The following is a 55,554-nucleotide window of genomic DNA, read 5'->3' as shown; positions in this document are numbered from 1 at the left end:
TAGGCAAAGCCGAAGTTGCGGTGGTAGAAATCAAAACCCTGCTTGGTCTCCGTGAACAGGCGCTCGGCGTCGAGCGAATCCAGCAGCGAGGGGCGGCAATAAATACCCAACGGCACCTCAACGGTTTTAGCAGGCGAGCCCTCCGGGTGCTCCGCCAGCGTGCCCGTCCACGTATCCGTCACGCCCACATACGGGCCCGCACACAGAGCAATCAGGTACGTCGACAGCGGGTAATCCACCGCCGCGCGCACGGTGTTGCCTGAACGCGTGATGGGGGAGTTCGTAATCACTGTCCAGTGCTCCGGAACCTCAAGAGCCAGCGAGTACGTAGCCTTCAGATCCGGCTGGTCAAAGCAGGCGAAGACGCGCTTGGCGTCGGCAGTCTCGAACTGGGTGTAGAGGTAAGCCTCGCCGTCGACCGGGTCGACGAAGCGGTGCAGGCCCTCGCCCGTGCGGGAGTATCGAATCTTCGCCACGACCTTCAGCTCATACTCCGCCACCTGCAAACCCGACAGCGGGATCCCGTACGTCGGGTCATAAGCACTGGTGGGCAGGGGAGCGCCGTTTAGGCGGACCTCGAGAAGCTCGTCACCGCGCAAGTCAATAAACGTAGAACCGGCCTTCTTAACTCGGAACTTCACCACCGTGGTGGAGGTGAAAAACTCTTCCCCAGTGAGGTCGAGGGCGACGTCGTAGTGGCTTACCTCCAGCATGCCGGAGCGCTGCTGGGCTTCCTCGCGGGTGAGGTTAATCGAGGTCATGTAGGTTACTCCTCTTCGTCGGTGATTAAGTCTCTGCACCAGCGTAGTCACACGCCTAGGGTGGGGTGCCACAGACTACACAAGCAAAGGAGATTTACTGTGGCCCAACAAGTAACCTTCTGGTTCGACTGCTCCTGCCCCTTCGCATGGCTGACCTCGCGCTGGATTAAGGAAGTGGAGAAGGTCCGCGATATCGAGGTGACCTTCCAGCCGATGTCCCTCTCCGTGCTCAACAAGGGCCGCGACTTGGACCCGGAGTACATGAAGATGATGGAGGCCAACTGGGGCCCTGCCCGCGTAGCAGCCAAGATTGCCGTGGAGGCCCCGGACAAGGTCGACGCCTTCTACACCGCCATGGGCACCCGCATCCACACGGAGGGCCAGGGCGGCAAGAAGGGTTACGGCGCCTACGACGACATCATCAAGCAGGCGCTTGACGACGTCTCCCTCCCCTCCACCTTCGCCTCCGTGGCCAACACCGAAGAGATGGATGAGAAGCTCACCGAGTTCCACAACCGCGGCATCTCTGAGGTTGGCGATGAGGTCGGCACCCCGGTGGTGAAGTTCGGCGATACCGCTTTCTTCGGCCCGGTCATTACCCGCGTTCCCACCGGCGAGGAAGCCGGCGAGCTTTTCGACGCCTCCGTGCGCCTCGCCAAGTTCCCGTACTTCTTCGAACTCAAGCGCTCCCGCACCGAATCCCCGCAGGTTTAGTGCGTGGGATGGCCCACAGGCCGGTAGGATGTGGGCCATGCGCGTTTATTTAGGAGCAGACCACGCAGGGTTCGAGATGAAAAACATCATCGCCGAGCACCTGAAGAAGCAGGGCCACGACGTCATTGACTGCGGTGCCCACGAGTACGACGCCGAGGATGACTACCCGGCATTTTGCATTGAGGCCGCGCTGCGAACCGTCAACGATCCGGGCTCGCTCGGCATCGTACTGGGCGGTTCCGGCAACGGCGAGCAGATCGCCGCGAATAAGGTGAAGGGCGCGCGCTGCGCCCTGGCGTGGTCCCCGGAGACCGCACGCCTGGCCCGCGAGCACAACAACGCCCAGCTCATCGGTATCGGTGGCCGCATGCACTCCGAGGAGGAGGCACTCGCGATCGTGGATGCCTTCCTGGATCAGGAATGGTCCCGTGCTGAGCGCCACCAGCGCCGCATCGACATTCTTGCTGAGTACGAGCGCACCAACATTCCGCCGGAGCTTCCGGAGGCCTAGTTCATGTCCTTGGGGTGAGTGCCGCCGCGGCCCTCTTCCCCGAGGTCAAGATCAGTAATCGCAGCCATCTCGGATTCATCGAGTTCGAAGCCGAATACATCGAAGTTCTGCGCGATGCGCTCCGGGTTTTCGGACTTCGGGAACACGATGACGCCATTTTGCAGGTGCCAGCGGATGATCACCTGGGCGGGGGAGACGCCATACTTTTCGGCAGGCTCGGTGATTTCCGGCTGCTCGAAAAGGTCCGTCTTACCCTGGCCTAGTGGGCCCCAGGCTTCGATGTGCACCTGGTGGGCGCGGAAGGCATCGAGCTCACGCCAGCGCTGTAGGTAGGGGTGCAGCTCCACCTGGTTGACCACGGGGGTCTCATCAGTCTGGGTTTCTAGCTGGTCCAGGTGCTCGAGTTCGAAGTTGGAAACACCGATGGACTTGGCCTTGCCGGCCTTCTTTAGTTCAATGAGCTGCTTCCATGCCTCGACGTAGTGGCCGTTATCTGGGCAGGGCCAGTGGATGAGGTAGAGGTCCACGTAATCGAGACCTAGCTTCTCCAAAGACTCGTCGAGAGCTGCGGCCGCATCAGTCTGGCGGTCGTTCCACAGCTTCGTGGTGATGAACAGCTCCTCGCGGGGGATGCCGGACTTGGCAATCGCGCGGCCCACACCTTCCTCGTTGCCGTAGATGGCAGCGGTATCGATGTGCCGGTAGCCCACCTTGAGGGCTTCGAGGACCAGTTCCTCGGTCTTGGCGGGGTCGACTTTGAAGACACCGTAGCCGAGCTGGGGGATGGTGTTGCCGTCGTTGAGTTCAATATTGGGTACAGTCATGCGGCCCACTCTACGTAGGGGCGGCGCCTTCTGACAGAAAAGATGCATGGCCAGGCATGATGCGGCGGCAATCCGAGCGGTCATCCCCAGCGGGTGCGAAAACGACTAAAACTGCACCGGCTACCTAAAAGAGGTGCTCAGTGCAGCTTTTCTTGGAGGGAATGACGGGAATCGAACCCGCGTCTTCAGCTTGGAAGGCTGAGGTATTAGCCACTATACGACATTCCCACAACCGGCAATCTTCAACTTTCAAGGCCTTGACTTTGAAAGCCGTTGAATCGGCGTGCCGATTACTTTAGCGCACGTGGTCGCTGAAAGAAAAATGGGAACTAGAACAGGGCCAAGGGCGTTAGTTTGGGTAGGTAGACAATTGCAACAACGCACAATTCGACTCTGAGATGAAAGTGGTGCTTTCGTGAGCTCTTTATTGCTCCTTATCCTTGTCGTCGGTGGCGGCGCATGGTTTCTGTCCTCGCGTAACGGGAAGAAGCAGCAGGAGCTGCGAGAATCCCAACGTTTTGATGACGCGATGGCGGATGCGCGCCGCTGGACTGAGCGTCTCGGCGGTCAGGTGATGAACCTCAGCGGCACGGATACCGCCTCCCAGCAGGCCATGGCGGATGCTTCCGAGCGTTTCACCGCCGCCAATTCGGCAATTTCTCAGGCCACGACAGCGAAGCAGGCGCACCTGGCGCGCGAATCTGCACTGGAGGGGCTCTACTACGTTGCGGCCGCGCGCGAGATTATGGGCATGGATCCGGGCCCGGAGCTGCCACCGCTGGAGGGCCAGCGCCAGGCCGGCAAGGTGACGGAGACCCGTACGGTGGAGGCAAACGGGGAGACGCTGACGGCGTCGCCAAGCGCATCTGCAGAAACCCCCAACTACTACCCGGGCGGTGTTGTGGCAGGACGCCCGGTCCCGGCCGGCTGGTACTCGCGTCCGTGGTGGGCTGATGCATTGACCACCGGTGTGTGGATGGTGGGCTACTCCATGATGTTCAACGCGATGTTCGCGGGCATGTCCGGCGTTGGTTACTCCGCCGCAGCCGCCGAAAGCGGCGACTGGGGCGGGGACATGGGCGGTGCCGACGGCATGGACGGCGGTGCCATGGACGGAGCCGGAGACGTGGGTGCCGGTGACGCCGGGGGAGGCGAGGAAGGCGGTTTCTTCGACGGCCTCTTTGGTGGCGACGGGGGCGATGGCGGAATGTTTGATTTCGACTTCGACTTCTAAAGCGAAAATTGCCTCTGACGTGGGGAAACAAAGTTTAATTGGGGCCGGTGTTGGGATAGTCAAGCGGCTATCGGTACACTAGCCCCAGTATGAAGCGCAGCTGCGTGCGGAACTTCCGGGCGCAGAGGCTTTCCATACGGGGCGTGGCGCAGCTTGGTAGCGCACCTGCTTTGGGAGCAGGGGGTCGCAGGTTCAAATCCTGTCGCCCCGACGTATGGGGGCCTGGACACTCATCCAGGCCCCCTAATTTCATCTTTGAACGATCACAATCAGGAGAGTTTCTCGTGAAGACCACCGTAGACAAGCTGAGCGATACCCGCGTCAAGCTCACCGTCAACGTTCCGTTCGCTGAGCTGGACAAGGAAATCGATCAGGCCTACGCGGCGATCGCGCAGCAGGTTTCCATCCCGGGTTTCCGTAAGGGCAAGGCTCCGCGCCAGCTTATCGACGCCCGCTTTGGTCGTGGCCCCATCCTCGAGCAGGTCGTCAACGACATGCTGCCGTCCCGCTACGAGCAGGCTGTTACCGAAAACGATCTCAAGGTCATTGGTCAGCCGGAGATCGACATTGCCAAGCTGGAGGACAACGACTTCGTCGAGTTCACCGCTGAGGTAGATATCCGCCCCGAGTTCGAGGTGCCGGACTTCTCCAAGATTTCCGTCAAGGTGCCGGCGCTCGAGATTGGCGATGAAGACGTCGACAAGGCCCTCGAGGACCTGGCTTCCCGCTTCGGTGAGCTCAAGGACACCAAGCGCAAGATGAAGACCGGTGACTTCGCTGTCATCGACATCACTACCGAGGTTGATGGCACCAAGCTGGAGGAGGCTTCCCACGAGGGGATGACCTACCGCATCGGTGACGACAACCTGATTAAGGGCCTCGACACCGCACTGCGCGGCATGAAGACCGACGAAGACAACGAGTTCACCACCACCATCCAGTCCGGTGAGCACGAGGGCGAAGAGGCCACCGTGAAGGTCCACGTCCAGCAGACCAAGGAGCGCAAGCTGCCGGATCTCGACGACGAGTTCGCACAGATGGCCTCCGAGTTTGACACCATCGACGAGCTGCGCGAGGACACCAAGACCCGCGTCGAGGAGACCAAGAAGTCTGAGCAGGCTGCCGCTATCCGCGATGAGGTCCTGAAGGCCGCTCTGGCTGAGGTTTCCTTCGAGCTGCCGTCCTCCATCGTTGATGAGCAGGTTCACGCTCAGCTGCATCAGATCCTGGGTCAGCTGGCTCACGACGAGAAGGCTCTGGCCCAGCTGCTTGAGGCACAGGGAACGACCCGCGAGGAGTTCGACGCTGATGCTCGCAAGTCCGCTGAGGAATCTGTCCGCACCCAGCTCTTCCTGGACGCACTGGCTGAGGTTGAGGAGCCGGAGGTGTCTCAGCAGGAGCTGACCGACCACATCCTGTTCACCGCTCAGTCCTACGGCATGGACCCGAACCAGTTCATCCAGCAGCTGCAGTCCAGCAACCAGCTGGGTAACCTGTTCTCCGACGTTCGCCGCGGCAAGGCCCTGGCTACGGCTATCTGCCGCGCCGAGGTCACCGACGAGGCCGGCAACAAGGTTGATGTTGACCAGTACTTCGGTGAGATCGACGAGGACGAGGCTGAGGCTTCCGAGGAGAAGTAATCTCCCGCTTGTAATGTGCCGCTGCCACATGTGTGGTGGCGTGCGCGCGTGAAACCCCGGATTCAGGTAACTCAAGGATGAGCCTGAATCCGGGGTTTGTGTCATTGTGAACGCCCTCTAGGAGTCTTTGAGTACTTCGTAGAGGGCGTGATGGGTGTTGGCTGGGGATACCGCTAGCCGTTCTTGGCTCTAAAGGCCTTGTCGGTTAGCTGCAGGAATCGCATAACGTAATCCTTGACAAAGTCTGCGGTGCGTTCATTGAGATGTCCGGACTCTTCGAAAAGCGTGGGGGATTGGCCCAGAAATACTTCGGGCTGACCAGGGAGCGGCATATCGAAGTAGGACAGGGCGAGGCGAAGGTTCTTCTGTGAACTGTAGCCGCCCATGCGGCCTACAGAGTGGCTAATGATACCTGCGGGAAGGTTCTTCCACGCCACATCTGAGTTGGGCTTAGAGCCGATGTCCACTGCGTTCTTGAGGCAGGCAGGGATAGTGCGGTTGTTCTCTGGCGTAATGAAGAGGATCCCGCTCGAGTTCTTGATGGTCTCGCGAAAGGTGGTGTACTCAGCCGGAGTGGGCTTGTCCGTGACGGCGGGGTCATCGTAGTCGAAGTCATAGAGCGGCAAGTCACGGATTTCCACGATGTTTGCCTCGTAGTCTTCAGGGATCATCGTGAGCACCTCGTGTGCAATCTTGCGTGCAAATGACTCTCGGCGCAGGCTGCCGACGATAACGCTGATACGTGGGGTGGTCATGGTAAACCTTCTTTCTTAGTTGGGTGTAGGGAGACGTGGTCAAGGGAGAAAAGGCTTGCAGCCAAAGGCCGGTGGTGGGCCGGCAGCGTGGGCGGCGGTGAGGAAGCCATCTACTTTGTCTCCTTCTTCATGGCGGAAGTACAGTTCGATGAGCCCTAGAAGACCCCCGAGGACGGCCTCTCGTGCGGCGGATGTATTCAACAGCCGCATGGCTGCGGGTTGGTTTCCTTCGCGGATGGCTTCAAACAGCGCGATGGTCTCAAGCCAGCTTCCTTGGTCCGGTCGCGGAAAAGGTTTAGAAATCCCAGTCATCATCACTCGTTTCTTCAGCAGTACCAATGACATAGGAGGAACCAGATCCGGAGAAGAAGTCATGGTTCTCATCTGCTCCGGGGGCTAGGGCCGCGAGGATTTCTGGGTTCACTTCCGTTTCTTCGGGCGGGAAATAGTCCGGGTAGCCCAAATTCATGAGTGCCTTATTGGCGTTATAGCGAACGAACACGGCTACATCATCCATGAGTCCCAAAGGCTCATATAGCTCGCCGGAATAGTCCAGCTCTAGTGCATAAAGCTCTTCGAGCAAAGAAATGGTGAAATCATGCATTTCCTTCTGCCGTAGCGGGGTCGTGGATTCCAAACCGCGCTGATACTTGTAGCCCGAGTAGTAGCCGTGCACTGCCTTGTCACGCAGAATGAGGCGAATCATGTCTGCCGTATTTGTCAGGGTGGCGTGGACAGAAAAGTGCAAGGGAAGATAGAAACCCGCGTAGAGAAGCAATGAGGAAAGCAGCGTCGATGACACCTTGCGTTTGAGTGGATCCGGCCCAAAATAGTGCGCGAGCACTTTCTTGGCGCGTGCCTGGAGAAGGTCGTTATTCACCGCCCAGCGGTATGCTTCATCAATTTCCTTTGTACTGCTCAGGGTAGAAAACACTGAAGAGTATGAACGGGCATGGACTGACTGCATGAAGGCGATGTTGGTATACACGGCCTCCTCGTGTTCGGTGCGGGCATCTTGAATCTGACAGATTTCTCCCACAGTGGCCTGGACAGTATCCAGGGTGGTGAGTCCCGTGAACACCCGCATGGTGAGGTTGCGTTCCTCGGGTGTCATCTTCTGCCACGCCGGGAGATCATTAGAAAGCGGGACCTTCTCTGGCAACCAAAAATTGGCGGTGAGACGGTTCCACACTTCAAGATCCTTGCCATCGCTCACCCGGTTCCAATTGATGGCGCGGATGCGGGCTGAAGGATCATGCCGGTAGCTCGGCGGAGTAACTGAAATGCTGGTTAGTTCAGCACTGTTTGATGTTGAAGACATAGCTTCCTTCTTTCTGAGTGAATGGTTGTAGACAAGGGGAGGGCCGTGCTCCTACAAAGCACAGGAGACGCAGCCTTCGACCTCGGTTCCTTGGAGCGCGGATTGGCGTAAACGGATGTAGTAGAGGGTCTTGATTCCGGCTTTCCAGGCATAGATTTGTGCCTTGTTGATGTCCCGCGTGGTGGTATCAGCGGTAAAGAACAAGGTCAGGGAAAGTCCTTGGTCCACGTGTTGGGTGGCCATGGCGTAGGTGTCGATGATTTTTTTGTATCCCACGGCGTAGGAGTCATCGAAATACTCCAGGTTGTCGTTGGTCATTTCCGGCGCGGGGTAGTACACGCGCCCCAAGCGGCCTTCCTTGCGTATTTCAATTTTGGAGGCAATCGGGTGGATGGACGCGGTGGAGTCATTGATGTAGGAAATTGATCCAGTGGGTGGAACTGCCTGCAAGTAGGCGTTGTAGATGCCGTCTTGCATCACTTGTTTCTTGAGCCGTAGCCAATCCTCGCGTTGAGGAATCTGCACGCCTGCTTCATGGAAGAGCTGTTTTACGTGTTCAGTGGCTGGCACCCAGTCTTTGTCGATGTATTTGTCAAAGTAGGCGCCAGTGGCATAGGTGGATTCTTCGAAGCCTGTGAATCGTTGACCTTTTTCAACCGCGAGTGCATGGGATGCGCGGAGCGCATGGTAGGTCACCGTGAGGAAATAGATATTTGTAAAGTCCAGTGCCTCGGCGCAGCCATAAGGAATACGCTGTGAAGCAAGGAAGCCGTGGAGATTCATTTGGCCCAGACCAATGGCATGCATGGAGGCATTTCCGTGAGCGATGGAAGGAACAGCTTCGATATTCGTCAGGTCTGAAACCTTCGTGAGGGCACGTACTGCGGTTTCGACGGTCTCCCCAAAGTCCGGTGATTCAAAAGCCTTCGCAATGTTGAGCGAACCTAGATTGCAGGAAATATCCTGGCCGACGGTGGTGTAGTCACCCGAAGCTCCGTAGGTCGATGGCGTGTTGACCTGGAGGATTTCACTACACAGGTTGGACATATTGATATGTCCTTTGAGGGGATTAGCGCGGTTGACCGTATCCTCAAAGAGGATGTAGGGGTATCCGGATTCAAACTGAAGCTCAGCCAGCGTGGTGAAAAACTCGCGGGCCTTAATGGTCGTGTGAGAAATTCGCGGATTGGCAACCAACTCGTCGTAATACTCGGTGATAGACATGTCAGACATGGCTACGCCGTACTCGCGAGCGATGTCATACGGGCTAAAAAGATGCATATCCTTGTTCTCTTTGGCCAGCCGGAAGGTTATATCTGGAATAACAACCCCCAGCGAAAGAGTCTTAATGCGGACTTTCTCATCGGCATTTTCCCGCTTGGTATCCAGGAAGCGAAGAATATCTGGATGGTGCGCATGCAGGTAGACGGCTCCAGCGCCCTGCCGGGCGCCCAATTGGTTGGCATAGCTGAAGCTATCTTCGAGAATTTTCATGACTGGGACTACGCCGGAAGCCTGGTTCTCAATCTTTTTGATCGGGGCTCCGGATTCGCGCAGATTGCTCAGTAACAAGGCCACACCACCGCCGCGTTTTGAAAGCTGCAGTGCAGAGTTCACGCTGCGGCCAATGCTTTCCAAATTGTCTTCGATTCGCAGAAGGAAGCAGGAGACCATTTCGCCACGCTGGGCTTTGCCTGCGTTGAGAAAAGTAGGGGTGGCGGGCTGGAAGCGTCCGGTCATGATGTCATCCACCAGCTTCCCCGCAAGCTCTTCATCGCCCTGTGCAAGGTACAAAGCTGTGGTGGCGACGCGTTCTTCGTAGCCTTCCAGAAATCGCGAGCCATCAAAGGTTTTCAGTGCATATGAAGTAAAGAACTTAAATGCGCCGAGGAAGGTGCGGAACTGGTGTTTAGCTTGGTGTGCTCTGTCGTACATGGCGCACAGAAAGGCGTCATCATAAAGCTCAAGGAAATCCCGCTCGTAGTACTCGTTATCAACCAACCATTCCAAGCGTTGCTTGGTGGAATCGAACTGTTGCATGCGGGGAGCGACATGGTGCGTGACATAGTCTTGTGCTGCCTGAATGTCCTTGTCAAACTGGATTTTTCCAAAAGCGTCGAACAAGTTCAGCTGCGCGTTGAGTGCGTGGTAGCTTTTGCGCTTGCCGACACCGCCGGCATTGTCTGCTGAAGCAGTGCGGGGCGTAGCGCCAATAGTCTGTGTGGGGGTGGCATCAAGAGGCCGCATTGTGTTGTCCAATCTGTGTGATGCGGATGTGTTCTTCATCTTGTGGGGGATTAATGGGGTGTCATCGTTAGCTGCTTTTGCTGCTCCCAAAACTTTTGAAGGCCCTGCTTTACGGCGGCAATGTCCTTCTGGGTGCCGAGAAGCTCGAAGTGATACAGCTCCGGTACGTGGCACTTGGCGGAAATGATGCGTCCGGCGACGCAGTAAGCACTTCCGAAGTTGGTATTCCCTGAGGTAATAACGCCCCGGATAAAGGAGCGGTTGATTGGGTCATTGAGGAAGTCGATGACCTGTTTGGGGACTGCGCGTTTGAGCGAGCCTCCGCCGTAGGTGGGAACGATGAGTACGTACGGGTGTGAAACCTGGATCATCCCGGTTTTCTTGGGGCGCAGCGGAATGCGCACCGCGGGTCTATCTAAGCGTTCGACGAATCTTTTTGTATTTTCTGAAACGCTAGAAAAATACACCAAATCTGGTGAGTCTGACATAGCAATCCTGCTCATCCTGGCCTTAGCCATAAGTGGGATAGGTGATATTCGAAAAGACTAACTACGCAATGGCGTAGTTGCAACTACGGCCCAACGTAGTTTTGAAAAGGGCAGGTGAGAGTAGGATTAATGCAAAGGGGAAGGTCTAACGGCTGTGGTGTGCTACAAACACTGCGTCGGTAGCTGGGCGTCCAAGCACTACCCACTGAGTGCTGCCGGCCACCTGTATTTCGAGAGAGTCTGAAAAGGGCGCTCCCTCGCGCGTGCTAAGAACAGCCCCAGTGACAATGCCGCGCTCTTCAAGGAACTTCAGCAGTTCTGGGTCGGAATCAGAAATGCGTTCCACGGTCACTTGCGGTTGTGCACCGCTGTCGGTGAGACGGTGCGCACTGGGGATTGTGATCTGTCCATCAACCGTAGGGATAGGATCGCCGTGCGGATCCCTAGTGGGGTAATCAAGGAACTTATCCACACGTTCTATGAGCATGTCGGACACCGCGTGTTCGAGATTTTCGGCTTCATTATGGACTTCGTCCCACGTGTAGTCCAATGCTTGAACCAAAAAAGACTCAAGCAATCGGTGGCGGCGCACCATGACCAATGCGTACTGCCTGCCAAGTTCGGTTAACTCCACAGAGCCATAGGGCGTGTGTGACACGAGCCCTTGCTTCGACATTTTGCGCACTGCATCGGAGACCGAGGAGAGCTTGAGTCCCAGCTGTTTCGCTATAAGTGTGGCGGTAACGGGCTCGGATGACCATTCTTTTAGCCCCCAGATAGCTTTCAAATAATTCTGGGTACTGGTGGACAGCTCGGAAACAGACATGAGTAAATGTTAACCCAGCTTCCGTATGTGCCTTTGGCGCTGTGCCCCAACGCTTATAGCGAACAGAGGCCAAGTTTGAGAGGAATGCCGGTAAGGTGGGGCCAGTTAAAGCATTCTTCACTTCAAGGAGAACCACTAATGTCTGAGAATATTTCCATGGACTCATCCTCAACGGGTATGAACCTGGGTGATAGCGTCTATGAGCGCCTTTTGCGCGAGCGCATTATTTTCCTGGGAACCCAGGTTGATGATGAGATTGCGAACAAGCTGTGCGCCCAGATCCTCCTGCTGTCCGCAGAGGACCCAACGCGCGACATTTCGCTCTACATCAACTCCCCGGGTGGCTCCGTTACCGCGGGCATGGCCATCTACGACACGATGAAGTACTCGCCGTGCGATGTGGCTACCTATGGCATGGGCCTGGCTGCCTCGATGGGCCAATTCCTCCTGTCCGGCGGCACCAAGGGCAAGCGCTACGCGCTGCCGCACGCCCGCATCATGATGCACCAGCCTTCCGCTGGTGTGGGTGGTACCGCCGCAGATATCGCCATCCAGGCCGAGCAGTTCGCGCAGACCAAGCGCGAGATGGCTGAGCTCATCGCTGAGCACACCGGCCAGACCTTCGAGCAAATCACCAAGGATTCGGACCGCGACCGCTGGTTTACCGCCCAGCAGGCCAAGGAATACGGCATCGTCGACCATGTCATCGAGTCCGTCAACGGTCCTATCACCAACTAGGGAACAAGGAGCTTTATCACTATGTCTAGCCTTCAGATGCCTTCTTCCCGCTACGTTCTGCCGGAGTTCATTGAGCAGAATGCACAGGGATCGAAGACCACCAACCCGTATTCCAAGCTTTTTGAAGAGCGCATCATCTTCCTGGGCACCCAGGTCGATGACACCTCCGCCAACGACATCATGGCGCAGCTGCTGGTCCTGGAGTCTCAGGATCCGGACCGCGACATCACGATGTACATCAACTCCCCGGGCGGATCCTTCACCGCGCTGATGGCCATCTACGACACCATGCGCTACGTGCGTCCTGACGTGCAGACCGTCTGCCTGGGCCAGGCTGCTTCCGCTGCCGCCGTGCTGCTGGCAGCCGGTGCTCCGGGCAAGCGCGCCGCTCTGCCGAACTCTCGTGTGCTGATTCACCAGCCGCGCACGCAGGGCACGCAGGGCCAGGTCTCTGACCTTGAGATCGAGGCCAACGAGATCGAGCGCATGCGCCGCCTCATGGAGGAGACCCTGGCTGAGCACACCGGCCGCACTGCGGAGCAGGTGCGCATCGATACCGACCGTGACAAGATCCTCACTGCGCAGGAAGCCGTCGAATACGGTCTTATCGATACCGTCTTTGATTACCGCAAGCTCAACGCATAGCTGAATAGACGAATTCAGCCCCGCTTTCGGATGTTTCCGGTAGCGGGGCTTGACGTCGTTATAAGGCTCTTAGCTCTCGTAGGGAGGCAGGATAGCCTCCGGGGACTCAGGCAGGATCTGGCCGCCGTCAATGATGATGGTCTGTCCCGTTATGTAGCCTGCCTCGCGGGAGGCGAGGAAGGCCGCGGCGTTGCCGATATCGCGTGGGGAACCTAAGCGGTGCATGGGGATGGAGCGTGCCATTTGGTCGAGGTACTCCTGGCCTTGGCCCTCCAAGCCCTCGGTGAGGATGTTGCCCGGCAGAACACCGTTGATGGTGATGCCATCACGGGCAACTTCCAGTGCCGCGGAGCGCATGAAGCCTTGTTGTGCGGCCTTCGATGCGCCGTAGTGCGCCCAGCCTGGGTAACCGGTGTGCGAGCCGGTGATAGACGTCGTGATGACGATGCGCCCGTAGCCCGCCTCCTTCATATAGGGCAGCGCTTCCTGCACCACGGTGAACGTGCCGTGCGTATTGATGGCGAACATGGTGTCCCATTGCTCGTCGGTCATGTCCTCGAGTGGGCAGTTGGGGAAGACACCGGCGTTGGAACAGACGATGTCGATGCGGCCATAGCGCTTGACGACGTCCCTGTAGAGGTTGCGGACGGAGTCGCGCGAGGTGACGTCGACAAGCAGGGCGTCCGCCCCGAGTTCCTCGGCGGCCTTCTGGGCGGCCTCGAGGTTGAGGTCGGCGATGACGACCGTGGCACCTGCTTCGCGCAGAGCGCTGACGATGCCGCGGCCGATTCCGGCGGCGGCGCCGGTGACGATGGCGACGTGGTCCTGAAGATCAAACATGTGGTGCTCCTCAGCGGTTGGGTCTGTGTGCGCCCTCCAGCCTAGGCCGCCACAGGCTGGGGTGCTGTCTGCTTGGTGGTTGCCGTGTAGGCGCGCACACCGATGAGGGAGACTGCTGCAAGTACTGCGGTGACACCAGCAAGGGTGTACAGGCCGGTGGGGGTCCAGCCGCTTTCGAGGAGGTAGCCCGCCAGGATGGGGGCGAGGGTAGCGCCCACGCGAGCGATGCCGATGGCAGCGCCCGTGCCGGTGGTGCGCAGCGCCGAAGGGTAAGCCTCCGGGGTGACGGTGTAGAGGCCGGAGATGCAGGCGTTGAGAGTAAGGCCTACGCCGACGCCGAGAGCAAACATGAGGGAAGGCACGGTGGTGGAGTTAATGAAGCCGATAAGGACGACGGAGGAGATAAGACAGAAGACGATGAGCAAGGGACGGGCGTCGATGCGCGTGGTAAATAGGCCGAAGAGAATGGCGCCGATGGCACCGCCGAAGGAGAGCATGATGCCCCCGATGATGCCCTGTTGCGCGGTAAGTCCCTCGGCGGTGAGCAACTTCGGGGTCCACTGCGAGGTGAAGTTGTAAGCAAACATGATGAAGCTAAAGGCCAGCCACAGCTTGATGGAGGTGCGCAGGAATTGCGGCGAGACGAGGTCCTTGTAGGAGGCCTTGTGGGCGGTGCGGGGGCGGACGCTGACCTCTCCCGTGAGGCCGAGTTTGGCAGCGATGGTACGGACAGAATCCATGCGGCCGCGCGCGGCGAGGAAGTCGGCGGACTCGGGGACGAAGGCAACAGTGAGGATAAGGGCGACAACGGTGAGTGCTGCCCCGACCCAGAAGATGGGCTGCCAGCTATCGAAGGAAGAGGCGACAACGCCGCAGAAGGAGGCACCGAGGCCATAGCCGGAGGCGTAGATGGCGACGGCCAGGCCGCGGAAGCGCAGGTTGGAATACTCGCTGACGAGGACGGTGACGCAGACAAGCACGCCGCCGACTCCGATGCCGGTGATGAGGCGGCACAGCAACAGCAGGCTAAATGTAGGCGCGAGGGCGGTGAGCACGAGGCCGACGAGGTCAATGACGAGCGAGACCGTAATGAGGGTGGTGCGCCCAAGGCGGTCAGCCAACGGGGCGAGAAAGAGCGAGCTAAGGCCGATACCGATGAGAGCGGAGGACAGGAGCCAGCCAAGGGAAGAATCGGACAGCGCGAACTCTTCGCTGACGGTGCCTGCGCCGAAGGCCATGGCCACCATGTCGTAGCCGTCGAGGGCATTGAGGAAGAGGGCAATGGCGATGATGAGCCACTGGCGTGCGCCCATGGGGGAGCGGTCGATGAGTTCGCGGATGTCCATGAAAATCTTTCTGCGGATAGAGCGGTTTCGATGTAAGTTAGTGAACCGCTCTGTCTATGTCTACTAACTGCCGTTTTAAATTCAAGGGCGCGCCGTCGCGTGCGGAATAGCGCTTGGGTCCAAGTGGTTTACTAGAGTGGAACAAACTGCGGTAAAATCGCCCCACCATAGCCCCAGAGAAAAGAGTTGAAAGGCCTTCATGGCACGTATGCAAGAAAGCGCTGACTTGCTCAAGTGTTCCTTCTGCGGAAAGAGCCAGAAGCAGGTGAAGAAGCTTATCGCCGGCGGCGGCGTCTACATTTGTGACGAGTGCATCGAGCTCTGCAACGAAATCATCGAGGAGGAGCTCGGCGCGGCTCAGGCCGAGGCGGACGAAGAGAAGGAGATGCGCCTTCCGCGTCCTTCGGAGATTTCGGCTTTTCTGGATAAGTACGTCATTGGCCAGGACCAGGCCAAGCGCGTGTTGTCGGTGGCTGTGTACAACCACTACAAGCGCATCAAGGCTGAGGAGGCCGCGGGCCTGGAGGGCCGCCGGAAGAAGGCGCAGGATGAAGAAGTTGAGATTTCTAAGTCCAACATCCTGATGCTGGGCCCGACGGGCTCCGGTAAGACCTACCTGGCGCAGACCTTGGCGCGTTTGTTGGACGTCCCCTTCGCCATTGCGGATGCCACCAGCCTGACCGAGGCTGGTTACGTGGGCGAGGATGTGGAGAACATCCTGCTCAAGCTGCTGCAGGCAGCGGACTTTGATGTGGAGCGCGCACAGCACGGCATCATCTATGTCGATGAGGTGGACAAGATCTCCCGCAAGTCGGAGAACCCCTCGATTACCCGCGATGTGTCCGGTGAGGGCGTGCAGCAGGCGCTGCTGAAGATCCTTGAAGGAACCGTGGCAGCTATCCCACCGCAGGGTGGGCGCAAGCACCCGAACCAGGAATTCATCCAGCTGGATACGACGAACATCCTCTTCATCGTGGCCGGTGCTTTTGCGGGCTTGGACAAGGTGATTTCGGAGCGCGTGGGCAAGAAGGGCGTGGGCTTTGGCGCCAAGCTGGAAACTAAGGATGAGAAGGAATCAGTCGACTTCTTCTCACAGGTGCGCCCGGAGGACCTGGTGAAATTCGGCCTCATCCCTGAGTTCATCGGCCGCCTGCCGGTGGTTGCCACGGTGGATAACCTGGACCGCGAATCGCTAGTTAAGGTGCTCGTGGAGCCGAAGAACTCTCTGGTCAAGCAATACCAGCGCCTGTTCAGCATGGATGGTGCGGAGCTGCACTTCGAAGACGCAGCGCTGGAAGCGATCGCTGAGCTCGCGCTCGAGCGCAAGACCGGTGCCCGCGGCCTGCGCGCCATCATGGAGGAGCTGCTCGTGCCCATCATGTATAACCTCCCAGACCGCGAGGACATCGCCAGCGTCCACATCACGAAGGACTGCGTGACTGACGGCGGCGAGCCGGAGTTCGTGTACTCGGACGAGGCGAAGGAATCCGCCTAAACGGCATCTCTTAAAAGGCATCTTCAAGGCTGAAGATGCCTTTTGTGCTGTCTACATGGCGTTTTCAGCCCGAAAACGCCGTCTGTCAGATGCCATCTGCCTGTTGGGGGCAAAGGAACCAGATGAATGGGACCATGTAGCTGTGGCGTGAGATCGTGACCTGGGCTTGTGCTCAGGCCGGCGCGCAGATGGTTCCTTTACTTTGGTTTCTTTGCTCGCTTGATGCTGGGAGAGGGCTCTACCCGTACAGGCCCGTGGGCACGTCGCCCTCGTCCTCGGTGGAGTAGACATCCAAGGGTGCTGACTCGGCGTCAAGCTCAGTTTCGTTCTGAGCGAGGTAGGACTCAAAACCGATGTCGGGGATATTCGCTGTGAGGAAGGCCAGCACGGCATCGACGGCCATGCGGTGTAGGCCTTCGGTGTTGTTGTGGGTATGCATGTCGATGTCGAGCAGGTTGCTCATCATCGCGTGATTCGTCACCCGGTACATCGTGAGCGCAGAAATCAACGTGAAGATGTCGTTGGCGGAAATGCCTGGGCGGAACGCGCCGGAATCTTGGCCCAGCATAAGCAGCCGGTCTAGGTGGAGGGAGATCTCGGAAACGTCGACAAGCGCCTGCGAGGACTCCAGCACACTGTGGGAGGATTCCATCGTCAGCATCCGAATGGCCTCAGGGTTATCCACATGCTGGCGGAACAACCAATCCACCAAGGTGCGCACGCCCTCGACCGGAACGGCGGAGTTGATCTCCAGGCTGCCCTCCGGCGGGTTGAGGCGCCGCGCCGCCGCCGCCAAGGCTTGCTGGTAGAGGCCCTTCTTGTCCCCGAAGTAGTAGTGGATCATGCGCTTGGACATCCCAGAGAGCTTCGACACGGATTCGAGCTTGGTCTCGGCATAGCCGTGCTCAGCAAACTCTGCAATCGCAACATCGATCACGCGCTCAACAGAGCCGGAGTCGACCGATGCAGTCTCAGTGCTCATGGAAAGTCCCGTCTAGTCGATGAATATGCGTACAGTTGTCCACTATGCCGAAAAAAGACGGTCATGGAGCTCAAGTACAAAGAACTCGCATCTTTCGGGGGTAAAATTACACCCCATGGGGGCGAAAAACGGGACTAGGCTGGGAAGGTGAGTACCGAGCCGAAAGGATTCACACATGACTGCTTCCCAACCCGTCAAGATTACCGTGACCGGCGCCGCCGGAAATATCGCTTACTCCCTGCTGTGGCGCATCGCTGCGGGCGATGTCTATGGCAAGGACACCCCGGTGGAGCTGGCTTTGCTGGAAATCCCGGACGCCATTGGCGCAGCTGAGGGCGTGGCGATGGAGCTTCATGATTCCGCATTCCCGCTGGTACGCGGCATCACCGTGACCGATGATCCGAATGTGGCCTTCAAGGACACCAAAGCCGCTTTCCTCGTGGGCTCCCGCCCGCGCACCAAGGGCATGGAGCGCGCAGACTTGCTGGAGGCCAACGGTGCCATCTTTACCGTGCAGGGCAAGGCGCTGAACGACGTCGCCGCGCGCGATGTCCGCGTCCTCGTCGTGGGTAACCCGGCCAACACTAACGCTTATATCGCTGCCAACAGTGCACCGGACCTGGACCCGAGCCAGTTCACCGCGCTCATGCGCCTGGACCACAACCGCACCCAGAGCCAGGTCTCCCTCAAGACGGGCATGCCCACCGCGGAGCTGACCAAGGTTGCCGTCTGGGGCAACCACTCTGCATCCCAGTTCCCAGACCTGACCTTCTCCAACGCCGAGGTTGATGAGACCTGGTACAAGGAAGAAATGATTCCGAAGGTGGCTAAGCGCGGCGCCGAGATCATCGCCGTGCGCGGTAAGTCCTCAGCCGCTTCCGCAGCGTCTGCCGCAGTGGACCACATGCACGACTGGATCCACGGCACTGAGGATTGGCGCACCGCAGCCGTCGTCTCGGATGGCTCCTATGGCGTGGACGAGGGCCTCGTCGCAGGTTTCCCCACCGTCGCCCGCGACGGCAAGTGGGAAATCGTTCAGGGTCTCGAGCTCAACGATTTCCAGAAGGAACGCATCGAGGCCTCGGTTCAGGAGCTGCGTGAGGAGCGCGAGGCTGTAGCCCACCTGCTCAAGGGTTAGGCCTCAAGCACCAAGTTATCGATGAGCCGCACCGGCCCCACCTGCGCCGCAACCAGCGCCAGGCCGGGCCGGTGTTGCGCATCAATGGGCTCGAGCGTGGCCGGGTCCACCACGGTGAGGTAATCCACCATGACGCCGGGGGAGGAGGCGAGCTGCGCACTCGCCTCCTCGAAGGATGCACCGTCCCGCAGTGCGAAGAGCGCCTGGGACAGCGCCACGGCTTGCTCTCGCTCGGCAGGGCTCAGGCGAGCGTTGCGGCTGGACTCGGCCACGCCGTCCGCTGCGCGCACGATGGGCGCGCTGATGATCTCCAGCGGCAGGTCAAGGTCCGCCACCAAGCGCCGGATAATGGCCACCTGCTGGGCATCCTTCTGCCCAAAGTAGGCGCGGTCCGGTGAAACGAGGTTGAACAGCTTGCTCACCACGGTAGCCACGCCGTCAAAGTGGCCGGGCCGCGAGGCACCTTCCAAAACCGAGCCCATCTCGCCGGTGCGCACCCACACCCGCGGGGTGCCACCCGGGTACATCTCCTCCACGCTGGGGGCGAAGACGGCATCAACACCCAGCGAGTCCAGCAGCGCGGCATCCGTATCCAGATCGCGCGGGTAAGCACGGTAGTCTTCGCAGTCGCCGAGGTCGGTGAACTGGAGGGGATTGACGAAGACCGAGCACACCACGGTGTCGTTCTCTTCGCGGGCGCGGCGAATGAGGGAAGCGTGGCCGTCGTGAAGCGCGCCCATCGTGGGCACCAAGCCCACGGTGCCGGAGACTGCGGCGCGGAAGGCACGGAATTCAGATTTAGTTTTGAGGATCTGCATGGCTAAACCCTAGTCCTCGAAGGATTCCTCGGCGTTGGGGAAGGAGCGCTCGCCCACATCCGCTACGTATTCCTTCGCGCCCTCCAGTAGCGCACCGCGCAGGTCCGCGTAGCGGCGCACGAAGCGCGGCGCCTTGGGCCCGCCCAGGCCGAAGGCATCGGTCCACACCAGAATCTGGCCATTGGTCTGCGCACCCGCGCCGATGCCGATGGTGGGAATGGGCAGCTCCTTGGTGACTTGCTCAGCAAGGGCAGCCGGGACCATCTCCAGCACCACGGCGAAGGCTCCGGCCTCGGCGAGGGCGCGGGCGTCGTCGTGAAGCTTCTCCGCACCGGCACCGCGGCCCTGGACCACGAAGCCGCCCAAGGCGTGGACCTGCTGGGGCGTGAAGCCGATGTGGGCGCAGACGGGGATGCCGGCGTCGACAAGCGCGGCGACAATCGGTGCGCGCTCCGCACCGCCCTCGAGCTTCACGGCCTGCGCGCCGGTTTCCTTCATGATGCGCACAGCAGACTCCAGGGCCTGGGTGGGGCCGGCCTCATAGGAACCAAAGGGCAGATCCACCACCACGAAGGCGCGAGAGGTGGCTGAGACCACGGCGCGGGCCAGCGGAATGATCTCATCGAGCGTGAGCGAGAGCGTGGTTTCGCGGCCCAACACCACATTGGCCAGGGAATCGCCGACGAGCAGGAGATCGACCCCGGCTTTATCGAAGATTCCGGCGGTCATGCAGTCATAGCTTGTCAGGCACGCGAAGGCCTGAGAGTTTTCTTTGGCGCGGGCGAAATGGCGGGTGCGGAGACGGGCGCGGTGGCCAGGGTTGTGAGACATGCCCTTACTCTAGACACGGCGCTGGTGCCAGTTGACGCACAGGGTAGAGTTGGCCAGGTGACTGATCAGAATAAAGAGCAACTCGTTGGCACCAACCGCGCGGACCAGCTTCCCCAGTCCTGGGAGCCGCAGGCAGTAGAAAAGGACCTCTACGAAGGCTGGGTGAACGCCGGTTACTTCACCCCGGACGCGTCCTCGGAGGCGGAGCCTTATTCCATCGTGCTGCCGCCGCCGAACGTCACCGGCCAGCTACACATGGGCCACGCCCTGGACCACACTCTGATCGACTCCATCATTCGCCGCAAGCGCATGCAGGGCTATGCCACCTTGTGGCTGCCGGGTGCTGACCACGCCGGTATCGCCACACAGACCAAGGTGGAGGCCCGCCTGCGCGAGCAGGAAGGCAAGAAGCGCTGGGACTATGAGCGCGAAGAATTCATCAACAAGGTCTGGGAGTGGAAGGAAGAGTTCGGCGGCACCATCCAGAACCAGATGCGCGCCATCGGCGACTCCGTGGACTGGTCCCGCGAGCGCTTCACGCTGGACGATGGCCTCTCCCGCGCCGTGCAGACCATCTTCAAGACCCTCTACGACGAGGGCCTGATCTACCAGGCCAACCGCCTGGTCAACTGGTCCCCAGTGCTGGAGACCGCCGTCTCCGACATCGAGGTCGTGTACAAGGACGTCGAGGGCGAGCTCGTGTCCATTCGCTATGGCTCGCTGAACGACGATGAACCGCACCTCATCGTGGCCACCACCCGTGTGGAAACCATGCTGGGCGACGTCGCCATCGCCGTCCACCCCGAGGACGAGCGCTACGCCCACCTGGTGGGTAAGGAGCTGCCGCACCCCTTCCGCGATGATTTGAGCCTGAAGATCATCGCCGATGATTACGTGGACATGGAATTCGGCACCGGTGCAGTGAAGATCACCCCGGCGCATGATCCGAATGACTACGCCATGGGCCTGCGCCACGACCTGGACATGCCCACCATAATGGACACCACCGGACACATCGCGAACACCGGCACGAAGTTTGACGGCCTGACCCGCGAGGAAGCCCGCGTGGAGATCCGTGAGGCGCTGCGCGAACAGGGCCGCATTGTCAAAGAGATCCGCCCCTACGTCCACTCCGTGGGCCACTCGGAGCGCTCCGGCGAGCCCATCGAGCCGCGCCTGAGCCTGCAGTGGTTCGTGGCCGTGGAGAAGATGGCGAAGATGTCTGGCGACGCCGTCCGCGAGGGCGATACCACCATCCACCCGAAGTCCCTGGAGCCGCGCTACTTCGAGTGGGTCGATGACATGCACGATTGGTGCATCTCCCGCCAGCTGTGGTGGGGACACCGCATCCCGATCTGGTATGGCCCGGAGGGCGAGGACGGCCAGCGAGACATCATCTGCCTCGGCCCCGATGAGGAAGCCCCAGAAGGCTATGTCCAGGACCCGGACGTGCTGGACACCTGGTTCTCCTCCGCGCTGTGGCCTTTCTCCACGATGGGCTGGCCGGATAAGACCGCAGATCTGGAGAAGTTCTTCCCCACGAACGTGCTGGTCACCGCCTATGACATCCTCTTCTTCTGGGTCGCACGCATGATGATGTTCGGCACCTTCGCCGGCGCCCACACCCCGGAGCTGCTCGGCGAAGGCAAGGATGGCCGCCCGCAGGTTCCGTTCACCGACATCTACCTGCACGGCCTGGTGCGCGATGAGCAGGGTCGCAAGATGTCGAAGTCCCTGGGCAATGGCATCGACCCGATGGATTGGGTGCGCGACTATGGTGCGGACGCACTGCGTTTCACCCTGGCTCGCGGCGCGAACCCGGGCGTGGACTTGCCGCTGGCTGTCGACGCTGCCGCCGCCGGACGTAACTTCGCCACCAAGCTCTTCAACGCCACCAAGTTCGCGCTCATGAACGGCGCGGGTGTGGCTAAGCTGCCGGCACGTGACGCGCTGACCGACGCCGACCGTTGGATCCTCGACCGCTCCGAAGAAGTCCGCGCCAAGGTGGACGCCTACCTGGATGACTACCAGTTCGCCAAGGCCAATGAGCTGCTCTACCACTTCGTGTGGGATGAGCTGTGTGACTGGTACCTGGAGATTGCCAAGACACAGATCCCGCGCGACTTCGATGCGGCGAGCGCCGAGGAGCAGGCCACCGGACACACCACCCAGATCGTTCTGGGCCGCGTTCTTGACCTGGTTCTGCGTTTGCTGCACCCGACCATGCCTTTCGTCACCGAGGTCCTGTGGAAGGCTCTGACTGGCGGGGAGACCATTGTCACCGCGCAGTGGCCTACCCAGGAGCACACCAACGGTGGCGCGGAGAAGGATGAGGTGGCCGCGCGCCGCATTCAGGACGCCGACAAGCTCATCACCGAGCTGCGTCGCTTCCGCTCCGATCAGGGTGTCAAGCCTTCCCAGAAGGTCCCGGGCCGCCTCGACTTCGCCGCGGCCGACCTGCAGGAGCAGGAGGGGCTCATCCGCAACTTGGCCAATACCACGGAACCTGGCGAGGACTTCACCGCGTCCGCTTCCATCGAGGTGCGCCTGTCCCAGGCCACCGTCGAGGTCGCTCTGGATACCTCCGGTGCCGTCGACGTCGAAGCCGAGCGCAAGCGCCTGGAGAAGGATCTGGCCAAGGCCCAGAAGGAACTGGACCAGACCGGCAAGAAGCTGGGCAACGAGGCCTTCCTGTCCAAGGCGCCGGAGGCAGTCGTGGAGAAGATCCGCGTTCGCCAGCAGGTGGCCCAGGAAGAAGTCGAGCGCATCACCGCACGTCTGAAGGGACTCAAGTAGTGGCGGGGGAGAAAGACCGCGAGGAATTCGAAATCGTTGATGCCCTCGCGGAGGGCACCGATGGCGGCCCGGTGGAAATTACCGACTCTGGCCTAACACTCAACCTCGGCGGCGAGGAGGACTACGAGGAGGCCGCGCCCGAGCAGGCCACGCCGGAAGAACTCGCTGAGCTGGCCCAAGTCACCGCGGAGCTCAATGCGCGTGCCCCGGAGACCATCATTGAGCCCAGCCTCGAGCGCATCGAGATGCTCATGGATCTGCTGGGCAATCCGGAGCGCTCCTTCCACGTCATCCAGGTTGCCGGCACCAACGGCAAGTCCTCGACAGCCCGCATGATCGACTCTCTCCTGCGCGCCTTCCACCGCCGCGTTGGCCTAGTCACCAGCCCGCACCTGCAGCTGGTCACTGAGCGCATCGGCATCGACGGCCACCCCATCCACCCGCGCGATTTCGTGCGTATTTGGCGCGAAATCAAGCCCTACGTAGAAATGGTGGATTCGCGCTCGGAGATCCCCATGTCCACCTTTGAGGTGCTCGTGGGCATCTCATATGCGGCCTTCGCTGATACGCCTATCGACGTCGCCGTGGTCGAGGTCGGCCTCGGCGGCACGTGGGATGCCACCAACGTGGTCAACGCCGAAGTTGCCGTGGTTATGCCCGTCGGCATGGACCATACCGACTACCTCGGTGACACCATCACGGAAATCGCCAGCGAGAAGGCCGGAATTATCAAGGCCCGTGAGCACGACGTCGACGACGTGCTCACGCCGGGGGAGAACATCGCCATCATTGCCGAGCAAGACCCAGAAGCCATGCGCGTGCTGCTGCAGCGCACCGTCGACGTCGGCGCCGGCGTAGCGCGCGCGGGCTCCGAGTTCGCCGCGCTGGAATCGCGCATTGCCGTCGGCGGCCAGCAGCTCACCATCCAAGGTCTCGGCGGCCTCTATGAGGACATCTTCCTGCCGCTGCACGGCGAGCACCAAGCCAAGAACGCGGCCGTTGCCTTGGCGGCGGTGGAGGCTTTCTTCGGGGCGTCGTCAGGCAATCAGCTCGACATCGCCTCCGTGCGCACCGGCTTTGCCAAGGCCATTTCCCCCGGACGCTTGGAGCGCGTGCGCACCAGCCCCACGACCTTCCTGGATGCCTGCCACAACCCACACGGTGCTAAGGCCCTGGCCGCAGCGCTCGACCGAGACTTCGATTTCGCGCGCCTCATCGGCGTGGTATCCATCTTCACGGACAAGGACGCCGCCGGCATCCTCACCGCTCTGGAGTCGGTCCTCACGGAAGTCGTCATTACGCAGAACACCTCGCCGCGCGCCCGCGATGCCTATGAGCTAGCGGAGCTGGCCCGTGACATCTTCGGCGAAGAGCGCGTGTACGTAGAGCCCGACTTGCCCAGTGCTTATACTCAGGCCGTTGAATTGGCGGAGGACGCCGACGTGCAGTCCGGATCCGGCATCGTGATTACCGGCTCGGTGGTCACTGCTGGTGACGCCCGCGCACTCTTTGGAAAGGAGCCCGCATGAGCCCCCGCAAACCCATCCCTGAGGAGGAGATCGGCCCGCTCGGACTAGGCCAAGCACCGGCCAAGGATCCCCTCAAGCAATTCGGCGGCATGGTGGTGGCCAGCTCCCTCACCATGGAACTGATCACCCTGGTTCTGGCGCTGCCAATGCTGTACAAGCTGTATGACGGCACTCTGTGGACCCCGTTTAACTACGGCGTGGTGATCGGCTTTATGGTGCTACTGCTTGCATCCTTCCCCTTCATGAATAAGCCGTGGATCGTTGGGGCACAGATTGTCCTCCACATTATCGGCATTGTTCTCGGCTTCATGGTCCATTGGTCCGTGGCCACGATCTTCATCATCTTCGCCCTGCTCTGGGCGCTCGCGGCCTATATGCGCTCGGTGATCGTCGCCCGCATGGAACGCGGTTACCTCACCACGCAGCACCTGACTGAGAAGTAGGCCGCAGCGGTGTATATTCGCCCGGAGCTGCGCGCGGGCGCGGCGTTCATCTCACTGTGGGATCCAACCAATCCGCTGATCCGCCGCGCCGGGCGTGTAGTTCCCGCGCTGTGGCCCGCACCCTATATCCAGGGCGTGCGCACGCAGCAGGTGAAGAATTCCGATATCCGCGCGACCATCTATAGCCCGGAGAACCCGCGCGGCGCTGTGCTGTGGATCCACGGCGGAGGGCTGCTCATGGGCCATCCGCGCCAAGACGTCAAACACCTCAAGGAGACCGCCGCGGAAGTCGGTGTCACCGTCATTGCGCCGCACTACCGCTATGCCCCGGAGAACCCCTATCCGGCCGCGCTTGACGACGTCCACTCGGCCCACCACTGGCTCCTCACGCATGCGGAAGATCTGGGAATCAGCCCAGATCGGATTGTCATCGGCGGCCAAAGCGCCGGGGGAGGGCTCGCCGCCGCACTGTGCCAGCGCCTCCTAGATGAAGGCGGAATTCAGCCGGCGGGGCAGTGGCTCTTTTGCCCGATGCTCGATGACCGCGCTGCCTCCACCGACCGCAATCCCATCTGGGACGCGGACTCCAATGCGCAGGCTTGGCGCTACTACACCAACGGCAACCCAGACGCACCCTATGCCGTGCCCGGTCGCCGCACGGAGTTAGCAGGCCTGCCACCGGCTTGGTTGTATGCGGGGAGCAGCGAGCTTTTCTACGACGAAATTGTGGACTACGCCGAGCGTCTGAAGTCTGCCGGCGTGCCCACGCAATGCGAGGTCGTAGACGGCGGCGTGCATGCCTTCGAGCTGTGGGCTCCCCATACCGCGGTGGCAAAGCGCCTGCTCATGAGTTCTCGCGCCTGGCTGCAGTCGACGCTGGACGCGCTACACTAACGGGCATGCTCTTTCTCCTCTATGGTATTTCCGCGCTGCTGTGCATCGCCGCACTCGTGGCCAAGCTGTATGTTGGGGGCTTTGCGCTCCCGCTTGCGTTGATGCTCCCGGCCTTTGTGTTCCTCGTCGTGGGCATGCTCAAGCAGCAGCGCGATGAGAAGCCGGTGGAGTTTGCGGATCTGGAGGAGTGGCAGCGCGAGGATCTGAAAAGCCTGCTGGAGAGCGGTCAATACGGCACGGCCGTGCGCCAAGTGCAGCTGTGGTTTCGTGGCACGAGCCATGAGCGTGCGGAGGAAATCGTGCAACGCCTTACGTAGCGCTTAATAATTGGCCCACTGGCAGGACGCGGGAGCACCCATTCTGTACTATGTGCCCTATGACTGAACGTACACTGATTCTCATCAAGCCGGACGGCGTCAAGAACGGCCACGTGGGCGAGATTATCTCCCGCATCGAGCGCAAGGGCCTGAAGCTCGTCGCCATGGATCTGCGCGTCGCCGACGAGGAGACCGCAAAGAAGCACTACGCCGAGCACGAGGACAAGCCTTTCTTCGGCGAGCTCGTTGACTTCATCACCTCTGCACCGTTGGTTGCTGGCATCGTCGAGGGCGAGTCCGCTATCGCCGCATGGCGTCAGCTGGCCGGTGGCACCCACCCGGTGGAGAAGGCTACCCCGGGTACCATTCGCGGTGACTTCGCTCTGACCGTTGGCGAGAACGTCGTCCACGGTTCCGACTCCCCGGAGTCCGCTGAGCGCGAGATCTCCATCTGGTTCCCGAACCTCTAACTATGATTACCGCGCTGAGCGCGTAACGAAGCCCGAGCATAGCGCTCGGGCTTTTGTCATTTCTGACCCTTAACCCGAACCCGTCCTGTGTGCTCGAGCGCAGATCCGATCAGGTACCGGTTAGTCGAACGACAGCAGCGTGCGCAAGGCCGCAAAAGCGTCTTTGTGCACCTGATGGGTGACGGTGCGGCCGCATTGCTGTCTGGATAGCAAGCCGGCTTCCCGCAGGCGCGCTAGGTGGTGCGAGACCGTGGGCTGACTCAGCGCAGTGAGCTCGGTGAGTTCCGTGACGCTCATGGGCCCACAGCCTTCATCACACAGGATGGACAAAAGACGCAGGCGGGCAGGGTCTGCCAGCACTTTGAATTGCTGCGAAAAATGCCTCGCCTCGGCGTCGCTGAGCGGGCCTGTGCTTAAGGAGCAACACTCAGTGCTGGGCGCGCTGGTTTCGGGCGTGGAAGAGGAAGCCATGCGATCAGTATAGGGGTTATCCTTGCACCCTACGTTATATTGACGCGTATCAATACGTGCTGTATATTGCATGTTTGTATTGTCCATTGTTTAACGTCGAAGGAGGGGGGACATGGCTGTGTCGCAGCGCCCGAAGTTGTCTTTTCTTGACCGATTTTTACCCATGTGGATCATTCTGGCGATGGCTGCCGGACTGCTCATTGGCCACTTCATTCCCGGGATTGGCCAAGCCTTGGGCGCCGTTGAAATCGGCGGGATTTCCATCCCGATCGCCATTGGTCTCCTCGTCATGATGTACCCACCCTTGGCCAAGGTTCGCTACGAGAAGACCAAGGAAATTGCCACGGATGGCCGCCTCATGGCGGTATCGCTCGTCCTCAACTGGCTGGTGGGGCCGGCGTTTATGTTTACCCTGGCGTGGCTGTTCTTGGCGGACCAGCCGGAGCTGCGCACCGGCCTCATCATCGTGGGCCTTGCTCGCTGTATCGCCATGGTGCTTGTGTGGTCGGACCTCTCATGCGCTGACCGCGAGGCAACGGCTGTGCTTGTCGCCCTGAACTCCATCTTCCAGGTCGCTATGTTTGGTGTTCTGGGTTGGTTCTACCTGCGCGTCCTCCCCGGATGGCTGGGCCTGGACACGACGAGCGCTGACTTTTCCTTCTGGGCCATCGTCAAGGCCGTACTCGTCTTCTTGGGCATACCGTTCCTGTTGGGTGCGCTGTCTCGCGTGTGGGGCGAAAAGGTAAAAGGACGGGAATGGTTTGAGAACCGCTTCCTCCCAGCCGTATCGCCCCTGGCCATGATTGGTCTGCTGTACACAATTGTGTTGCTCTTTTCCCTGCAGGGCGAGCACATTGTGGAGCAGCCAGCAACGGTAGTGCGCGTGGCCGTGCCGCTGGTTATCTACTTCGTGGGCATGTTTGTGCTGTCGCTGGGCGTAGCAAAGGCCGTTGGCATGAATTACGCGCAGTCTGCCAGCGTGGCGTTCACTGCAGCAGGAAACAACTTTGAACTTGCCATTGCAGTATCCATCGGCACCTTCGGAGCGATGTCTGCTCAAGCCCTTGCCGGAACGATTGGTCCCCTTGTTGAGATTCCAGTCCTCGTTGGTCTGGTCTATTTCATGCTGTGGATTGGCCCGAAACTCTTCCCGGGAGATGCCACTCTTCCGCGCTAGCGCGTGCGTGCAGCGTCCATGCTGCGCACGCCTGCTTCGGTCAGAGTGATGTTAAAGGTCCGCTCACCACTCCACTTGATGAGACCAGGCAGTTTCACCACGCCGGCCGCTTCGAGTTCACGGAGTTCTTCTTCGAGCCCCTCCTCGTAGCCGATCAGCCGCCCCAGCTCAGAGATGGAGGTGGTATTGCCAGTGACTGCACCGGCGGCGACTAGCCCGCTGAGGACTTCCGGGTGAGTTTCTACTGCGGCGATGCTCGCTTGAGTGACGCCTTCGAGGCTTCCTTGTTCGGTGATGGCCTTGATGCGTCGCTTGCCCACTCGGTAGGAGGTGGTACCGAAAGCGCGGCCACCGAAGATGAACGCAGGGATGGAGAAAGCAGTAAGTCCAGCGGCGATAAGGATAGGGTTGGGTGAGACATCGCCGATAATCCCGGTGGATTTAATTCCCTCAGTGATGAGAGGGGAGAAGATAGCAAGCACCGGTAGAAAATAGGCGAGAAGAGGGTAATCGCCCGCCCGGTACTCTTCTTGGGAGGCCTGCACCAACCTCGGCTCGCTGCGAATGATGCGGAAGACTCCGTAGAGCATCACCATGATGAGTACCGCGTAGACCGGGACCGCGTAGGGGTAAGGGAGGTCAACGGCGCGAAGGCCGGAGGCGATGCCCGCGGGCACGGCCACGGTCACAATATCCCGCAGTGCAATCTCGTTACGAGCGCGCGCCTGCGCCACTGTGCGTGGCGCGTGGACAGGTATTTTCCGCTCTGCCGGTGTGTTTGTGGGCGCGCTGTCGGACATAGCGGCGATACTAACATGTGAGCCTCGGTCGAGCTCTGTGCCAGAATGGAAGGCACTGACAACTAAATAAAGATGAAGAGAATTTTTTCAAAGTCTCACCGCCGTGTGGCGGCAACCTGCGCCCGGGGTGAGCACAACGTCAGGAGATTAGCCACTGATGGCATCCAAGAAGAAAACAGAAACAGAAGAAGCACGCACTGAATCGACGTTGGCCGCGGCTGTAGCGGGGATTGACCGCGAGGCGCTCGCGCCTAAGACTCGCCTTTATGCCTTGGCTAAGCAGGTGGGCGTGGCCTCCAAGGAATTGGTGGCCCAGTTCGCGGAGATGGGCATCAAGAAGTCCGCACAATCCACACTTACGCCGGAGGAGGTGGGTCAGCTTATCGATGCCCTCGTGCCAGCCACTGAGGACACCAATCAGGCCGCCGCCGAGGACGCCGAGCAGGCTGCAGTCACGGCCGATGCTGCGCAGACCCCCGAAGAACCTGTCGAAGAAACTACTGAAGCCCCGGCTGAGGAAAAGCCGGAGAAGACGGTGAAGAAGAAGCGCACCAAGCGCGCGGCGAAGCGCGTGAGCAAGGCAGGCAAGAAGGCTGAGCCGAAGGAGCAGGCAGAGGAACCCGCACCGGAAGAGTCTGCTGCGCAACAGGATGGCGCGGGGGAGCCGCAGGAAGCTGCACAGGCACAGGACTCGACACAGGATACTGAACAGGCCGGGCAGCCGGAGCAGCTGAGCGAGGAAGAAGAAAAGCTGCGCGAGCGCGTGCGCAAGAACGTTGATAACGAGATTTCGCAGATCGTCGACAAGGTCGATGCCGAAATGCTGCACGAGGCGCTCGCCGAGGCCGGTGATAGCGACGAGGACGACGAGCTCACTCCGCTGATCACCCCGATGGCTGAGGAAGACCCGGACGTGTACGACTTCGCGCCGGTCTTCATGGCGCCGAAGATCACTCCGCTGGCCAAGCGTCAGAAGTCAGAAAAACGCGAGGAAGAAATCGAGGAAGATTCGGCACCGGCAAGCCAGCCGCGCGGTCGCCGTCGCGGCAGCCGCGGTACCTCTCGTGGCCGCGGAGCAGAAGGCCGCGGGGTAGTCCGCGAGGAAGTCGAGCACATCGACGAGCCGAAGGCGATTAAGGGCTCAACCCGCATCGAGGCGCAGCGTCGCCGCCGTGCGGAGCTGCGGGAGAAGGGCCGCGAGCGCCAGCGCATCGTCTCCCAAGCGGAGTTTTTGGCGCGCCGCGAATCTGTAGAGCGCACCATGGTGGTGCGCGATAAGCAGCGTACCGACGGCGCTGGCATCATCACCCAGGTTGGTGTGCTGGAGGATGATCTCCTGGTCGAGCACTTTGTCACGACCGAGACGCACCCTTCCCAGATTGGCAATATCTACTTGGGCCGCGTGCAAAATGTCTTGCCTTCGATGGAGGCCGCCTTCGTCGATATCGGACAGGGCCGAAACGGCGTGCTGTACGCGGGAGACATCGACTGGCGCGCCCTGGGCATTGGTGGGCGCAGCCGCAAGGTGGAAAACGCGCTGAAGTCCGGTGACCAAGTCCTGGTCCAGGTGGCCAAGGATCCCATCGGGCACAAGGGCGCACGTTTGACCACTCAGATTTCCCTGGCCGGTCGTTTCCTGGTGTATGTGCCGGGCGGGCGCAGCGCGGGCATTTCCCGCAAGCTGCCGGCGCCGGAGCGCAAGCGCCTCAAGGGGATTCTGGAGCGCGTCATCCCGGGGGATGGCGGCGCCATCATCCGCACCGCAGCGGAAAACGTGTCGGAGGAGGACATCGCGTCCGACGTCAACCGCCTCCACTCATTGTGGGAGGACATTAGCGCCCGCGCCGCGCACGAAAAGGCAACGAAGGGCGCCAAGCCGGTCACCCTGTACGAAGAGCCGGACCTGCTCATCAAGGTGGTGCGTGACCTTTTCAACGAGGACTTCAGCACCTTGGTGGTGGACGGCAAGCGTTCCTACAACACGGTCAGCGCCTACGTTGATTCCATGGCGCATGACTTGGCCGACCGCGTGGTGCGATACGACGCCCGCGAGCACGATGGCGAGGATGCCTTCAGCGCCTACCGCATTGATGAGCAGCTGCAGAAGGCCCTGGGCCGCAAGGTGTGGCTGCCGTCTGGCGGCACCCTCGTCATCGACCGCACTGAGGCCATGACGGTCATTGACGTCAACACGGGCAAGTTCACCGGCTCCGGCGGCAACCTGGAAGAGACGGTGACGCGAAATAACCTCGAGGCGGCCGAGGAGATCGTGCGCCAGATGCGCCTGCGCGATATCGGCGGCATGATCGTCGTGGACTTCATCGATATGGTCTTGCCGGAAAACCAGGATCTGGTGCTGCGCCGCCTCAAGGAAGCGTTGGGGCGCGACCGGACTCGTCACCAGGTTTCTGAGGTCACCTCACTGGGCTTGGTGCAGATGACGCGCAAGCGCGTGGGCACCGGCCTCATCGAGACTTTCTCCACCGAGTGCGAGGCCTGCCATGGCCGAGGAATCATCATTCACGAGTACCCGGTTGATGAGGAGACGGAAGAGGATAACTCGAAGCCGCAGCGCCGCGGCCGTAAGGAACGCCGTGCACCGCAGCGCGATCCGAAGAAGCACCCGGCCGCCGTCCGTATGCATCGCGAGGACGACGATGCCGCTTCCGAGCATGAGGCTGCCCGTGCTGACAATGAAGAAGCAGCGCGCGACGAAGAATCTTCGCTGGAGGAACTCGTGGCCAGCGTGGTCGTCGTGGACGACGATGACGCGGAGACGCCGGATAGCGCGTCCATTGGCTACGCGGTAGCGGAAAGCCTGGAAGCGAAGCGATCGAAGCCGAAATCCAAGCAGAAGCGCTCGCGCAAGCCGCGCCGGGCAACGCGTACCTTCCGGGAGCCACAGCGCGAGGAGACGAGTGAGGGCTTGCGCGCGCAGCAAGGCAAGCAGGATAGGAACGCTAAGAACGCTGAAGCGGAGAAGAAGTCCTCCGCACAGCGCTCGGAGCCAACCTACGAGGAAGCCGTCGAGGCTTTCGAGAACTCGCCGCGCCGCAAGCGCCGCACACGCGGAAATTCCCGTTCGGATATTCGCCCGAAGCGCGAAGACTTTGCACAGGACGAGACCCCAGCCAAGGACGCTCCGCTGGCCACCTCTAAAAAGGAGGCCAAGGCAGAGCGCAAGGCCGCGGAGTCGGGCGAGAACATGAACGTGCGCGCGACCCGCAGCCGCGGTCGCCGCCGAGTGGTGCGCAAGATGGCGCAGAGCCAATCCGCGCCGGCACCGAAGGAACGCGGTAGGGGCGCGGAGCACAGCACTGAGGCGAAGGAGCGCGAGGAGACTACGGCGTCGACAAGGCGCAGGGGCGGGCGCGGGAGGCGTCGAGTAGCACGGCGCAGGTCGCGCTAGAAAAGGCGTTTTGCCTTTTCGCCCCCTCACGGGGTAGTCTTTGACAGTCGCTGTTTAGACCATGAATGCGCTCGATGGGACGCGCTGCGGTTTCCGCACGTCTCTCGCGGATGTGGTTCTAAACGCCAATGTCCAATGTCCATTCGTTAGCGGCACCACCCAGCTGCTAGCGAGCCGAGTTTAGATAAGGGGTAGCCCTCTATGTACGCGATCGTCAAGACCGGCGGAAAGCAGTACAAGGTTGCTGAAGGTGACCTCGTCAAGGTCGAGAAGATCGAGGGTGAGCCGGGTTCCTCCGTTGCTCTCACCCCGGTTCTGCTCGTCGATGGCGCAACCGTCAAGTCGAAGGCCGCAGACCTCGAGAAGGTCTCCGTCTCCGCTGAAATTGTCGAGCAGGGCAAGGGCCCGAAGATCGACATCCTCAAGTACAAGAACAAGACTGGTTACAAGCGTCGCCTCGGTCACCGTCAGCCGGTGACCACGCTGAAGATTACCGGTATCAAGTAAGCCTTAACCGGCACTAATTCATCCCTGAAGGAGGGGAAACCACATGGCACACAAGAAGGGTGCTTCCAGCTCCAGCAACGGTCGCGATTCCGAGTCCAAGCGTCTCGGCGTCAAGCGCTTCGGTGGTCAGCAGGTTAAGGCCGGCGAGATCATCGTGCGTCAGCGCGGCACCAAGTTCCACCCGGGTGAGAACGTTGGTCGCGGCGGCGACGATACCCTGTTCGCTCTCGCTGCAGGCTCTGTTGAGTTCGGCGTCAAGCGTGGCCGTCGTCTGGTCAACATTGTTCCGGCTGAAGAGGCTGCTGCAGAAGCAACTGCCTAAGAGCCTCATGGCTTAATCCCGAGCTTTTCGCTCGGGATTTTGTCGTTTTACGCGGACGCCTTGGCGGGGGAGCGTGGAGAAGACTAAAGGGGCCGTGGGCTTCAGATCCCCGGTAGTGCCCAACTAGGACGGTATGCCAGGAACCGTTAGACTAGCGGGCATGGCACGATTCATTGACCGAGTGGTTTTGCACCTGCAGGCAGGCGATGGCGGACACGGCTGCGCCTCCGTTCACCGCGAAAAGTTTAAGCCGCTCGGCGGGCCCGATGGTGGCAACGGCGGCCACGGCGGAGACATCCTGCTGGAGGTCTCAACCCAAATCCACACCCTCATGGACTTTCACTACCGCCCGCACATCAAGTCCGAGCGTGGCGGCAACGGTGCTGGCGACTGGCGCAACGGCGCGCGCGGCAAGGACCTCATCCTCGAAGTGCCGGCAGGCACCGTGGTCTATACCGAGGATGGGGAGATGCTCGCGGACCTCACGGTCCCGGGAACCCGCTTCGTGGCTGCGGAGGGCGGCTTCGGTGGACTCGGTAACGCAGCACTGGCCTCGGCTGCTCGTAAGGCTCCGGGCTTTGCGCTGCAGGGAGAACCGGGTGAGGCGCGCGATCTCATCCTAGAGCTGAAGTCCATGGCGGACGTCGGCCTCGTCGGATTCCCCTCCGCGGGCAAGTCCTCCCTTATTTCTGTTCTCTCGGCGGCCAAGCCGAAGATTGGTGATTATCCTTTCACCACCCTCCAGCCCAACCTGGGCGTGGTGGACATGGGCCATGAGTCCTTCACCATGGCGGATGTTCCGGGCCTGATCCCTGGGGCCGCTGAGGGCAAGGGCTTGGGCCTTGACTTCCTGCGCCACATCGAGCGCACCGCGGTCCTGGCCCACGTGGTGGATACCGCCTCCATCGAGCCGGGCCGCGATCCGCTCTCTGATATCGAGGCGCTCGAGACCGAGCTGGCCAAGTACCAAGAGCTGCTGGAGCAGGACACCGGCCTGGGGGATCTGCGCGAGCGCCCGCGCGTCATCATCCTCAACAAGGCGGACATTCCCGAGGCCGAAGAGCTAGCAGAATTTGTCAAGGGTGACCTCGAAGAGAAGTACGGCTGGCCCGTCTTCATCATTTCTGCGGTGGCGCGCAAGGGCCTCGACCCGCTGAAGTACAAGCTCATGGAGATGGTCAACGAGCACCGCAAGGCTCAGCCCAAGGTCGCCGCGGACAAGAACCACACCATTATTCAGCCGAAGTCCGTGGGCAAGAAAAAGAAGGGCAGGTTCGCCGACTTCACCGTCACCCCAGACCCCGAGGTGGAGGGCGGCTTCATCGTCGAAGGCGAGAAGATCGACCGCTGGATCCGCCAGACGGACTTCGAAAACGACGAGGCCGTGGGCTACCTTGCGGACCGCCTTGCCAAGGCCGGTGTCGAAGAGGAACTGCACCGCCAAGGCGCGCAGGAAGGCTGCCCCGTGACCATCGGAGATATCACCTTCGAGTACGAGCCCATGGCTGGTGGCCGCGCGACCGACGCTGGCCGCGGACAGGATGGCCGCCTCATGAGCACCGAGCGAGTCTCGGCTGCCGAGCGTAAGCGCGCTTCCCAGGCACGCCGCGGTCTCGTCGATGAGTTTGACTTTGGCACCGATGGGGAGGTCACGCGCGAGTCCGCGAACCGCGATCGCTGGCAGGGCTAGCCCGGTATAATGAGCCGGTATGTCATCCGAACACGACAACCAGATCGACTATCCTCTTCCCCTCGAACCCTTCGAGGGGCCAACCCCGGAAATGGACTACCCGGAGACCGCCACGCTGTCGGAAAAATCCAGCGGCTTTTCCTCGCCTTTGCGCGACCAGATCGCACAGGCCAAGCGCATCGTCATCAAGATCGGCTCCTCCTCGTTGACGCGCGATGACTTCGTGACCTCGACTGAGAAGATCGATAAGATCGTTGATGCCGTGTGCGCCCGCATGAATGTCTCCGACATCATCATCGTCTCCTCCGGTGCGGTGGCCGCGGGCATGGGCCCGCTGGGCCTGACCACACGCCCCACAGATCTCGCCACCAAGCAGGCAGCTGCCGCGGTGGGCCAGGTCCACCTCGCCTACGAGTGGGGCGTGTCCTTCGCCCGCTATAACCGCACCATTGGGCAGGTGCTGCTGACCGCGTCGGACGTCGGCAAGCGCGATCGCGCCCGCAACGCCCAGCGCACCATTGACCGCCTGCGCCAGATGCGCACGGTGCCGATCGTCAACGAGAATGACACCGTCGCGACCTCCGAGATGCACTTCGGTGATAACGACCGCCTTTCCGCGCTCGTGGCCAATCTGGTTGGCGCGGATGCCCTTTTTCTCTTCTCCGACGTGGACGGCCTTTATGACAAGAATCCGGCGGAGCCCGATGCCAAGTTCGTGGAAGAGGTGCGCACCGGTAAGGACCTCAAGGCGGTGGTGGCCGGTGATGGCGGCAAGGTCGGCACCGGCGGCATGGCCACGAAGGTCTCCGCTGCCCGCCTTGCCACCCGCGGCGGCATCCCGGTGCTGCTGACCTCGGCGGATAACATCGGACAGGCGCTTGACGACGCCTCCGTAGGCACCGTCTTCCACACCCGTGAGGAGCGCCGCCTGTCTGCGTGGAAGTTCTGGGCGCTCTACTGCGCGGATACCGGCGGCTCGCTGCGCCTCGACGAGGGCGCCATGGAAGCCGTGGTCCGCGGCGGAAACTCCCTGTTGGCCGTGGGCATCACGGATATCAAGGGTGAGTTCAGCGCCGGTGAGATCGTGGACATTATGGGCCCCAAGGGCCAGGTCATTGGCCGCGGTGAGGTGGGCTATGACTCCGCCACGCTGCGCAACCTGCTGGGCAAGCACACCGAGGAGCTGCCGGAGGACATGCGCCGCCCGGTTGTTCACGCCGACTACCTGTCCAATTTCGCGTCCCGAATTTAATGCGCTATTTCATGGGCCCCGATGTGTGGGCAGCGACCGTGGCAGATATCGACGCAGCCGGGCACGAGCGCGTGGAGAGCTTGGCGGAAGCCGAGGTCTTTGTGAACACCGCCTCGGACCCGGCGCAGACCCCGGAGATTCCGGAGAATATCCAGTGGGTGCAATACTGCTTCACCGGGGTGAACCGCCATATCGAGGCCGGGCTCATCCGGCCGGATGGCCTGCCGTGGTGCAACTCCGCCGGCGCTTTTGCCAAGCCCGTGGCGGAATCCGCGCTGGGGCTCATGCTCTCCCAGGCGCACCACCACAAGGCTTTCGCGCTGGCGAAGTCCTGGTCGGTGGCGCGTGAGCTCGATGAATCCCAGGCCTGGCTCTATGACCAACAGGGGCCTACGCGCGTGCTCATCGTGGGCGCGGGAGGAATCGGCACGCAGCTCATGGCCTATCTCCGGCCCTTTGGCGTGCACATCACCGCGGTGAACCGCTCGGGCCGCCCAGTGGACGGCGCGGACGTAACACTCCCTATCGAGCGCGTCGACGAAGCATGGGGCGAGGCGGATTTCGTGGTGAGCATTCTGCCGGCGACAGAAGCGACGGAAGCTCTCTTTGATGCTGCGGTGTTCCGCGCCATGAAGCGCTCGGCGGTGTTTATCAACGTCGGCCGCGGCAGCACCGTAGTCACTGATGATCTCGTGGATGCACTGCGCACGGGCGAGATCGCGGGAGCGGGCCTCGAGGTCATGGATCCGGAGCCGCTTCCGGATGGCCACCCGCTCTATGAGCTTCCCAACGCTACGCTGACCCCGCACATGGCGGCCTCGGATCACGTGGCCCAGTACCACCTGGGTGCTATCTTCAATGCCAACGCCGCCGCGTGGGAGCGCGGCGAGGATATGCCCACGCGCGTCGACCCGGACGCCGGATACTAGCTAAGGAGGATGTGCATGAAGTACGCCATCGAACCACACCCGTGGGAGGAAACCATCGAGGTGCTTGACGCCGCGGGCTTTGAGCGCGCCCGGCTAGATGAGGCCTCCTTCCTCATCTACACCGGCGACGGCACCGACTTCCCGGACCCGCTGCCGGAGAACATTGGTTTCGTGCAGATTCCTTCGGCGGGCGTGGACCACGTGCTCGACGCAATGAAGGGGAGCAGCGTGCCGTGGTCAAACGCCGCCGGGGTCTATGACAACACGGTGGCGGAATCCACCATCGCGCTGCTTCTGGCGCAGCTGCACGCGCACCGTCGCGTCAACGGCACGTTCGATTCCTATGCGGACATGGAGGCCCACACCTCCTACCTCTACGACGATAAGACGGTGGCCATTATTGGTGCCGGTGGCATTGGCAAGCGTCTGATTAGCATGCTGTCTGGTTTCGGGCCGCGCATCATTGCGGTCAACCGCTCCGGCAACCCGGTTGAGGGCGCTGAGGAAACTTACCCGATTTCCCAGGTGGACAAGGTTTGGCCGAAGGCTGATTACTTCGTCCTTATCGCTCCGCTGACCCCGGAGACCCGCCACATGGTGGATGCGGAGGCTTTCCAACAGATGCCGGAGCATGCAGTGGTGGTTAACGTGGGCCGCGGCCCACTCATCAACACCGAGGACCTCCTCGCAGCACTCGAGTCGGGCGAGATCGCGGGTGCCGCGCTCGACGTCACCGACCCAGAGCCGCTGCCGGAGGATCACCCGCTGTGGCGGGATCAGCGCGTGGTTATCACCCCGCACATTGCCAATACGCAGCGCTCCGTGCGCGAGAAGATTGGCGCGCACGCCATCAAGGTGGCCAAGGCCTTCGCGGCGGGGGAGGAGCTGCCTACCCTGGTTGATCCGAAGGCAGGCTACTAATGGAGAACCCCGATATCCGCGTTGGTGATGCTGAGCGTTCCGCGGCCCTGGAGCAACTGAGCCAGCACTTCGTCAACGGTGCGTTGGGCCCCGATGAATTTGAGCAGCGCACCGGCGAGGCTGCCGCGGCGCGCACGCGCGGGGACGTCGAAAAGCTCTTTGCGGACCTGCCGGAGCTTTCCACGCCAAGCGCCCCAACACCCGCACGCCGCCACGAGGCGGAGTTGGAGGACATGCTCTCCCGCGGACGCAAGGTGCAGATAGTGGATTCCGTCATTTGGTCAGTGGCGATGATCGCGCTCTTCCTGGGCCTCTTCGTCTTTGACTGGAGCTATTTCTGGATCTCGCCAGTCATCGCGTTCTTCGCTTCCTGGGCTGCGCGCGGGGTGCTGAAGTTCAGCGAGTCGGATGAAGAGCTCTTCGATGAGCTGTCCGAAGGGGAAAAGAAAAAGCGCGCTGAGCGCCTGCGTGCCGCCGCTGAGCGCCGCCGCGAGCTCGAGGCCTAACTAAGGGCCGATCCGCGCCCATAGCTGCACAAAATCCCTGACAAGCGGGCAGACCTTCCGTACGCTGGTATAGCATGAGCAACACCGAACGTGAAGAAGTTCTGTCCAAAGCCCGCGCCGCCAAGGCGGTGGCGCCACAGTTCGCGCAGCTGCCCACCCCGCGCAAGAATGAAATCCTGAACTGCGCCGCCGAGAACCTCATCGCGCACACCGAGGACATCCTCGCTGCTAACCAGCTCGATATCGAGGCCGGCCGCGCCAACGGTATGTCCGAGTCCCTCATCGACCGCCTGTCGCTGGACGCCGCCCGCATCGAGGGCATTGCCGGCGGCCTGCGCCAGGTAGCCTCCCTCCAGGACCCGGTAGGGGAGATCCTGCAGGGGCGCACCATGGATAACGGCATCCAGATGAAGCAGGTTCGTGTGCCGCTCGGCGTGATGGGCATGGTCTATGAGGCCCGCCCGAACGTCACCGTCGATGCCTTCGGCTTGGCCCTCAAGTCCGGCAACGTGCCGCTGCTGCGCGGCTCCAAGTCCGCGAAGAACTCCAACGCTAAGCTCGTGGAGCTCCTCCAGGACACCCTCGTGGAGTTCGATTTGCCGCGCGAAGGCGTGCAGCTTTTGCCCTGTGAGACCCACGATTCTGTGCAGGACCTCATCACCGCCCGCGGACTGGTGGACCTGGTCATCCCGCGCGGCGGCGCGCGCCTCATCAATGCCGTGGTGGAAAACGCTACCGTCCCCGCCATCGAGACGGGTACCGGCAATTGCCACTTCTACGTCGATGCCTCCGCTGACCTGGACAAGGCTACCGATATGGTGATCAACGGCAAGACCCGCCGCACCTCGGTGTGCAATGCTACGGAAGGCGTGCTGATCGACGCCGCGCTTGACGACGCCGCAAAGCTCCGCATCATCACCTCCCTCCAGGAGGCAGGCGTCACCATCCACGGCGATGTGAAGGAGCTCGAAGCCTTCGGCGTTAAGGACGCCGTGGAGGCCACCGACGAAGAGTGGCGCGAAGAATTCCTCTCCATGGATATCTGCGCCAAGGTGGTCGATGGCGTCAACGGCGCCATCGCGCACATTGCTGAGTACACCACCGGCCACACTGAGGCCATCGCCGCCCAGGACGCTGACGTGCTGCTGACCTTCGCCAACGAGGTGGATGCTGCGGCCGTCATGCTCAACGCCTCCACCGCGTTTACTGACGGTGAGGTCTACGGCATGGGCGCGGAAATCGGCATCTCCACTCAGAAGTTGCACGCGCGCGGCCCGATGGCTCTGCCGGAGCTGACGTCTACCAAGTGGGTGCTGCAGGGCACCGGCCAGACGCGCCCCTAGAGGCAGCTCGAAAGCTACTCGAAAGCTGCTCGAAAGGAATTTTTCGAGCCTGACCTGCGCAAAACATCCTACTCGAAAACTTTTCGAGTAGGATGTTGCTCTGTGAGCGTAACTCGAAACTTTCACGAAGAGCCACAGCTGCTCTTGAGCGTGCCCGAAGATCAGTGGTTCGATCGTAAATCGTTCCGAATCAAGCCCAAGGATTTGGCAAAGACAATCGTCGGAATGGCTAACGCTGAGGGTGGCGTTGTTGCCGTGGGGATTACGGATCGTGAGTTTGACGGCCGCCCCACAGCGGGGCAGGGGAACGATTTGCGGCAGACCGCGTTGGACCATACGGATCCGACCGTTAAAGTTCGCATTGAAACGCTCGAAATTGACGAAGGCGTAGAGGTGTTCCTCTTTCATATCCTGCCCAGCGAACGTGTTCACTATTTGAGGTCGGGGGAGTGCTACCTGCGGGTGGGAGACGAGTCTAGGCATCTCAAGGCCGATGACATCCTCGAGCTTCGATACACCAAGGGCGAGCAGCAGTACGATGCTACTGTGCCGGCGCATGCTAGCTCAGAAGATCTCGATATGTCCTTAGTCGAAAATTACGCTGACATTATCGGTTCGTCTTCCGGCGTAGATTCACTCAACGCGCGGAATCTGATTGACCGCCAGGGGCGTCCGCGGACCGCCGCGCTCTTGCTGTTTGGAAAGAATCCGCAAGAGTTTTTCCCGAATTCTCACATCCGAGTACTTCGCTTCGCAGAAGATGAGCGCCTGCCAGGTCAGCAACAGCAGTTGATGGAAGACCGTCGCTTTGATGGTCCGTTGCCTGATCAGATCCGTGCAGCACAAGAGGTAATCGGTGGGATGCTGCCGACGGTTCGTAGGTTGTCGGGGGCGGGGTTATTTGAGGACGAGAATCTCATTCCGCATGATGTGTGGCTGGAAGGCCTAGTTAACGCTGTTGTGCACCGTTCATACAGTATGTCGGGTGATCATATTCGATTTGAGGTGTACCCCAGTCGGATTGAGATTTCTAGCCCCGGACGTTTTCCGGGTCTTGTTGATCCCGCTAAGCCTGAATCGATAGCACGTTTCGCGCGTAACCCCCTCATTGCACGCGTTACTGCTGAGTTACGCATAGGCCAAGAACTGGGCGAGGGCATCCGGCGTATGTTCGCTGGTATGCGCCGCGTCGGTTTTGCTGATCCCTCTTATGTGCAGACCAGTGGCAGCGTTGTTCTGACGTTGAAGGCAATTCAACGATTGAACGAGCAAGTGCTGCAGGATTTGCCCCGCCATGCTGAAGGGGCGTTGGCAGCGTTGGAAACGAGCGCACGTCCAATGTCTACGGGAGAAGTGGCCGAAGCTCTTGGCGTGTCAATTCCATCTGTGCGTCGTGCATTGCAAGCCATGCGTGACAAGGGGCTTGTGAAATGGAGGGGTAATGGTCCGCGCGATCCGCGGGCAGTGTGGTTTGTTGAGGGGCCTTTTGGGTGAGCTGAGTAGAGCTCGAAAGCTACTCGAAAGCTACTCGAAAGGAATTTTTCGAGCCTGACCTGCGCAAAACATCCTACTCGAAAACTTTTCGAGTAGATTGTTCGCCTTGTGTGGGGTTCGTGCTGCGCGGCGGGACAGGACTGGGTACTCTAAAGCGCGGTAATAACAAAGAACTGATTGGTGCCTTCCTCTCATGCTGTCCCGCATTGCTTCCTCCGTCGCCGCCGCCGTCGTGGCCGCGGCCGCCCTCATCGTCCCGAACACCGTATCTGTACCCGCCGCGCATGCCGACGAACAGTGCCCCGCCGTGGTCGTCGTCGCCGCGCGCGGCTCCGGCCAGAACGGCCAGATCTATCCCACGCAGTACTCCAACCAGGGTGGCCGAGCCTCCAATGGGTGGGAAGGCGAATCCATCCGCGCCATGCTGCACGGCGCTGAAGCGCGCTATCAGGCAACACACGGTGGCAACTCGCTGATGAAGGATGTCTACGTGCTGGGGCTGGAGCCGCAATACTACCCGGCGACGTACCCGGAGTATTCCGTGCCGAACGAGTCGCTTCCCACCACCGCGGCCGACTTGGTGCGCCTAGCCGCACAGTACGCCAACCCGGTCATCAACACCGCGGTCTCCGCCATCAACCAGTTCATGTACTCCGTACAGACCGGCAAGCGCGGCGTGACCAGCGCCATCAACAACTATGAGGCCGCTACCGGCTGCCACCCGCAGTACATCCTGTCCGGCTACTCCCAAGGTGCTATGGTCCTGTCCAACCACGAGCTGGAGCTAGCCCACCGCGGCCAGCTCGCCGGTGTCGTGACCTTTGGCAACCCGCTGACCCGCGCCGGGGATCCGGCCGTTGTCGGTGCGACCCAGGGCGCGGGCGGCCCGATGGGCCACTTCCCGCAGATGCGCGCCAACGTCAGCCGCGTGGACTACTGCCTGCCCCTCGATGCCGTGTGCGATCTCTCCGCCCATACCCTCTACGCCGCTAAGCCCACTGGCGGCTCCCACGGCCAGTACTTCTTCACCTACCACGAGTGGGATAACCAGGTCTACGATTCCATCGGCCGCATGGTAGACAGCGTTCGTTTCCGCTAAACAGGAAAGGGTGAAGCCTCTATCTCTTAGCATGTGTGCCGCGCTTGGCGCAGCAGCGTTTCTCCTGAACGTTCCTGCGGCCTCGGCGGGCGGTATCGACACCTGCCCCGACACCGCGGTGCTTGTCGCGCGCGGCTCGGATCAGAACGAGGAGCAAGGCGAATACGTGGGCCCGCAGCGCTACTCCGCGCGTGCGCCAGAATCCACGGGCTTTGAGGGGCGTAACTTTGCTGCGCTGTTTCACCAGGTCGAGCAGCGCCACCCGGGCGCTATGGATGGCGTCTATGTACTTGCGCTCGATCCGGAGGCATACCCCGCCGCCATGAACCTGCCGCCCTTGGCTCAGGAGGGAGAGGTCCTCAGCCCGCGTGACGTCGTGCGGCGAATCATGGAGATCCTCCAGCAGCACCCCATTGGGGACTTGGCGTATTCGGTGACGCTGGGGGCCGTCGATAGTCTGCGCACCGGTGTCCGCAACGCCCCGAAGGTGGTCGAAGACTATGAATCCACCACCGGCTGCCGCCCGCGCTGGGTGGCCGCCGGCTACTCGCAGGGCGCGCTCGTCGCGACAAGCGCCCAAAGCTACCTCGCTGATACCGGGCGCCTGCATGCAGTGCTGACGTTCGGCAATCCGCTCCACCAGGTGCCGTGGGTTCAGAACCGCGCCGGGCTACCGGAGCACCGCTCCGTCGATTATTGCTTGGACGGTGACTTCGTCTGCGACTTCTCCCCGGAAGCCGCCAACCGAGCGTTAGCCACGAAGGCCAAGCGCCATGCCTCCTACTTCCTGGGGGAGCCTACCGAGCAGGACGTGCAGGTCATTGATGCTGTGGCCGGTATACTCACCAGCCATGACTAGTCCACAACGCATCGGCATCATGGGTGGCACCTTCGATCCGATCCACAACGGCCACCTCGTCGCTGCTAGCGAGGTAGCCCACCGTTTCCGCCTCGATACGGTGGTCTTTGTGCCCACCGGCCAGCCCTGGCAGAAGGCAGATAAGCAGGTCACCGCCGCCGAGCATCGCTACCTGATGACCATGGTGGCCACCGCTTCAAACCCGCGCTTTACCGTCTCCCGCGTAGACATTGACCGCGAGGGCCCCACCTACACCATCGATACGCTGCGGGACTTGCGCGAGCTTTTCCCCGATGCCGAGCTCTACTTCATTACCGGTGCGGATTCTGTCGCTTCCATCATGAGCTGGCGGAACTGGGAAGAGATGCTGGAGATGGCGCACTTCGTTGGCGTGACCCGCCCCGGCTACGAGCTACGCAAGGACATGTTGCCGGAGGGCTCCCAAGACGACATCGAGCTGATCGAGATTCCCGCCATGGCCATTTCCTCCACCGATTGCCGCGCCCGCGCCGAGCAGGGCCAGCCGGTGTGGTACCTGGTGCCGGATGGGGTGGTGCAATACATCGCCAAGAATCACCTCTACAGCCCGCACCCGGAAAAACCGCTGTAGTATCCGCGCAGAGGCGGGGGGGAATTCGACTAGGAAAATGCGCCTTGTCGTGTAAGACTAGAGTTCTTAAGAGAAAAGTACTTGTGTAGGGATTGTCATGTCGATTACTGATGAAGCACGCCAGATGGCGGAAACCGCCGCCTTGGCTGCGGATGAAAAGCTGGCCACCAACATTGCCGCTATTGACGTTTCCGACGTGCTGGCGATTACCGAGGTCTTCGTCTTGGCCTCCGCCGATACCGAGCGCCAAGTGGCGTCCATCGTCGAGGAAGTCGAGGACGAGCTGACCAAGCAGGGCTTTGAGCCCAAGCGCCGCGAAGGCAATCGTGAGAACCGGTGGGTCTTGCTCGATTACGGCCCCATCGTGGTCCACGTCCAGCGCAACGATCAGCGCGAGTTTTACGGCCTGGATCGCCTCTACCACGACTGCCCGCTTCTCGACATCCCCGGTCTGGACACCCCGGAACGCCCCGGCGAGTGGTCTGATGAAGTCAACCCGCGCGACGTGGACTCGATCGATGAGATTCCCCTGGCCCAGCCAGAGCCGGAAGATGACGAATTATGACCCGCCGTCTCCTCCTCATCCGCCACGGGCAAACCACCTACAACGCCACCGGACGGATGCAGGGGCACCTGGACACCGAGCTGTCGGACGTAGGGTACTCCCAAGCGCGCGCTGCCGCTGACCTGCTCGAGGATAAAGGCATCACCGCGGTTGTCGCCTCGGACCTCATCCGTGCCCGCGAAACCGCTGAAATCATCGCCCGTCACTTGGGGCTTGCGGTAACCGTCGATAAGCGCCTGCGTGAAACCCACCTGGGGGAGTGGCAGGGGATGACCTCCGCCGAGGTGGATGAGCAGTACCCCGGGGCGCGTGCGCTGTGGCGCCACGACCCCACCTGGGCGCCGCCGCAGGGCGAAAGCCGCGTCGATGTGGCCAACCGAGCCCGCCCGGTCATTGATGAGCTCATGCAGGAGCACTCCGACTGGGATGAAGGCGCGGTGCTTGTCGTCGCGCACGGCGGCGCCATTTCCGCGCTGACCTGCCACCTATTGGGCCTTGAGCACCACCAGTACGGGATTCTCTCTGGTTTGAAGAACACTCACTGGTCGCAGCTGACCGCGCGGCCCGAGTTCGATGCCGCTCGTCCGCTCTCCCCGCTGGAATTCACCCCGGAGAACGTCAGCCGCGCCCAGTGGTACTTCGACGGCTGGAACATGGGCGGCGCCGTCGTTGGTGGCGCCGGGGCGGACGTCTAGTGATTCGCGTCGTCACCGATTCCGCCGCGGGGTTGCCGGCGGATATCGTCGAGGAGCTCGACATCTGCGTCGTGGACCTGCACGTCATGGAAAGCCACGGCAAGGATGGCGCGGAGCTGTCCACCTCGGGTCTGACTGCCCTCGAATTGGCCGCTTTATACGGCCGTCAGATGGAGCGCTCCGGCGATGACGGGGTGCTAGCCATCCACCTGTCGAAGGAACTGTCCTCGACGTGGTCGGCGGCGGTGACTGCCTCCGGCGTTTTCCCCGACACCGTGCGCGTCATCGATTCCGGCACCGCGGGCATGGTCATGGGTGCCGCTGCCATGGCCGCAGCGAAGCTTGCCCAGGAAGGCGCCTCACTCGACGAGTGCTATGCCGCCGCCATCAACACCCTCGAGCGCGGGCACACCTTGGTCTATCTCAGCTCGACGGAGGAGCTGCGCCGTTCTGGGCGCATGTCCGCGGCCACGGCGATGCTGTCGACCGCGCTGCTGGCCACCAAGCCAATCATGGCGATTGAGGGCGGCAAGCTGGAGATGGTGGGCAAGACCCGCACCCAAACCAAGGCCTTTACCAAGCTCGTGGATCTGGTGGCCTCCCGCGCGGAGGGCAAGCCGGCGTTCATCGTGGTCCAGTACAACGAAGACAAGGTCTCGGCCCGCCGGCTGGAGGACCTGCTGCGCTTGGCGTTGCCGGATTCATCCTTCATGCTGGTGCCGCTTACCGACGTCCTCGCGGTCCACGTCGGCCCCGGAGCCATCGGCGTCTCCGCGGTCTTTAGCTGACGGCGGAGCCGAGCTAAAGACGTTGTTGATGTCTTCAACAAGTTATCCACAGGCTGCGGCTTAAGCCCTCGACGGGGGTGTGGGCGCTGCGTAGCGTCGCGGGCATGAACGCCATTGCTGATCGTCTCCGCGACCTCACCCGCCCCACCGGGGAAGAAGAACTGCTCAACGTCGACTTTCCGCGCGTGCGCGTGCCACCCTGGCTGGCGCTTGTCGTAGCAGGTTTAGCCGGCGTCGCGCTCCTCGCCTGGCTGGGGCTGAGCCGCAGCGCGGAGAACCCTTATGAGGTGGCCGCGCCGAGCAGCGAGGTGGCGGCCGACATCGTGGTCTCCGTCGTGGGCGACGTCGAGCAGCCGGGCCTGGTGACCTTGGCACCGGGCGCGCGCATCAACGACGCCCTTGAGGTGGCACGCCCGCGCGTGCCCACCGACAACCTCAACCTGGCGCAGAAGCTTAACGACGGCGAACAGATCACCGTCGGCGCTCCTCCCGCTGCCCTAGGCGCTGCGGCCGAAGACACTATCTCCCTCAACTCCGCCACCGTGGAGGAGCTCACTGAGCTTCCCGGGGTCGGGCCGGCCACGGCTGCGGCGATCATCGCGCACCGCGAGGAAGTCGGGAGCTTTACCACCGTGGAGCAACTCATGGACGTCTCCGGCATCGGACCGGCGAAGTTCGCGAAGCTCAAGGACAAGGTTCGGCCGTGAGGGAACTGCGGCTCGTACCCGCCGCGGTGGTCGCATGGTTGGCCACGCTCGCAGTACTTTTCGGCTACCCCTGGCTGCTGGGTGGGCTCGTGCTCTTCGCTTTAGCGCGCGGGCAGTGGCGTGGCCAGGGCATCTTGTGCGCGGCAAGTGGGGCCATCTTTGCCACCCTTGCGCATGTGCGCTCGGTGCGCGCGGCGGGCTTTCATTTTGGTTCGGAGGTGACGGGAAAACTTGCCGCCGACCCCACCCAGACCGCCTCCGGGTGGATGGTGCGCTTGCGCGTGCCCGGCTACCCGGCGCAGCTGCCGGTCTTCCTCAAGGAAAAACCGGAGGCCTTCAGCGGCTCCCTTGTCACGGTGCACGGTCACCCCGGTCCGTCTGACCGGGTAGGGGTAGGGCAGACCGTCTTCAGCGGCGAACTCACCGCGCACGCCCATAGCTGGACCGCCGCGGTGGCGGAGAACTTCCGCGCCGTGTGCGATAACGGCCTTATCCCTGGCATGGTGCTGGGCGATACCAGCCTGCAAAGCCCCGAGGACAAGCAGCTTTACATCGACACCGGGCTGTCGCACTTGAGTGCTGTGTCGGGCTCTAACGTCGCCATCGTGTGCACCGCGGCCGCGTTGGTGGTGCCGGGGCCGCGGGCGAGGGTGGGGGCGTCGGCAAGCGCGTTGGCGTTATTCGTGGCGCTGGTGGGGTGGGAGCCCTCCGTCCAGCGCGCCACCGTCGCTGGGCTGGCCGGTTTGGTGGCGGTGCTCCACTCCTCGAAGATGGAACCGCTCCATGCGCTCTCCCTCGGCGTGCTGTTCCTGCTCGCGGCGGACAGCGACCTAGCGGTCAGCTTTGGGTTCGCGCTCTCCGTGGCGGCGACCGCCGGCATCGTGGCGCTGACCCCGCTGCTGTTGCGCGTGCTGGGCACAGGTATTGTCGCCCGCGCCTTCGCCGTGGCCATCGCCGCGGATATCGTGACCATGCCGCTCATCGCGCTGATGTCCGGGCGGGTCTCGGTGGTCTCTGTCATCGCCAACGTGCTGGTGGCTCCGGTCGTGCCGGTCATCACCGTCGTGGGGCTTATCGCCGCCGCCCTGGCGCAGGTGGGGCTGGGCAGGCCGCTTGTGATCCTCATTGAGCCCTTGGCGGATTGGATCCACTTTGTCGCCTCCTCGATGCCCGTGACCACCGTGGCCGCCGGCCCTATTGCGGTCCTGTTGCTCGGCGGGTGGATCATCGCGGCGTTGCTAAGATGACAGGTATGTCTTCAGCCCCCGTGCACCTCATCCTCGGCGATGACGAATTCCTGGCCGAGCGCGCCCGCCTGAGTATCCAACACGGCGAAGTAACCAAGCTCAAGGCCTCCGAGGTGAGCGAAGGCGAAATCCTGGAAGCGACCAGCCCCTCCCTGTTTGGGGAGGACCGCGTCATCGTCATCAGTGATGTGGAGCGGGCCGGCAAGGAGGTCACGAAGATCCTCCTCGACGCCTGCGCCAACCCGATGCCCGGCATCACGCTCATTTTGATCTACTCGGTGACGGCGAAGACGCTGAAGAAAAAGAAGAAGCCGCCGGAGCTCATCGCGGCGCTGCGCAAGGCGGCCGAGGTGCATGAGGTCTTTTCCCTCTACCCGAACGAGCTCGCGCAGTGGGCTACCCGTGAGTTCGCCTCGCATGGGGTGCGCCCCACCCCGGATGTGGTGCAGGCGCTTCTCGACGGCGTCGGCTCCGACCTCCGCGAACTCGCCTCCGCCATCTCGCAGCTGGTCTTCGACACAGGTGGCAAGGTAACCCGCGAGGCGGTGCACGCGTATTACGTAGGCGTGGCAGAGGTGGCCAACTGGGATATCGCGGATGCTGCTGTGGCTGGCCGCGTGGAGGCGGCGGTCTCCACATGTCGTCGGGCGCTGCAGTTGGGGGCGAGCCCCGTTGCCATCGCCTCGGCGCTGGCTAACAAGGTGGGCAACATCGCGCGGCTCTACTCCGCGCGCGGGGATCAGTACTCGCTGGCTTCCCAGACCGGCATGGCGCCCTACGCGGTAAAACTCACCCAACCGGTGGCGCGGCGCTGGTCGGGGGAGAACATCACCAAAGCCGTGATCCTCATGGCGGAGCTGGATGCCGCGGTCAAGGGCCAGGGCGGGGACGAGGACTTCGCCATCGAGGCGGCCGTTAAACGGGTGGCGGAGCTAGCGCGCTAGACTAACCCTCCATGGATGACATCCAGAACTTTGCCACCAAGCTTTTTGACTTTGCCCGCAACGGCGATGCCACGCTGCTCGAGTACATCAAGCAGGGCGTCAACGTGGACATGGTAAACCAGGACGGGCAGTCCTTCATCATGCTCGCCGCCTACCACGGCCATGCGGAGCTGGTACGCCAGCTCGCCGCGGCGGGGGCCGACGTCAACCTCCTCAACGACCGTGGCCAGTCGCCATTGGCCGGAGCGATTTTTAAGAAAGAAGACGCGGTGATCGACGCCCTCCTCGACGCCGGCGCCGACCCCTCCGCCGGCCAGCCCAACGCCCTCGACTCGGCCCGCATGTTCGGCCGCGAGGACCTCCTCGAGCGCCTGTCATGAGCTGGTCCGCGTTTGCGGCCATCCTCCTGATGAATCTCGTCGGTGCGGCAGCACCCGGCCCTGACATCGTCCTAGTGACGCGCTATGCCACGCGCTCGCGCCGCCACGCCATTGCGGCGGCGACGGGCATCCAGGTCGGCGTGCTGTTCTGGTGCACGCTGACCGTGTTCGGTGCGGCCGCCCTGCTCACCGCCTTCCCCGGCGTCCTCTCGCTGATTCAGGTGATCGGTGGCTGTTTCCTGGTGTTTATGGGCGTGCTCTCCATTCGCTCCGGGCTGGAGCTGCGCAAGCAGCCGCCCGTCGATGAGGAGGAGGCGGCCGCACGCTTGGGGTCGGTGGGCAAGGTCTTCCGCACGGGTTTGGCTACCAACTTGTCCAACCCGAAGATCGTGCTTTTCCTCGCCGCTATGGTCGCCCCGCTTCTGCCGCCGCACCCGCCGGTGTGGGTATCAGTGGCGCTGGTGCTGAGCTTGTCGTTGTCGAGCTACCTGCTCTTCGTGGTCCTCTCGACGGTCATTTCCACCCGCGCGATTCGCCGACGACTCTTGGCCGCGGGCCCGTGGATCGACATCGGCTCCGGAGCCTTCTTCGTGGTGGCTGGCTGCGCTCTGGTGTGGGCCGGCATCCAGGCCGCCTAGGCCTGCTCGAGTAGCTCCGCGAGCCACTGCGACCACGCCGCGACCGTGGCGGATCGGCGGCGCACAGTCGTCTCGCCCAGGCCCAGGTGGGCCGCGCGCATGAAGACCAGTGCTTCTTCTTTATTCACCGCTCGGCGGGTAGCCACGACGTGCTGTACCATGTCCCGGAACACCGGGCGGGAGGCCAGGGCCTCGACGAGGGTGAGATTGCGTTCATCGCGCGTGCCGCTGAGCTTGGCCAGACCTAGGTAGCGGGCGGCGTTGCTGTAATAATCAGCCTGGCGCGGGGTAAAACCAAATTCCTCGGGCATCGCCGCCTTATCCACAGGGTTCTCCAGCAAGCTGATGACCCTTGCAAAGGAGTCCGCCTGGGGGAAAGGTACGCGCGTGTCTTCGACCTGCGTGCGCGCCAGCACCGCGCGCACCGTCGCGTCAGTTACGCCTGACTCGCCCAAAACATAGCGCGCCGCGCTCACCAGCTCGATGCTGCGGAAATCCTCCGGCTGCCTAAACGCGTAGCGGTAGAAGTGGAAAATACCGTTGGAATACACCAAGTACACCGGCACCACTTCCTTCTCCAACGCCAGCGAGAAGCGGCGGAAAGGGAAATAAAGCTGGCGGATGTTGAAGTCGGGGGAGAGGTGGTTCTTCGCCTCCACGAGCACGAGGTGTTCGGCGGATTCGAAGCCGGCATCGATCTCCATCTGGGCGCGGTCCACCACCACGTCGCGCCCGCCGATACGCATGGGCAGCGTGAGCGTCGACATGCGCCCGCTGACCGTCGGCACCAGCTCACCGCCCAGGAAATCTTCGAGCATGCCGCTTAAGCTTGCCGCGGTCAGTGCCGCTGCCTCCGAGGTCAGGTTCTCGAAGTCAATGGACTGGATGTGGCTCGGAACCGGCATCGACTTCAGCGGCCCGGCCTGCTCCGGGAAAGGCTGGTACAGGTCAAAGCGGCCAATCAGGTAGGCATCGCGGCGAATCGGCAGCATGGACAAACCGTGCTTTCGAAACACTTCGGGGCGCGCCGCCGAAAAGTCATGCTTGGCCATCAACCGCGGCTCGCGGCCCGATAGCTCCTTAAGCTTCGCGGCGGGCAATACCGCAAAGCCCTGGTCCGCGATGTCGGCGGCGATGTGGGGGTAGACGAGGTCCCAGGCGGCGTCGTTAAGCATAATTGCGCACGAGCACCTCATCGACCTTGCCGCGCTTCGAGGCCACGGAGTTCACCGCGCGCGTGGCCCCCACGATGTCGATGTGGTAGTCCGCGTACAGCTCCTTGATGAAGTCCGTCGCGGAATTCGACAGCAGGAACTTCACCCCGCGGGCATTGAGGTCGTCGCAGGTTTCCTTCAGACGAATCTGGTCCGCGCGGCCAAAACCACCCGACTGGTAGCCGGTGAAATTGCTCGTGGGGTTGACCGGATCGTAGGGCGGGTCGAAGTAAACGAAATCCCCCTCGTTGGCCTCCACCGCGGCGTAGTCGCCGTTATAAAACGTCACGTCGTGGGAGGACAGGTACTCCGAAACCGCACGCAGATTGGGCTCATCGCAAATCTTCGGGTTGGCATAGCGGCCAAACGGGGCGTTGAACTGGCCCGAGTTATTCACCCGATAAAGCCCGTTGTAGCAGGTCTTATTCAAATAAATCGTGCGGGCGGCCCGTTCGACGGGGCTCAAGTGCGCAAAACCCGGCTCGCGGTCGCGGGCGCGCATCTCGTAGAAGAAATCCGAATCATTCGGATAGCCCTTTAACAGGGCGATGAGCTCGTCCACGTTATCGCGGACCACCTCGTAGACGGTGATGAGCTCGGTGTTCAGGTCATTGACCCGGGCGCGTTCGGGCGCCAAAGAAAAAAGAACCGCTCCGCCGCCCAAGAAAGGCTCGACATAAGTATCGAAGCTCTCGGGCAGCACGGAGTGGATAGCGGGTAGCAGCTGGCGCTTTCCCCCGACCCACTTCAGGAGCGGTTTCATTTAGGCCATCTTGTTGAAGGCGGTGGCCATGCCGGACTTCTTGTTAGCCGCGGTGTTGCGGTGGAAGACGCCCTTAGACACGGACTTGTCCAGTGCGCGGGAGGCAACGCGCAGCTGCTTCTCGGCTGCAGCCTTGTCACCAGCGGCGACGGCCTCACGGAACTTGCGGATCTCGGTACGCACGGCGGAGCGTACGGACTTGTTGCGCTGACGAGACTTCTCGTTGGTCAGGATGCGCTTCTGCTTGGACTTGATGTTTGCCATCGTTATACCTCTTAGAGTCGTAGGAATGTGCAACCGAGGAAGGCGGACCCAAGGTCCTGACCGCCAGCGTGCCCCGGCATCCCAAAAAATTTAGCAGGGCTCGGACCGAATCCCCAAATCAGGCCCAGTGATAACGCGAGCGCAGCCGGTTGGCGATGCGCTCGAAGCGGCGTTCCGGGAAGAGCGTGCCCTGCCGGCGGCATTGTTCCTCGGAGATTTCCAACACGCGGTCCATCCGCACCCAGCACTGCCGGCCGGATTCGTCCCATTCGCCGGTGCCGATATCGAGCCATTCCTCTTTGTTCGCGTGGCCCGGGTTGGGGGAGATGAGCAGACCCAGCACGGTGGTGCGCGTGCGCGAGACAATGAGCACGGCCCGCTCGCGCGGCGGGGACTGCTTGCCATCCGAGGGTGCCCACACCCAGACAACCTCGCCGGAGTCTGCCTGCCCGTCCATGTCGGGGGTGAAGAAGACGCTGCGCGGGTGGGCGGCGGCACACTCGACGCGAATGTCGGCGGCCTTGCGCGGTTCCGTTACGGAATCATTCTGGTTCAACCCCAAGCCTTCGGTGATGCGCTCGAGACCGACGTCGACAGGCTCGGGGCCTCCGATACCGAGAATGCGTGCCAACCTAGACATGTCGTCTATTCTAAACACATGTCTACAAACTTCGCGGCCACTACGTTTACGGATCCGTCCAAGATCCGAAACTTTTGCATTATCGCCCACATCGACCACGGCAAGTCGACGCTGGCTGATCGCATCCTGCAGTTGTCGCAGGTGGTGGAGGAGCGTGATATGCGCGACCAATACCTCGACAACATGGATATCGAGCGCGAGCGCGGCATCACCATTAAGGCGCAGAACGTGCGCTTGCCCTGGATTCCTCGCTCCGGTGAGTTCGAGGGCCAGGAGATCGTCATGCAGATGATTGATACCCCTGGCCACGTGGACTTTACCTACGAGGTCTCCCGCGCGCTGGAGGCCTGTGAGGGCGCCATCCTGCTTGTCGACGCCGCCCAGGGCATCGAAGCCCAAACCCTGGCCAACCTTTACCTGGCCATGGAAAATGACCTGGAGATCATCCCGGTCCTGAACAAGATCGACCTGCCCGCGGCCGACCCGGAGAAGTACGCCCTGGAGATTGCCCACATCATCGGCTGCGAGCCGGAGGAGGTGCTGCGCGTGTCCGGCAAGACCGGCGAGGGCGTGCCGGAGCTGCTGGATAAGGTGGCGGAGCTCATCCCGGCACCGACGTCCGAGTTCGGCGAGGATGCCCCGGCCCGCGCGATGGTCTTCGACTCCGTTTACGACACCTACCGCGGCGTGGTGACCTACATCCGCATGATGGACGGCAAGCTGACCCCGCGTCAGAAGGTCACCATGATGGCCACGGGTACCAACCACGAGCTGCTCGAGGTGGGCATCGTCAGCCCCACCATGCAGAAGTGTAAGGGGCTGGGCCCGGGTGAGGTGGGCTACCTCATTACGGGCGTGAAGAACGTGCGTGAGACCAAGGTGGGTGACACGATTACGTGGGCGTCGAATGGCGCTACTGAGCCTCTCAAGGGCTACGCCGACCCGAACCCTATGGTGTACTCCGGCTTGTTCCCGATCTCCCAGGCGGACTTCCCGGACCTGCGTGACGCGCTGGAGAAGCTGCAGCTTAACGACGCCTCCCTCACCTTCGAGCCCGAGACCTCCGTCGCCCTGGGCTTCGGCTTCCGCTGCGGATTCCTGGGCCTGCTGCACATGGAAATCACGCGCGACCGTCTGGAGCGCGAGTTTGGCTTGGACCTGATTTCGACTGCGCCTTCGGTGACCTACCGCGTGGTGGCAGAGGACGGCGAGGAGTCCATGGTGCACAACCCGTCGGACTGGCCCGGCGGCAAGCTGCGTGAGGTCTACGAGCCGATCGTGAAGATGACCATCATCGTGCCGGAGGAGTTCGTCGGTTCGACGATGGAGCTGTGCCAGTCCAAGCGCGGTCAGATGGGTGGCATGGACTACCTGTCTGAGGACCGCGTGGAGCTGCGCTACACCATGCCCTTGGGTGAAATCATCTTCGACTTCTTCGACATGTTGAAGTCCCGCACCAAGGGCTACGCTTCCCTCAACTACGAGGAGGCTGGCGAGCAGCTGGCGGACCTGGTGAAGGTGGATATCCTCCTCAACGGTGACCCGGTGGATGCCTTCTCCGCCATCGTGCACCGAGATTCCGCGCAGTGGTACGGCAACAAGATGACGAAGAAGCTCAAGGAGCTCATCCCACGCCAGCAGTTCGAGGTGCCCGTCCAGGCGGCCATCGGTTCGAAGATCATCGCGCGTGAGAACATCCGCGCCATGCGCAAGGATGTTCTGGCCAAGTGCTATGGCGGCGATATCTCCCGTAAGCGCAAGCTGCTGGAGAAGCAGAAGGCCGGTAAGAAGCGCATGAAGTCCATCGGTTCCGTGTCCGTGCCGCAGGAGGCCTTCGTGGCAGCGCTGTCCACCGACGCCGAGTAAGGCAGCCAGTGCTCAAAACCACTGGTGCGGCCACGGCCGGCACCGCCGGCTCAAATCCCTCGCGCCGGCTGCCATTACCGGGCAGATTCAGATCCTGCGCCGGCTGGAGTTTACGAGATGCCGCGTGATCTACGGCTGTGGATGAAAGCTACTCAGCATTAAATGAGTAGCTTCCGGTGAGCTGGTTGTGGATTGTCACCGAGTAGTCCTGGCCGTTGGCGTTGGCACCATCTACAAGCATGGCGAGCTCTTGGGCGTTGTAATGGCGACTTAAACCCACGTACAGAATGAGCAAGAGGACACTGCCTGCGACTGCAATAGCAGTGGTAATCTTCCATGCGCTTACTGGGTTGGTCACGAATAGCCCTTTCATGCGTAAGAGTTGTTGCGCTTCCTGCAGCTGCTAACACGTTAACAAGCTCCCCGCATTCGTGACAGTGCACGTTGTCCCTTAAAAGGGAAGCGGGGACACCCGCACTACTGGGACGGTGGGGCGTAACCAGGGATTGCCGGCTTCCCATCTACCTTGTTGTGCTTGGCGGGCTTCGCCTTTAAGGGCTTAAGGATCCTGCCGTGGCTGCCCCTGCTGTATCCGGCGGCGAGTGAAGCGTGGTTAAGGATCGCCGATATGCCCGTCAACCATCTTTCGATTGGCGGGTGCTTGGTGTTGGCGCAGGTTACCGGCGCTTTTTGTGTTTGGTGGTTGGGGTGTTAACTGCTGTCGGGTGGTTCCTCTGGTGGTTGTCCTGCTTGTTCGGTGTTGAGTCTGGCTAGTGCTTCTTGGTATTCCGGCATCGCGGTTATCGGGGTACCCCACGGTGGGATGAAACTAACCCCGGTATTCAGCCGGT

At 61.6% G+C, this 55,554-nt stretch carries 57 protein-coding genes and 2 tRNA genes (1 of these 59 only partly in view); 38 read left to right on the top strand and 21 right to left on the bottom strand.

Annotated elements, in window-relative coordinates:
* On the bottom strand, nt 1-761 hold the beginning of the coding sequence (pepN, locus tag HMPREF2806_RS12890) for an aminopeptidase N (RefSeq protein ID WP_070517927.1). It extends 1,780 nt beyond the left edge of the window; 761 of the gene's 2,541 nt are visible here — the first part of the coding sequence; its start codon is at nt 759-761; its stop codon lies beyond the left edge, outside the window.
* 99 nt (nt 762-860) lie between these two features.
* Here pepN and HMPREF2806_RS12885 point away from each other — a divergent pair, with 99 nt between their 5' ends.
* Nucleotides 861-1,475 (top strand): mycothiol-dependent nitroreductase Rv2466c family protein, encoded by a 615-nt coding sequence (locus HMPREF2806_RS12885; protein ID WP_070511991.1) that lies wholly within the window; start codon nt 861-863, stop codon nt 1,473-1,475.
* Nucleotides 1,476-1,512: 37 nt separating this feature from the next.
* Entirely contained in the window at nt 1,513-1,986 is a 474-nt protein-coding gene (locus tag HMPREF2806_RS12880; protein WP_046647313.1) for a ribose-5-phosphate isomerase, read from the top strand.
* Here the strand turns inward: HMPREF2806_RS12880 and HMPREF2806_RS12875 are convergent.
* Nucleotides 1,983-2,810, bottom strand: coding sequence for an aldo/keto reductase (locus tag HMPREF2806_RS12875; RefSeq protein ID WP_070517926.1), 828 nt, complete (start codon nt 2,808-2,810; stop codon nt 1,983-1,985). The two genes, HMPREF2806_RS12880 and HMPREF2806_RS12875, sit on opposite strands and share 4 nt — an antisense overlap.
* A gap of 153 nt (nt 2,811-2,963) precedes the next feature.
* Nucleotides 2,964-3,038 (bottom strand) — tRNA-Gly (locus HMPREF2806_RS12870).
* Nucleotides 3,039-3,225: 187 nt separating this feature from the next.
* Between HMPREF2806_RS12870 and HMPREF2806_RS12865 the strand changes: the two genes are divergently transcribed.
* The 3 genes from HMPREF2806_RS12865 (at nt 3,226) to tig (ending at nt 5,684) form a co-directional block, all read left to right on the top strand.
* Nucleotides 3,226-4,044, top strand: coding sequence for a hypothetical protein (locus HMPREF2806_RS12865; protein WP_010190928.1), 819 nt, complete (start codon nt 3,226-3,228; stop codon nt 4,042-4,044).
* A gap of 137 nt (nt 4,045-4,181) precedes the next feature.
* Nucleotides 4,182-4,255: transfer RNA gene (locus tag HMPREF2806_RS12860), tRNA-Pro, on the top strand.
* A gap of 73 nt (nt 4,256-4,328) precedes the next feature.
* Nucleotides 4,329-5,684 carry a trigger factor gene (tig, locus tag HMPREF2806_RS12855; protein WP_070517925.1) on the top strand — a complete coding sequence of 452 codons (1,356 nt, stop codon included), beginning with the start codon at nt 4,329-4,331 and terminating at the stop codon, nt 5,682-5,684.
* Nucleotides 5,685-5,857: 173 nt separating this feature from the next.
* On the opposite strand, the gene HMPREF2806_RS12850 is transcribed toward tig, so the two are convergent.
* From HMPREF2806_RS12850 to HMPREF2806_RS13995, 6 genes are all read right to left on the bottom strand, one after another.
* Nucleotides 5,858-6,439 carry an NADPH-dependent FMN reductase gene (locus tag HMPREF2806_RS12850; RefSeq protein WP_070517924.1) on the bottom strand — a complete coding sequence of 194 codons (582 nt, stop codon included), beginning with the start codon at nt 6,437-6,439 and terminating at the stop codon, nt 5,858-5,860.
* Between the two features lie 39 nt (nt 6,440-6,478).
* Entirely contained in the window at nt 6,479-6,751 is a 273-nt protein-coding gene (locus tag HMPREF2806_RS12845; RefSeq protein WP_034655492.1) for a hypothetical protein, read from the bottom strand.
* The gene (nrdF, locus tag HMPREF2806_RS12840) at nt 6,735-7,760 is read right to left on the bottom strand and encodes a class 1b ribonucleoside-diphosphate reductase subunit beta (RefSeq protein ID WP_083306556.1); all 1,026 of its coding nucleotides are present in this window, start codon (nt 7,758-7,760) and stop codon (nt 6,735-6,737) included. Before nrdF ends, HMPREF2806_RS12845 begins: the two co-directional genes overlap by 17 nt.
* Nucleotides 7,761-7,811: 51 nt before the next feature.
* Nucleotides 7,812-10,007 (bottom strand): class 1b ribonucleoside-diphosphate reductase subunit alpha, encoded by a 2,196-nt coding sequence (gene nrdE, locus HMPREF2806_RS12835; protein ID WP_070517923.1) that lies wholly within the window; start codon nt 10,005-10,007, stop codon nt 7,812-7,814.
* Between the two features lie 50 nt (nt 10,008-10,057).
* Nucleotides 10,058-10,495 carry a class Ib ribonucleoside-diphosphate reductase assembly flavoprotein NrdI gene (nrdI, locus tag HMPREF2806_RS12830; RefSeq protein ID WP_012715214.1) on the bottom strand — a complete coding sequence of 146 codons (438 nt, stop codon included), beginning with the start codon at nt 10,493-10,495 and terminating at the stop codon, nt 10,058-10,060.
* Nucleotides 10,496-10,640: 145 nt separating this feature from the next.
* Nucleotides 10,641-11,321 carry a metal-dependent transcriptional regulator gene (locus HMPREF2806_RS13995; RefSeq protein WP_070512005.1) on the bottom strand — a complete coding sequence of 227 codons (681 nt, stop codon included), beginning with the start codon at nt 11,319-11,321 and terminating at the stop codon, nt 10,641-10,643.
* A 138-nt stretch (nt 11,322-11,459) separates the two neighbouring features.
* Between HMPREF2806_RS13995 and HMPREF2806_RS12820 the strand changes: the two genes are divergently transcribed.
* Nucleotides 11,460-12,059 carry an ATP-dependent Clp protease proteolytic subunit gene (locus HMPREF2806_RS12820; protein WP_070517922.1) on the top strand — a complete coding sequence of 200 codons (600 nt, stop codon included), beginning with the start codon at nt 11,460-11,462 and terminating at the stop codon, nt 12,057-12,059.
* Nucleotides 12,060-12,080: 21 nt separating this feature from the next.
* Complete coding sequence (locus HMPREF2806_RS12815) at nt 12,081-12,704, top strand: ATP-dependent Clp protease proteolytic subunit (RefSeq protein WP_070517921.1); 624 nt, start codon at nt 12,081-12,083, stop codon at nt 12,702-12,704.
* 69 nt (nt 12,705-12,773) lie between these two features.
* On the opposite strand, the gene fabG is transcribed toward HMPREF2806_RS12815, so the two are convergent.
* Both fabG and HMPREF2806_RS12805 read right to left on the bottom strand, forming a co-directional pair.
* A complete protein-coding gene (gene fabG / locus HMPREF2806_RS12810) occupies nt 12,774-13,544 on the bottom strand; it encodes a 3-oxoacyl-ACP reductase FabG (RefSeq protein WP_070517920.1) in 771 nt (256 codons plus the stop codon).
* A 41-nt stretch (nt 13,545-13,585) separates the two neighbouring features.
* Entirely contained in the window at nt 13,586-14,890 is a 1,305-nt protein-coding gene (locus tag HMPREF2806_RS12805; protein ID WP_070517919.1) for an MFS transporter, read from the bottom strand.
* A gap of 199 nt (nt 14,891-15,089) precedes the next feature.
* On the opposite strand from HMPREF2806_RS12805, the gene clpX reads away from it, so the two are divergent.
* Nucleotides 15,090-16,385: an ATP-dependent Clp protease ATP-binding subunit ClpX gene (gene clpX / locus HMPREF2806_RS12800; protein WP_070517918.1), complete on the top strand. Its 1,296-nt coding sequence runs from the start codon at nt 15,090-15,092 to the stop codon at nt 16,383-16,385.
* Nucleotides 16,386-16,623: 238 nt separating this feature from the next.
* Here clpX and HMPREF2806_RS12795 read toward each other — a convergent pair whose 3' ends face one another.
* Complete coding sequence (locus HMPREF2806_RS12795) at nt 16,624-17,367, bottom strand: TetR/AcrR family transcriptional regulator (protein WP_070517917.1); 744 nt, start codon at nt 17,365-17,367, stop codon at nt 16,624-16,626.
* 175 nt (nt 17,368-17,542) lie between these two features.
* Here HMPREF2806_RS12795 and HMPREF2806_RS12790 point away from each other — a divergent pair, with 175 nt between their 5' ends.
* Nucleotides 17,543-18,505 (top strand): malate dehydrogenase, encoded by a 963-nt coding sequence (locus tag HMPREF2806_RS12790; protein ID WP_070517916.1) that lies wholly within the window; start codon nt 17,543-17,545, stop codon nt 18,503-18,505.
* On the opposite strand, the gene panC is transcribed toward HMPREF2806_RS12790, so the two are convergent.
* Both panC and panB read right to left on the bottom strand, forming a co-directional pair.
* Complete coding sequence (gene panC, locus HMPREF2806_RS12785; protein ID WP_070517915.1) at nt 18,502-19,323, bottom strand: pantoate--beta-alanine ligase; 822 nt, start codon at nt 19,321-19,323, stop codon at nt 18,502-18,504. The two genes, HMPREF2806_RS12790 and panC, sit on opposite strands and share 4 nt — an antisense overlap.
* A 9-nt stretch (nt 19,324-19,332) precedes the next feature.
* The gene (gene panB / locus HMPREF2806_RS12780) at nt 19,333-20,154 is read right to left on the bottom strand and encodes a 3-methyl-2-oxobutanoate hydroxymethyltransferase (RefSeq protein ID WP_070517914.1); all 822 of its coding nucleotides are present in this window, start codon (nt 20,152-20,154) and stop codon (nt 19,333-19,335) included.
* Between the two features lie 57 nt (nt 20,155-20,211).
* Here panB and HMPREF2806_RS12775 point away from each other — a divergent pair, with 57 nt between their 5' ends.
* Genes HMPREF2806_RS12775 through ndk form a run of 6 tightly spaced genes read left to right on the top strand, consistent with a single transcriptional unit; the run spans nt 20,212 to nt 26,603 of the window.
* Nucleotides 20,212-22,950, top strand: a complete 2,739-nt coding sequence (locus tag HMPREF2806_RS12775) for a valine--tRNA ligase (protein WP_070517913.1) — start codon at nt 20,212-20,214, stop codon at nt 22,948-22,950.
* On the top strand, nt 22,950-24,479 hold the full coding sequence (locus HMPREF2806_RS12770) for a bifunctional tetrahydrofolate synthase/dihydrofolate synthase (RefSeq protein WP_070517912.1): 1,530 nt from the start codon (nt 22,950-22,952) through the stop codon (nt 24,477-24,479). Before HMPREF2806_RS12775 ends, HMPREF2806_RS12770 begins: the two co-directional genes overlap by 1 nt.
* On the top strand, nt 24,476-24,922 hold the full coding sequence (locus tag HMPREF2806_RS12765; RefSeq protein ID WP_049157140.1) for a DUF4233 domain-containing protein: 447 nt from the start codon (nt 24,476-24,478) through the stop codon (nt 24,920-24,922). Before HMPREF2806_RS12770 ends, HMPREF2806_RS12765 begins: the two co-directional genes overlap by 4 nt.
* A 9-nt stretch (nt 24,923-24,931) precedes the next feature.
* A complete protein-coding gene (locus HMPREF2806_RS12760) occupies nt 24,932-25,816 on the top strand; it encodes an alpha/beta hydrolase (protein ID WP_049157138.1) in 885 nt (294 codons plus the stop codon).
* 5 nt (nt 25,817-25,821) lie between these two features.
* Complete coding sequence (locus HMPREF2806_RS12755) at nt 25,822-26,133, top strand: hypothetical protein (RefSeq protein WP_049157137.1); 312 nt, start codon at nt 25,822-25,824, stop codon at nt 26,131-26,133.
* Nucleotides 26,134-26,192: 59 nt separating this feature from the next.
* Nucleotides 26,193-26,603, top strand: a complete 411-nt coding sequence (gene ndk / locus HMPREF2806_RS12750; RefSeq protein WP_039676402.1) for a nucleoside-diphosphate kinase — start codon at nt 26,193-26,195, stop codon at nt 26,601-26,603.
* A 120-nt stretch (nt 26,604-26,723) separates the two neighbouring features.
* On the opposite strand, the gene HMPREF2806_RS12745 is transcribed toward ndk, so the two are convergent.
* The gene (locus HMPREF2806_RS12745; protein WP_046648980.1) at nt 26,724-27,074 is read right to left on the bottom strand and encodes an ArsR/SmtB family transcription factor; all 351 of its coding nucleotides are present in this window, start codon (nt 27,072-27,074) and stop codon (nt 26,724-26,726) included.
* Between the two features lie 112 nt (nt 27,075-27,186).
* On the opposite strand from HMPREF2806_RS12745, the gene arsB reads away from it, so the two are divergent.
* Nucleotides 27,187-28,251 (top strand): ACR3 family arsenite efflux transporter, encoded by a 1,065-nt coding sequence (arsB, locus tag HMPREF2806_RS12740; RefSeq protein WP_070517911.1) that lies wholly within the window; start codon nt 27,187-27,189, stop codon nt 28,249-28,251.
* Here arsB and HMPREF2806_RS12735 read toward each other — a convergent pair.
* Nucleotides 28,248-29,051, bottom strand: a complete 804-nt coding sequence (locus HMPREF2806_RS12735) for a hypothetical protein (protein WP_049157132.1) — start codon at nt 29,049-29,051, stop codon at nt 28,248-28,250. The two genes, arsB and HMPREF2806_RS12735, sit on opposite strands and share 4 nt — an antisense overlap.
* Before the next feature lie 157 nt (nt 29,052-29,208).
* On the opposite strand from HMPREF2806_RS12735, the gene HMPREF2806_RS12730 reads away from it, so the two are divergent.
* The 21 genes from HMPREF2806_RS12730 to HMPREF2806_RS12630 all read left to right on the top strand — a co-directional run bounded on the left by HMPREF2806_RS12730 (nt 29,209) and on the right by HMPREF2806_RS12630 (nt 49,956).
* The gene (locus tag HMPREF2806_RS12730; RefSeq protein ID WP_070517910.1) at nt 29,209-32,460 is read left to right on the top strand and encodes a translation initiation factor IF-2 N-terminal domain-containing protein; all 3,252 of its coding nucleotides are present in this window, start codon (nt 29,209-29,211) and stop codon (nt 32,458-32,460) included.
* Between the two features lie 201 nt (nt 32,461-32,661).
* Complete coding sequence (rplU, locus tag HMPREF2806_RS12725) at nt 32,662-32,967, top strand: 50S ribosomal protein L21 (protein ID WP_010190885.1); 306 nt, start codon at nt 32,662-32,664, stop codon at nt 32,965-32,967.
* 43 nt (nt 32,968-33,010) lie between these two features.
* Nucleotides 33,011-33,289 carry a 50S ribosomal protein L27 gene (rpmA, locus tag HMPREF2806_RS12720; protein WP_010190882.1) on the top strand — a complete coding sequence of 93 codons (279 nt, stop codon included), beginning with the start codon at nt 33,011-33,013 and terminating at the stop codon, nt 33,287-33,289.
* Nucleotides 33,290-33,449: 160 nt separating this feature from the next.
* A complete protein-coding gene (gene obgE, locus HMPREF2806_RS12715) occupies nt 33,450-34,979 on the top strand; it encodes a GTPase ObgE (protein ID WP_049157130.1) in 1,530 nt (509 codons plus the stop codon).
* Nucleotides 34,980-35,070: 91 nt separating this feature from the next.
* Nucleotides 35,071-36,231: a glutamate 5-kinase gene (proB, locus tag HMPREF2806_RS12710; RefSeq protein WP_232745485.1), complete on the top strand. Its 1,161-nt coding sequence runs from the start codon at nt 35,071-35,073 to the stop codon at nt 36,229-36,231.
* Entirely contained in the window at nt 36,231-37,160 is a 930-nt protein-coding gene (locus HMPREF2806_RS12705; protein WP_070509961.1) for a D-isomer specific 2-hydroxyacid dehydrogenase family protein, read from the top strand. Before proB ends, HMPREF2806_RS12705 begins: the two co-directional genes overlap by 1 nt.
* A gap of 15 nt (nt 37,161-37,175) precedes the next feature.
* Nucleotides 37,176-38,081 carry a D-isomer specific 2-hydroxyacid dehydrogenase family protein gene (locus HMPREF2806_RS12700; RefSeq protein WP_070517909.1) on the top strand — a complete coding sequence of 302 codons (906 nt, stop codon included), beginning with the start codon at nt 37,176-37,178 and terminating at the stop codon, nt 38,079-38,081.
* Entirely contained in the window at nt 38,081-38,587 is a 507-nt protein-coding gene (locus HMPREF2806_RS12695; RefSeq protein ID WP_070517908.1) for a DUF1707 SHOCT-like domain-containing protein, read from the top strand. Before HMPREF2806_RS12700 ends, HMPREF2806_RS12695 begins: the two co-directional genes overlap by 1 nt.
* 74 nt (nt 38,588-38,661) lie before the next feature.
* Nucleotides 38,662-39,930, top strand: a complete 1,269-nt coding sequence (locus HMPREF2806_RS12690) for a glutamate-5-semialdehyde dehydrogenase (RefSeq protein ID WP_070517907.1) — start codon at nt 38,662-38,664, stop codon at nt 39,928-39,930.
* Nucleotides 39,931-40,032: 102 nt separating this feature from the next.
* Nucleotides 40,033-41,424 (top strand): RNA-binding domain-containing protein, encoded by a 1,392-nt coding sequence (locus HMPREF2806_RS12685; RefSeq protein WP_070517906.1) that lies wholly within the window; start codon nt 40,033-40,035, stop codon nt 41,422-41,424.
* A 193-nt stretch (nt 41,425-41,617) separates the two neighbouring features.
* On the top strand, nt 41,618-42,523 hold the full coding sequence (locus HMPREF2806_RS12680; RefSeq protein WP_070517905.1) for a cutinase family protein: 906 nt from the start codon (nt 41,618-41,620) through the stop codon (nt 42,521-42,523).
* Nucleotides 42,524-42,533: 10 nt separating this feature from the next.
* Complete coding sequence (locus HMPREF2806_RS12675) at nt 42,534-43,382, top strand: cutinase family protein (protein WP_070517904.1); 849 nt, start codon at nt 42,534-42,536, stop codon at nt 43,380-43,382.
* Entirely contained in the window at nt 43,375-43,992 is a 618-nt protein-coding gene (gene nadD / locus HMPREF2806_RS12670) for a nicotinate-nucleotide adenylyltransferase (RefSeq protein ID WP_049156470.1), read from the top strand. The genes HMPREF2806_RS12675 and nadD overlap by 8 nt, the downstream gene beginning before the upstream one ends.
* Nucleotides 43,993-44,089: 97 nt before the next feature.
* Nucleotides 44,090-44,557 carry a ribosome silencing factor gene (rsfS, locus tag HMPREF2806_RS12665; protein WP_046648992.1) on the top strand — a complete coding sequence of 156 codons (468 nt, stop codon included), beginning with the start codon at nt 44,090-44,092 and terminating at the stop codon, nt 44,555-44,557.
* Entirely contained in the window at nt 44,554-45,252 is a 699-nt protein-coding gene (locus HMPREF2806_RS12660; RefSeq protein ID WP_070517903.1) for a histidine phosphatase family protein, read from the top strand. Before rsfS ends, HMPREF2806_RS12660 begins: the two co-directional genes overlap by 4 nt.
* On the top strand, nt 45,252-46,040 hold the full coding sequence (locus HMPREF2806_RS12655; protein ID WP_046648993.1) for a DegV family protein: 789 nt from the start codon (nt 45,252-45,254) through the stop codon (nt 46,038-46,040). The genes HMPREF2806_RS12660 and HMPREF2806_RS12655 overlap by 1 nt, the downstream gene beginning before the upstream one ends.
* 104 nt (nt 46,041-46,144) lie before the next feature.
* The gene (locus HMPREF2806_RS12650; RefSeq protein ID WP_070517932.1) at nt 46,145-46,747 is read left to right on the top strand and encodes a ComEA family DNA-binding protein; all 603 of its coding nucleotides are present in this window, start codon (nt 46,145-46,147) and stop codon (nt 46,745-46,747) included.
* Nucleotides 46,744-47,994, top strand: coding sequence for a ComEC/Rec2 family competence protein (locus HMPREF2806_RS12645; RefSeq protein WP_070517902.1), 1,251 nt, complete (start codon nt 46,744-46,746; stop codon nt 47,992-47,994). The genes HMPREF2806_RS12650 and HMPREF2806_RS12645 overlap by 4 nt, the downstream gene beginning before the upstream one ends.
* Nucleotides 47,991-48,938 carry a DNA polymerase III subunit delta gene (gene holA / locus HMPREF2806_RS12640; RefSeq protein WP_070509990.1) on the top strand — a complete coding sequence of 316 codons (948 nt, stop codon included), beginning with the start codon at nt 47,991-47,993 and terminating at the stop codon, nt 48,936-48,938. Before HMPREF2806_RS12645 ends, holA begins: the two co-directional genes overlap by 4 nt.
* An 11-nt stretch (nt 48,939-48,949) precedes the next feature.
* Nucleotides 48,950-49,318, top strand: coding sequence for an ankyrin repeat domain-containing protein (locus HMPREF2806_RS12635; RefSeq protein WP_046648995.1), 369 nt, complete (start codon nt 48,950-48,952; stop codon nt 49,316-49,318).
* Complete coding sequence (locus tag HMPREF2806_RS12630; protein WP_070517901.1) at nt 49,315-49,956, top strand: LysE family translocator; 642 nt, start codon at nt 49,315-49,317, stop codon at nt 49,954-49,956. Before HMPREF2806_RS12635 ends, HMPREF2806_RS12630 begins: the two co-directional genes overlap by 4 nt.
* Here HMPREF2806_RS12630 and HMPREF2806_RS12625 read toward each other — a convergent pair.
* The 4 genes from HMPREF2806_RS12625 to HMPREF2806_RS12610 all read right to left on the bottom strand — a co-directional run bounded on the left by HMPREF2806_RS12625 (nt 49,953) and on the right by HMPREF2806_RS12610 (nt 52,837).
* Nucleotides 49,953-51,131, bottom strand: a complete 1,179-nt coding sequence (locus HMPREF2806_RS12625) for a type II restriction enzyme (protein ID WP_232745483.1) — start codon at nt 51,129-51,131, stop codon at nt 49,953-49,955. The two genes, HMPREF2806_RS12630 and HMPREF2806_RS12625, sit on opposite strands and share 4 nt — an antisense overlap.
* The gene (locus HMPREF2806_RS12620) at nt 51,124-51,933 is read right to left on the bottom strand and encodes a DNA adenine methylase (RefSeq protein WP_049156448.1); all 810 of its coding nucleotides are present in this window, start codon (nt 51,931-51,933) and stop codon (nt 51,124-51,126) included. Before HMPREF2806_RS12620 ends, HMPREF2806_RS12625 begins: the two co-directional genes overlap by 8 nt.
* Nucleotides 51,934-52,197, bottom strand: a complete 264-nt coding sequence (gene rpsT / locus HMPREF2806_RS12615; RefSeq protein WP_010190855.1) for a 30S ribosomal protein S20 — start codon at nt 52,195-52,197, stop codon at nt 51,934-51,936. It abuts the gene before it with no gap.
* Nucleotides 52,198-52,315: 118 nt separating this feature from the next.
* Nucleotides 52,316-52,837 (bottom strand): type II toxin-antitoxin system PemK/MazF family toxin, encoded by a 522-nt coding sequence (locus HMPREF2806_RS12610; protein WP_049156445.1) that lies wholly within the window; start codon nt 52,835-52,837, stop codon nt 52,316-52,318.
* Between the two features lie 18 nt (nt 52,838-52,855).
* Between HMPREF2806_RS12610 and lepA the strand changes: the two genes are divergently transcribed.
* Complete coding sequence (gene lepA, locus HMPREF2806_RS12605; RefSeq protein ID WP_049156442.1) at nt 52,856-54,703, top strand: translation elongation factor 4; 1,848 nt, start codon at nt 52,856-52,858, stop codon at nt 54,701-54,703.
* Between the two features lie 148 nt (nt 54,704-54,851).
* On the opposite strand, the gene HMPREF2806_RS12600 is transcribed toward lepA, so the two are convergent.
* A complete protein-coding gene (locus HMPREF2806_RS12600; protein ID WP_046649061.1) occupies nt 54,852-55,061 on the bottom strand; it encodes a hypothetical protein in 210 nt (69 codons plus the stop codon).
* Nucleotides 55,062-55,554: the final 493 nt, after the last annotated feature.

Origin of the sequence: Corynebacterium sp. HMSC076G08 (assembly GCF_001811515.1) — a bacterium.
Lineage (GTDB): Bacteria > Actinomycetota > Actinomycetes > Mycobacteriales > Mycobacteriaceae > Corynebacterium > Corynebacterium hiratae.
This window is presented reverse-complemented; position numbering and strand designations above follow the sequence as displayed.

Coding starts and splice junctions, on each gene's coding strand:
- HMPREF2806_RS12880 (WP_046647313.1), top strand. CDS start 1,513: ATGCGCGTTTATTTAGGAGCAGACCACGCAGGGTTCGAGATGAAAAAC.
- HMPREF2806_RS12875 (WP_070517926.1), bottom strand. CDS start 2,810: ATGACTGTACCCAATATTGAACTCAACGACGGCAACACCATCCCCCAG.
- HMPREF2806_RS12850 (WP_070517924.1), bottom strand. CDS start 6,439: ATGACCACCCCACGTATCAGCGTTATCGTCGGCAGCCTGCGCCGAGAG.
- HMPREF2806_RS12845 (WP_034655492.1), bottom strand. CDS start 6,751: ATGACTGGGATTTCTAAACCTTTTCCGCGACCGGACCAAGGAAGCTGG.
- nrdF (WP_083306556.1), bottom strand. CDS start 7,760: ATGTCTTCAACATCAAACAGTGCTGAACTAACCAGCATTTCAGTTACT.
- nrdE (WP_070517923.1), bottom strand. CDS start 10,007: ATGCGGCCTCTTGATGCCACCCCCACACAGACTATTGGCGCTACGCCC.
- nrdI (WP_012715214.1), bottom strand. CDS start 10,495: ATGTCAGACTCACCAGATTTGGTGTATTTTTCTAGCGTTTCAGAAAAT.
- HMPREF2806_RS13995 (WP_070512005.1), bottom strand. CDS start 11,321: ATGTCTGTTTCCGAGCTGTCCACCAGTACCCAGAATTATTTGAAAGCT.
- HMPREF2806_RS12820 (WP_070517922.1), top strand. CDS start 11,460: ATGTCTGAGAATATTTCCATGGACTCATCCTCAACGGGTATGAACCTG.
- HMPREF2806_RS12815 (WP_070517921.1), top strand. CDS start 12,081: ATGTCTAGCCTTCAGATGCCTTCTTCCCGCTACGTTCTGCCGGAGTTC.
- fabG (WP_070517920.1), bottom strand. CDS start 13,544: ATGTTTGATCTTCAGGACCACGTCGCCATCGTCACCGGCGCCGCCGCC.
- HMPREF2806_RS12805 (WP_070517919.1), bottom strand. CDS start 14,890: ATGGACATCCGCGAACTCATCGACCGCTCCCCCATGGGCGCACGCCAG.
- clpX (WP_070517918.1), top strand. CDS start 15,090: ATGGCACGTATGCAAGAAAGCGCTGACTTGCTCAAGTGTTCCTTCTGC.
- HMPREF2806_RS12795 (WP_070517917.1), bottom strand. CDS start 17,367: ATGAGCACTGAGACTGCATCGGTCGACTCCGGCTCTGTTGAGCGCGTG.
- HMPREF2806_RS12790 (WP_070517916.1), top strand. CDS start 17,543: ATGACTGCTTCCCAACCCGTCAAGATTACCGTGACCGGCGCCGCCGGA.
- panC (WP_070517915.1), bottom strand. CDS start 19,323: ATGCAGATCCTCAAAACTAAATCTGAATTCCGTGCCTTCCGCGCCGCA.
- panB (WP_070517914.1), bottom strand. CDS start 20,154: ATGTCTCACAACCCTGGCCACCGCGCCCGTCTCCGCACCCGCCATTTC.
- HMPREF2806_RS12765 (WP_049157140.1), top strand. CDS start 24,476: ATGAGCCCCCGCAAACCCATCCCTGAGGAGGAGATCGGCCCGCTCGGA.
- HMPREF2806_RS12755 (WP_049157137.1), top strand. CDS start 25,822: ATGCTCTTTCTCCTCTATGGTATTTCCGCGCTGCTGTGCATCGCCGCA.
- ndk (WP_039676402.1), top strand. CDS start 26,193: ATGACTGAACGTACACTGATTCTCATCAAGCCGGACGGCGTCAAGAAC.
- HMPREF2806_RS12745 (WP_046648980.1), bottom strand. CDS start 27,074: ATGGCTTCCTCTTCCACGCCCGAAACCAGCGCGCCCAGCACTGAGTGT.
- arsB (WP_070517911.1), top strand. CDS start 27,187: ATGGCTGTGTCGCAGCGCCCGAAGTTGTCTTTTCTTGACCGATTTTTA.
- HMPREF2806_RS12735 (WP_049157132.1), bottom strand. CDS start 29,051: ATGTCCGACAGCGCGCCCACAAACACACCGGCAGAGCGGAAAATACCT.
- HMPREF2806_RS12730 (WP_070517910.1), top strand. CDS start 29,209: ATGGCATCCAAGAAGAAAACAGAAACAGAAGAAGCACGCACTGAATCG.
- rplU (WP_010190885.1), top strand. CDS start 32,662: ATGTACGCGATCGTCAAGACCGGCGGAAAGCAGTACAAGGTTGCTGAA.
- rpmA (WP_010190882.1), top strand. CDS start 33,011: ATGGCACACAAGAAGGGTGCTTCCAGCTCCAGCAACGGTCGCGATTCC.
- obgE (WP_049157130.1), top strand. CDS start 33,450: ATGGCACGATTCATTGACCGAGTGGTTTTGCACCTGCAGGCAGGCGAT.
- proB (WP_232745485.1), top strand. CDS start 35,071: ATGGACTACCCGGAGACCGCCACGCTGTCGGAAAAATCCAGCGGCTTT.
- HMPREF2806_RS12705 (WP_070509961.1), top strand. CDS start 36,231: ATGCGCTATTTCATGGGCCCCGATGTGTGGGCAGCGACCGTGGCAGAT.
- HMPREF2806_RS12700 (WP_070517909.1), top strand. CDS start 37,176: ATGAAGTACGCCATCGAACCACACCCGTGGGAGGAAACCATCGAGGTG.
- HMPREF2806_RS12695 (WP_070517908.1), top strand. CDS start 38,081: ATGGAGAACCCCGATATCCGCGTTGGTGATGCTGAGCGTTCCGCGGCC.
- HMPREF2806_RS12690 (WP_070517907.1), top strand. CDS start 38,662: ATGAGCAACACCGAACGTGAAGAAGTTCTGTCCAAAGCCCGCGCCGCC.
- HMPREF2806_RS12680 (WP_070517905.1), top strand. CDS start 41,618: ATGCTGTCCCGCATTGCTTCCTCCGTCGCCGCCGCCGTCGTGGCCGCG.
- nadD (WP_049156470.1), top strand. CDS start 43,375: ATGACTAGTCCACAACGCATCGGCATCATGGGTGGCACCTTCGATCCG.
- rsfS (WP_046648992.1), top strand. CDS start 44,090: ATGTCGATTACTGATGAAGCACGCCAGATGGCGGAAACCGCCGCCTTG.
- HMPREF2806_RS12660 (WP_070517903.1), top strand. CDS start 44,554: ATGACCCGCCGTCTCCTCCTCATCCGCCACGGGCAAACCACCTACAAC.
- HMPREF2806_RS12650 (WP_070517932.1), top strand. CDS start 46,145: ATGAACGCCATTGCTGATCGTCTCCGCGACCTCACCCGCCCCACCGGG.
- holA (WP_070509990.1), top strand. CDS start 47,991: ATGACAGGTATGTCTTCAGCCCCCGTGCACCTCATCCTCGGCGATGAC.
- HMPREF2806_RS12635 (WP_046648995.1), top strand. CDS start 48,950: ATGGATGACATCCAGAACTTTGCCACCAAGCTTTTTGACTTTGCCCGC.
- HMPREF2806_RS12630 (WP_070517901.1), top strand. CDS start 49,315: ATGAGCTGGTCCGCGTTTGCGGCCATCCTCCTGATGAATCTCGTCGGT.
- HMPREF2806_RS12625 (WP_232745483.1), bottom strand. CDS start 51,131: ATGCTTAACGACGCCGCCTGGGACCTCGTCTACCCCCACATCGCCGCC.
- HMPREF2806_RS12620 (WP_049156448.1), bottom strand. CDS start 51,933: ATGAAACCGCTCCTGAAGTGGGTCGGGGGAAAGCGCCAGCTGCTACCC.
- rpsT (WP_010190855.1), bottom strand. CDS start 52,197: ATGGCAAACATCAAGTCCAAGCAGAAGCGCATCCTGACCAACGAGAAG.
- HMPREF2806_RS12610 (WP_049156445.1), bottom strand. CDS start 52,837: ATGTCTAGGTTGGCACGCATTCTCGGTATCGGAGGCCCCGAGCCTGTC.
- lepA (WP_049156442.1), top strand. CDS start 52,856: ATGTCTACAAACTTCGCGGCCACTACGTTTACGGATCCGTCCAAGATC.